This is a genomic window from Actinomadura sp. 3N508 (genome assembly GCF_044326375.1).
In the GTDB taxonomy this organism is placed as follows: Bacteria; Actinomycetota; Actinomycetes; order Streptosporangiales; family Streptosporangiaceae; genus Spirillospora.
Genome location: NZ_JBIRAX010000005.1, coordinates 222,295 through 279,965, shown reverse-complemented (window position 1 = coordinate 279,965; position 57,671 = coordinate 222,295). Strand labels below are relative to the sequence as shown.

The 57,671-nt window shown below is 73.1% G+C and carries 44 protein-coding genes and 1 pseudogene (2 of these 45 only partly in view); 18 read left to right on the top strand and 27 right to left on the bottom strand.

Annotated elements, in window-relative coordinates; all coding sequences use genetic code 11:
* The 7 genes in view from ACH34S_RS20205 to ACH34S_RS20175 are tightly spaced (at most 50 nt apart) and all read left to right on the top strand, a layout consistent with a single transcriptional unit that may run on beyond the window.
* Nucleotides 1-2,961 carry the 3' portion of an amino acid adenylation domain-containing protein gene (locus tag ACH34S_RS20205; protein ID WP_395954236.1) on the top strand. The gene continues 1,266 nt to the left of window position 1, outside the view, so the window shows 2,961 of its 4,227 coding nt (coding positions 1,267-4,227); the start codon falls outside the window, past its left edge; it ends in the stop codon at nt 2,959-2,961.
* A gap of 1 nt (nt 2,962) precedes the next feature.
* Complete coding sequence (locus ACH34S_RS20200; RefSeq protein WP_395954235.1) at nt 2,963-6,331, top strand: amino acid adenylation domain-containing protein; 3,369 nt, start codon at nt 2,963-2,965, stop codon at nt 6,329-6,331.
* Between the two features lie 4 nt (nt 6,332-6,335).
* The gene (locus ACH34S_RS20195) at nt 6,336-7,862 is read left to right on the top strand and encodes a GMC family oxidoreductase (protein WP_395954234.1); all 1,527 of its coding nucleotides are present in this window, start codon (nt 6,336-6,338) and stop codon (nt 7,860-7,862) included.
* Complete coding sequence (locus ACH34S_RS20190) at nt 7,850-8,638, top strand: thioesterase II family protein (RefSeq protein WP_395954233.1); 789 nt, start codon at nt 7,850-7,852, stop codon at nt 8,636-8,638. The genes ACH34S_RS20195 and ACH34S_RS20190 overlap by 13 nt, the downstream gene beginning before the upstream one ends.
* On the top strand, nt 8,622-8,837 hold the full coding sequence (locus ACH34S_RS20185) for a DUF5988 family protein (protein WP_395954232.1): 216 nt from the start codon (nt 8,622-8,624) through the stop codon (nt 8,835-8,837). The genes ACH34S_RS20190 and ACH34S_RS20185 overlap by 17 nt, the downstream gene beginning before the upstream one ends.
* Before the next feature lie 50 nt (nt 8,838-8,887).
* Nucleotides 8,888-9,415, top strand: a complete 528-nt coding sequence (locus tag ACH34S_RS20180) for a hypothetical protein (RefSeq protein WP_395954231.1) — start codon at nt 8,888-8,890, stop codon at nt 9,413-9,415.
* Complete coding sequence (locus ACH34S_RS20175; protein WP_395954230.1) at nt 9,412-10,446, top strand: flavin-containing monooxygenase; 1,035 nt, start codon at nt 9,412-9,414, stop codon at nt 10,444-10,446. The genes ACH34S_RS20180 and ACH34S_RS20175 overlap by 4 nt, the downstream gene beginning before the upstream one ends.
* A 78-nt stretch (nt 10,447-10,524) precedes the next feature.
* Here the strand turns inward: ACH34S_RS20175 and ACH34S_RS20170 are convergent, their stop codons facing one another.
* Nucleotides 10,525-13,197, bottom strand: coding sequence for an AAA family ATPase (locus ACH34S_RS20170; RefSeq protein WP_395954545.1), 2,673 nt, complete (start codon nt 13,195-13,197; stop codon nt 10,525-10,527).
* A gap of 560 nt (nt 13,198-13,757) precedes the next feature.
* Between ACH34S_RS20170 and ACH34S_RS20165 the strand changes: the two genes are divergently transcribed.
* The gene (locus tag ACH34S_RS20165; protein WP_395954229.1) at nt 13,758-14,672 is read left to right on the top strand and encodes a BTAD domain-containing putative transcriptional regulator; all 915 of its coding nucleotides are present in this window, start codon (nt 13,758-13,760) and stop codon (nt 14,670-14,672) included.
* A 278-nt stretch (nt 14,673-14,950) separates the two neighbouring features.
* Here the strand turns inward: ACH34S_RS20165 and ACH34S_RS20160 are convergent, their stop codons facing one another.
* The 3 genes from ACH34S_RS20160 to ACH34S_RS20150 all read right to left on the bottom strand — a co-directional run bounded on the left by ACH34S_RS20160 (nt 14,951) and on the right by ACH34S_RS20150 (nt 18,094).
* On the bottom strand, nt 14,951-15,556 hold the full coding sequence (locus tag ACH34S_RS20160; RefSeq protein WP_395954228.1) for a GNAT family N-acetyltransferase: 606 nt from the start codon (nt 15,554-15,556) through the stop codon (nt 14,951-14,953).
* On the bottom strand, nt 15,556-15,906 hold the full coding sequence (locus ACH34S_RS20155; protein ID WP_395954227.1) for an ArsR/SmtB family transcription factor: 351 nt from the start codon (nt 15,904-15,906) through the stop codon (nt 15,556-15,558). The genes ACH34S_RS20160 and ACH34S_RS20155 overlap by 1 nt, the downstream gene beginning before the upstream one ends.
* Before the next feature lie 64 nt (nt 15,907-15,970).
* Nucleotides 15,971-18,094 carry an MMPL family transporter gene (locus ACH34S_RS20150; protein WP_395954226.1) on the bottom strand — a complete coding sequence of 708 codons (2,124 nt, stop codon included), beginning with the start codon at nt 18,092-18,094 and terminating at the stop codon, nt 15,971-15,973.
* A 288-nt stretch (nt 18,095-18,382) separates the two neighbouring features.
* Between ACH34S_RS20150 and ACH34S_RS20145 the strand changes: the two genes are divergently transcribed.
* From ACH34S_RS20145 to ACH34S_RS20135, 3 genes are all read left to right on the top strand, one after another.
* Nucleotides 18,383-18,568: a hypothetical protein gene (locus tag ACH34S_RS20145; RefSeq protein ID WP_395954225.1), complete on the top strand. Its 186-nt coding sequence runs from the start codon at nt 18,383-18,385 to the stop codon at nt 18,566-18,568.
* Between the two features lie 301 nt (nt 18,569-18,869).
* Nucleotides 18,870-24,875, top strand: a complete 6,006-nt coding sequence (locus tag ACH34S_RS20140) for an amino acid adenylation domain-containing protein (RefSeq protein WP_395954224.1) — start codon at nt 18,870-18,872, stop codon at nt 24,873-24,875.
* The gene (locus tag ACH34S_RS20135) at nt 24,872-27,835 is read left to right on the top strand and encodes a type I polyketide synthase (protein WP_395954223.1); all 2,964 of its coding nucleotides are present in this window, start codon (nt 24,872-24,874) and stop codon (nt 27,833-27,835) included. Before ACH34S_RS20140 ends, ACH34S_RS20135 begins: the two co-directional genes overlap by 4 nt.
* On the opposite strand, the gene ACH34S_RS20130 is transcribed toward ACH34S_RS20135, so the two are convergent.
* Entirely contained in the window at nt 27,815-28,318 is a 504-nt protein-coding gene (locus tag ACH34S_RS20130) for a hypothetical protein (protein WP_395954222.1), read from the bottom strand. The genes ACH34S_RS20135 and ACH34S_RS20130 overlap by 21 nt on opposite strands.
* An 884-nt stretch (nt 28,319-29,202) precedes the next feature.
* On the opposite strand from ACH34S_RS20130, the gene ACH34S_RS20125 reads away from it, so the two are divergent.
* The 3 genes and pseudogenes from ACH34S_RS20125 to ACH34S_RS20115 all read left to right on the top strand — a co-directional run bounded on the left by ACH34S_RS20125 (nt 29,203) and on the right by ACH34S_RS20115 (nt 29,894).
* Nucleotides 29,203-29,349 (top strand): hypothetical protein, encoded by a 147-nt coding sequence (locus tag ACH34S_RS20125; RefSeq protein ID WP_395954221.1) that lies wholly within the window; start codon nt 29,203-29,205, stop codon nt 29,347-29,349.
* 18 nt (nt 29,350-29,367) lie between these two features.
* Nucleotides 29,368-29,661: pseudogene (locus ACH34S_RS20120) on the top strand (diacylglycerol/lipid kinase family protein); the annotation flags it as partial.
* A gap of 47 nt (nt 29,662-29,708) precedes the next feature.
* On the top strand, nt 29,709-29,894 hold the full coding sequence (locus ACH34S_RS20115; protein ID WP_395954220.1) for a hypothetical protein: 186 nt from the start codon (nt 29,709-29,711) through the stop codon (nt 29,892-29,894).
* 242 nt (nt 29,895-30,136) lie between these two features.
* Here ACH34S_RS20115 and ACH34S_RS20110 read toward each other — a convergent pair whose 3' ends face one another.
* Nucleotides 30,137-31,312 (bottom strand): acyl-CoA dehydrogenase family protein, encoded by a 1,176-nt coding sequence (locus tag ACH34S_RS20110; protein WP_395954219.1) that lies wholly within the window; start codon nt 31,310-31,312, stop codon nt 30,137-30,139.
* A gap of 102 nt (nt 31,313-31,414) precedes the next feature.
* Between ACH34S_RS20110 and ACH34S_RS20105 the strand changes: the two genes are divergently transcribed.
* The gene (locus ACH34S_RS20105) at nt 31,415-32,599 is read left to right on the top strand and encodes a CaiB/BaiF CoA transferase family protein (RefSeq protein ID WP_395954218.1); all 1,185 of its coding nucleotides are present in this window, start codon (nt 31,415-31,417) and stop codon (nt 32,597-32,599) included.
* A complete protein-coding gene (locus tag ACH34S_RS20100; protein ID WP_395954217.1) occupies nt 32,596-33,285 on the top strand; it encodes a GntR family transcriptional regulator in 690 nt (229 codons plus the stop codon). Before ACH34S_RS20105 ends, ACH34S_RS20100 begins: the two co-directional genes overlap by 4 nt.
* Before the next feature lie 8 nt (nt 33,286-33,293).
* Here ACH34S_RS20100 and ACH34S_RS20095 read toward each other — a convergent pair whose 3' ends face one another.
* From ACH34S_RS20095 to ACH34S_RS20005, 19 genes are read right to left on the bottom strand one after another with little or no spacing between them, the layout of a single operon-like run.
* A complete protein-coding gene (locus ACH34S_RS20095) occupies nt 33,294-33,563 on the bottom strand; it encodes a hypothetical protein (protein WP_395954216.1) in 270 nt (89 codons plus the stop codon).
* On the bottom strand, nt 33,512-33,808 hold the full coding sequence (locus tag ACH34S_RS20090) for a hypothetical protein (RefSeq protein WP_395954215.1): 297 nt from the start codon (nt 33,806-33,808) through the stop codon (nt 33,512-33,514). The genes ACH34S_RS20095 and ACH34S_RS20090 overlap by 52 nt, the downstream gene beginning before the upstream one ends.
* Nucleotides 33,809-33,824: 16 nt before the next feature.
* Nucleotides 33,825-36,911 (bottom strand): DUF6519 domain-containing protein, encoded by a 3,087-nt coding sequence (locus tag ACH34S_RS20085; RefSeq protein ID WP_395954214.1) that lies wholly within the window; start codon nt 36,909-36,911, stop codon nt 33,825-33,827.
* A gap of 13 nt (nt 36,912-36,924) precedes the next feature.
* Complete coding sequence (locus tag ACH34S_RS20080) at nt 36,925-38,820, bottom strand: hypothetical protein (protein WP_395954213.1); 1,896 nt, start codon at nt 38,818-38,820, stop codon at nt 36,925-36,927.
* A complete protein-coding gene (locus tag ACH34S_RS20075; protein WP_395954212.1) occupies nt 38,817-41,267 on the bottom strand; it encodes a putative baseplate assembly protein in 2,451 nt (816 codons plus the stop codon). Before ACH34S_RS20075 ends, ACH34S_RS20080 begins: the two co-directional genes overlap by 4 nt.
* Complete coding sequence (locus tag ACH34S_RS20070; protein ID WP_395954211.1) at nt 41,264-43,864, bottom strand: putative baseplate assembly protein; 2,601 nt, start codon at nt 43,862-43,864, stop codon at nt 41,264-41,266. The genes ACH34S_RS20075 and ACH34S_RS20070 overlap by 4 nt, the downstream gene beginning before the upstream one ends.
* A gap of 16 nt (nt 43,865-43,880) precedes the next feature.
* Complete coding sequence (locus ACH34S_RS20065; RefSeq protein ID WP_395954210.1) at nt 43,881-44,246, bottom strand: GPW/gp25 family protein; 366 nt, start codon at nt 44,244-44,246, stop codon at nt 43,881-43,883.
* Nucleotides 44,243-44,557, bottom strand: coding sequence for a hypothetical protein (locus tag ACH34S_RS20060; protein ID WP_395954209.1), 315 nt, complete (start codon nt 44,555-44,557; stop codon nt 44,243-44,245). Before ACH34S_RS20060 ends, ACH34S_RS20065 begins: the two co-directional genes overlap by 4 nt.
* Nucleotide 44,558: 1 nt before the next feature.
* Nucleotides 44,559-45,104 carry a phage baseplate assembly protein V gene (locus ACH34S_RS20055; RefSeq protein WP_395954208.1) on the bottom strand — a complete coding sequence of 182 codons (546 nt, stop codon included), beginning with the start codon at nt 45,102-45,104 and terminating at the stop codon, nt 44,559-44,561.
* Nucleotides 45,101-46,231, bottom strand: a complete 1,131-nt coding sequence (locus ACH34S_RS20050; RefSeq protein WP_395954207.1) for a hypothetical protein — start codon at nt 46,229-46,231, stop codon at nt 45,101-45,103. Before ACH34S_RS20050 ends, ACH34S_RS20055 begins: the two co-directional genes overlap by 4 nt.
* Nucleotides 46,224-46,589, bottom strand: coding sequence for a LysM domain-containing protein (locus ACH34S_RS20045; protein WP_395954206.1), 366 nt, complete (start codon nt 46,587-46,589; stop codon nt 46,224-46,226). Before ACH34S_RS20045 ends, ACH34S_RS20050 begins: the two co-directional genes overlap by 8 nt.
* The gene (locus tag ACH34S_RS20040; RefSeq protein ID WP_395954205.1) at nt 46,586-47,248 is read right to left on the bottom strand and encodes a hypothetical protein; all 663 of its coding nucleotides are present in this window, start codon (nt 47,246-47,248) and stop codon (nt 46,586-46,588) included. Before ACH34S_RS20040 ends, ACH34S_RS20045 begins: the two co-directional genes overlap by 4 nt.
* On the bottom strand, nt 47,245-47,511 hold the full coding sequence (locus tag ACH34S_RS20035) for a hypothetical protein (RefSeq protein WP_395954204.1): 267 nt from the start codon (nt 47,509-47,511) through the stop codon (nt 47,245-47,247). The genes ACH34S_RS20040 and ACH34S_RS20035 overlap by 4 nt, the downstream gene beginning before the upstream one ends.
* Nucleotides 47,511-49,331 (bottom strand): ATP-binding protein, encoded by a 1,821-nt coding sequence (locus tag ACH34S_RS20030; protein WP_395954203.1) that lies wholly within the window; start codon nt 49,329-49,331, stop codon nt 47,511-47,513. Before ACH34S_RS20030 ends, ACH34S_RS20035 begins: the two co-directional genes overlap by 1 nt.
* Complete coding sequence (locus ACH34S_RS20025; protein ID WP_395954202.1) at nt 49,328-50,608, bottom strand: DUF4255 domain-containing protein; 1,281 nt, start codon at nt 50,606-50,608, stop codon at nt 49,328-49,330. Before ACH34S_RS20025 ends, ACH34S_RS20030 begins: the two co-directional genes overlap by 4 nt.
* Entirely contained in the window at nt 50,605-51,312 is a 708-nt protein-coding gene (locus ACH34S_RS20020; protein ID WP_395954201.1) for a hypothetical protein, read from the bottom strand. Before ACH34S_RS20020 ends, ACH34S_RS20025 begins: the two co-directional genes overlap by 4 nt.
* Nucleotides 51,305-51,997 carry a hypothetical protein gene (locus ACH34S_RS20015; RefSeq protein WP_395954200.1) on the bottom strand — a complete coding sequence of 231 codons (693 nt, stop codon included), beginning with the start codon at nt 51,995-51,997 and terminating at the stop codon, nt 51,305-51,307. Before ACH34S_RS20015 ends, ACH34S_RS20020 begins: the two co-directional genes overlap by 8 nt.
* Nucleotides 51,998-52,003: 6 nt before the next feature.
* Nucleotides 52,004-52,531: a phage tail protein gene (locus tag ACH34S_RS20010; protein ID WP_395954199.1), complete on the bottom strand. Its 528-nt coding sequence runs from the start codon at nt 52,529-52,531 to the stop codon at nt 52,004-52,006.
* A gap of 32 nt (nt 52,532-52,563) precedes the next feature.
* Nucleotides 52,564-54,159, bottom strand: coding sequence for a phage tail sheath family protein (locus ACH34S_RS20005; protein ID WP_395954198.1), 1,596 nt, complete (start codon nt 54,157-54,159; stop codon nt 52,564-52,566).
* A gap of 284 nt (nt 54,160-54,443) precedes the next feature.
* On the opposite strand from ACH34S_RS20005, the gene ACH34S_RS20000 reads away from it, so the two are divergent.
* Both ACH34S_RS20000 and ACH34S_RS19995 read left to right on the top strand, forming a co-directional pair.
* Nucleotides 54,444-55,940, top strand: a complete 1,497-nt coding sequence (locus ACH34S_RS20000) for a DUF4157 domain-containing protein (RefSeq protein WP_395954197.1) — start codon at nt 54,444-54,446, stop codon at nt 55,938-55,940.
* 67 nt (nt 55,941-56,007) lie between these two features.
* Nucleotides 56,008-56,775, top strand: a complete 768-nt coding sequence (locus ACH34S_RS19995; RefSeq protein ID WP_395954196.1) for an IclR family transcriptional regulator — start codon at nt 56,008-56,010, stop codon at nt 56,773-56,775.
* A 72-nt stretch (nt 56,776-56,847) separates the two neighbouring features.
* Here ACH34S_RS19995 and ACH34S_RS19990 read toward each other — a convergent pair whose 3' ends face one another.
* Together ACH34S_RS19990 and ACH34S_RS19985 are read right to left on the bottom strand one after the other, a co-directional pair.
* On the bottom strand, nt 56,848-57,336 hold the full coding sequence (locus tag ACH34S_RS19990; RefSeq protein WP_395954544.1) for a flavin reductase family protein: 489 nt from the start codon (nt 57,334-57,336) through the stop codon (nt 56,848-56,850).
* A 17-nt stretch (nt 57,337-57,353) separates the two neighbouring features.
* Nucleotides 57,354-57,671: the end of an acyl-CoA dehydrogenase family protein gene (locus ACH34S_RS19985; RefSeq protein ID WP_395954195.1), read on the bottom strand. Its footprint extends 891 nt past the window's final position; the window shows 318 of its 1,209 coding nt (coding positions 892-1,209); its start codon lies off the right edge, out of view; it ends in the stop codon at nt 57,354-57,356.

Below are 57,671 nucleotides of genomic sequence, written 5' to 3'. Positions count from 1 at the left end.
GCCAACTGCCCGTTCGTCATCGCGAGCGGGCTGTTCCTCGGGCAGGCCGAGAAGCCGGTGTTCGGCGTGCTGGAGACCCCGCAGGTGCTGCTGGACTGCGGGCTGTGGGAGGTCCGCGACGGCAGCCTGTGGGTGGTGTGGGACCTGTTCGCGGAGATGTTCCCCGACGGGCTGATCGAGGACATGCTGACCGGGTTCCAGGAGATCCTGTCCCGGCTCGCCGATGAGGACGCCGCGTGGGACCGCACCGCGTTCGACCTGCTGCCGGCCCGGCAGCGGGCCCAGCGGGAACGCCTCAACCGGCCCGCCGAGCCGCCACCGCCGCGGCTGCTGCACGACGCGCTGCCCGCGCAGGCGGCCGAGCGGCCCGGTCATGCCGCCGTGCTGTGCGGCGATACGGCCCTGTCCTACGCCGCGCTGCACGAGCGCGCCGAGCGGCTGGCCGAACTGCTGGCACGGGCCGGGGTGCGCGGCGGTGACCTCGTCGCCGTGGCGCTGCCCAAGGGCTGGCGGCAGGTGCCCGCCGTGTTCGGGACGCTCATGGCGGGCGCGGCTTACGTGCCGATCGACCCGTCCTGGCCCGCGGACCGGATCCGGCTGCTGCTGGAAGACACGGCCGCCGCCGCGGTGCTCACGGACGAGGAGACGCGGGAGGCGCTGCCGTCGTCCGGCGTGCCGCTGGTATGCGTCGACGGCGAGGACGCGGCACGACCCGCGGACCATGTGCCGAACGTCCGGCGGCGCCAGGAAGACCTCGCCTACGTCATCTACACGTCCGGTTCCACCGGCCGTCCCAAAGGCGCGGCACTCGACCACCGGGGACCGGTCAACACCATCACCGACATCAACCGCCGGTTCGCGGTCACCGCGGACGACGTGCTGTTCGGCGTCTCCTCGCTGTGCTTCGACCTTTCGGTCTACGACGTGTTCGGCGCGGCCGACGCGGGCGCGACCCTCGTGCTCCCCGACCAGGACGGTCCCGCCTCTCGTGGGGGGACGACCCCCCACACCCCCCGGAACAACCCTGAGGCCTGGCTCGACGCCGTCCGCGCGCACGGCGTCACGGTCTGGAATTCCGTGCCGGCGATCATGCAGTTGCTGGTGGAGGCCGCCGAGTCGGCGGGCCTGACGCTCCCGTCGCTGCGGACCGTGCTGCTCAGCGGCGACTGGATCCCGGTCGGCCTGCCCCGCCGGATCAGGGCCGTCGCGCCGAACGCGCGGGTGATCAGCCTCGGCGGCGCGACCGAGGCGTCGATCTGGTCCATCTGCTATCCGATCGACCACGACGACGCGGCCTGGACCAGCGTCCCCTACGGCACACCGCTGACCGGCCAGACCTGGCACGTGCTCGACGCGGCCGGCCGGGACGCGCCGACATGGTGCGCGGGCGAGCTGTACATCGGCGGCACCGGCCTCGCGCTCGGCTACCACGGCGACCCGGAGCGCACGGCCGCCGCGTTCGTCACCCACCCGCGCACCGGCGAACGCCTGTACCGGACCGGCGACCTCGGCCGGTACCTCCCCAGCGGCGACATCGAGTTCCTGGGGCGGGCCGACTTCCAGGTGAAGATCCAGGGGTTCCGGGTCGAGCCGGGCGAGATCGAGCACGCGCTGACCGCGCACCCGGCCGTCGGCCGGGCCGCCGTGGTCGCGCGCACCGCGGGCTCCGGCAAGCAGCTCGCCGCGTTCGCCGTGGCGGACGAGACGGTCACCGGCGAGGAGCTCACGGCCTTCCTGCAAGAGCGGCTGCCCTCCTACCTCGTTCCCAGCCACATCGCCGTGGTGGAGCGCCTGCCCCTGACCGCCAACGGAAAGCTCGACCGGCGCGCGCTGGAAGCGGTGAGCCCGGCGGCGGACGAGCAGCGGGCCGCGGGGCCCGCCGCGCCGGACACGCCGCTGGCGGCCGCGCTGGTCGCGATCTGGGAGGAGGTGCTCGGCACCGGCCCGATCGGCGTCCACGACGACTTCTTCGCGCTCGGCGGCCAGTCGTTCGCCGCGCTCCGCGTGGTCGGCCTCATCGCCCAGCGGCTCGGGCACACGACGTCCCTCGGCACGCTCCTGGAGCGCCGCACCGTGGCCCGCCTCGCCGAGCTGCTCGCGGACGACGACGCGTCGTGGTCGCCCCGGGTGCAGCTGCGCCGCCCCACAGGCGACAGCGACGAGCGGCCGCCGTGGTTCCTCGTCCACCCGGCGGGCGGGAACGTGCTGTGCTACCAGCGCCTCTCGACGCTGCTCGACCGGTCGTCGCACGCGTTCCAGGCGCCGGGCCCGGCCGCCGGCCGCAAGCCGATCGCGGACGCCGAGGAATTCGCCCGGCTCTACGTCGAGTCGCTGCGCGAGGTCCAGCCGCACGGCCCCTACCTGCTCGGCGGCTGGTCGTCCGGTGCGGTGCTCGCGTTCGCCATGGCGCGCCGGCTCGAAGCCGCGGGCGAGCGGGTCGACCGGCTGGTGCTGGTCGACGCGCCCGCGCCGGTCGCCCCCCGGCGGATCGAGGAGACCCAGGCGCTGCTGTGGTTCCTGGAGGACCTCGACATCGGCTTCGATCCGCGCCGCGCCGGGCCGGACGAGCTGCGGGCGCTCGCCGGGACGCCGGAACCCGACCGCCTGCGGCGCGCCCTGGACCTCGCGGCGGCGCAGGGCGCCCGGACCGGGGCCACGCTCGCCGACCAGGCGGCGCTCGCCGGCACCTACGCGGTGTTCCGCGGTGTCATCGGCGCCTGCAACGACTACCGCCCGGACACGATCCGCGCCGCCGTCACCGTGATCCGCGCCCGCGACGGGCAGGTCGGCGAGTTCGCCGAGCATCCCGCGGCCGGCCGCCCCGACTGGGGCTGGGCGGCGTCGACCACCGGGCCGGTGCGCACCGCGGTCGTGCCCGGCACCCATCACACGCTGCTCACCGAGGGCCGGGTCGAGGCCGTCGCCGAGTTGTTCAACCGCCCACGGCTGGAGGACGCCTGACATGGTCCAGGATCTGCTTTTCGAGCTGCACCGGCGCCGGATCAAGCTGCGCCTCGTCGACGGCCGCCTCGACGTGCTCGCACCGTCCGGCTCGCTCACCCCCGAGCTCCGCGACGAGCTGCGCCTGCGCCGCGAGGGCCTGGTGGAGCTGCTGCGCCGCACCGAGAACGGCGACGGGCCGGCGGAGATCGTGCCCGACCCGGCGCACCGGCACGAGCCGTTCCCGCTCACCGACATCCAGCACGCGTACTGGGTCGGCCGGCACACGGCGGTCGAGCTCGGCGGCGTGTCCACCCACTACTACGCCGAGTTCGAACGCGACGACCTCGACCTCGGCCGGCTCGCCGAGAGCCTCCGCAAGGTGATCGACCGGCACGACATGCTGCGGGTGATCGTCCAGCCCGACGGCATGCAGCGCATCCTGCCGGACGTCCCGGCCTACCAGATCCGGACCGCGGACCTGCGCGGGCTGCCCACGGCCGAGCAGGAGGCGGAGATCGAGCGGGTCCGCGGCGAGCTGGCTCACCAGGTGCTTCCCGCCGACCGGTGGCCGCTGTTCGAGATCCGCGCGTCCCGCCTCACCGGCCGCACCACGCGCCTGCACGTCAGCATCGACATGCTGATCATGGACGCGGTCGGGCTGTACCAGTTCTTCCACGACTGGCGGCGCTACTACGACGACCCCGGCTGGGATCCCGAGCCGCTCGTGCTGTCCTACCGCGACCACGTGCTGGCCGCGGAGGCGGAGCGCGACACCGCCCGCTACCGCCAGGCGGAGCGCTACTGGCTCGACCGGCTCGACACGCTGCCGCCCTCTCCCGCGCTGCCGCTCGCCGCGCAGCCGGGACGGTTACCGCGCTCGGAGTTCCACCGCCGCCGCGCCCGCCTGCCGAAGGACGAGTGGCGGGCGCTCAAGGGATTCGCCCGGGAACGCGGGTTCACCCCGTCCGCGGTGCTGATGACGGCGTTCGCGGACGTGCTGCGCCTGTGGTCCGCGCAGGCGGCGTTCACCCTGAACCTGACGCTGTTCAACCGTCCCACCACGCACGAGGAGATCGACCGCATCATCGGCGACTTCACCTCGCTGACCATGCTGGCCGTCGACACCGGCCCGGACGGCTCCTTCGCCGACCGCGTGCGGACGCTCCAGCAGCGGCTGATGCGCAACCTCGAGCATTCCTCGTTCAGCGGGGTGCGGGTGCTGCGGGAGCGGGCCCGGCGCACGGCGGGCGCGCCGGTCGCGGCGATGCCGGTGGTGTTCACCAGCGGCCTGGTGCTGGTGTCCGACGACGATGACGACGGCAGCATGCACTTCCTCGGCGAGGAGGTGCACAGCATCAGCCAGACCCCCCAGGTGTGGCTGGACCACCAGGTGATGACCGACCGCGGTGAGCTCGTGTTCAACTGGGACTGCGTCGACGCGCTGTTCCCGCCCGGCCTGCTGGACGACATGTTCGCGGCGTACCGGCACCTGCTCGGCCGGCTGTGCGCGGACCCCGCCGCCTGGGACGCCGCCGTCCCGCCGGTCGCGCCGCCGGACCGGCAGCTCGCCCAGCGCGCCGCCGTGAACGACACCGCCGCCGACATCCCGGCCCGCACGCTGTGCGGGCTGGTCGCGGACCAGGCGCGGCAGCGGCCGGACGAGACCGCGGTGATCGGCGCCGACGGCCGGCGCACCTACCGCGAGCTCACCGAGCAGGCGCACCGGCTGGCCCGCAGGCTGCGCGAGCTGGGCGCGACGTCGAACACGCTCGTCGGTGTCGTGCTGGACAAGGGCTGCGACCAGGTCGCCGCCGTGCTCGGCGTGACCGCGTCCGGGGCGGCCTACCTCCCGATCGATCCCGACTGGCCCGCCGCGCGCCGTGCCGAGCTGCTCGGCCAGGCGCGGGCGAGCATCGTCATCACCTCGCCGCGGCTGGCCGCAGAGGCGGCGTGGCCCGCCGGCACCCGGTTCGTCACCTGCACCGACCCCGAGGTGCTGGGCGCCGGCCCGGCCCCGCTCGCGGACGGCCCGGCGCCGGACGACCTCGCCTACGTGATCTTCACGTCCGGGTCCACGGGCACGCCCAAGGGCGTGATGATCGACCACCGCGGCGCGGCCAACACCGTCCAGGACATCAACCGCCGCTTCGAGGTGGGGCCGGGCGACCGGGTGCTCGCGCTGTCCGCGCTCAGCTTCGACCTGTCCGTCTACGACGTCTTCGGCGTGCTCGCGGCAGGTGGCGCGATCGTGCTGCCGGCGCCGTCCCGCACCCAGGACCCGAAGCACTGGACGGAACTCGTGGAACGGCACGGGGTCACGGTGTGGAACTCGGTGCCGGCGCTGATGCAGCTGTGGGTCGACGAGTGCGCCCGCACCGGCGCGTCGCCGGGCGCGAAGCTGCGGCTGGCGCTGCTCAGCGGCGACTGGATCCCGGTCGCCCTGCCGGACCAGGTGCGCTCCCTGTGCCCGGACACCGACGTGGTGAGCCTGGGCGGCGCGACGGAGGCGTCCATCTGGTCGGTGTGCTACCCGATCGGCGAGGTGCCCCCGGGATGGGCGAGCATTCCCTACGGCAAGCCGCTGGCCAACCAGACCCTGCACGTCTACGACGACCGGCTGGAGCCCTGCCCGGTGTGGACCACGGGCGAGATCTACATCGGCGGCACCGGGGTGGCGCTGGGCTACTGGGCGGACGAGGAACGCACCGCGGCGCGGTTCATCACGCATCCGGCCACCGGCGAACGGCTCTACCGCACCGGCGACCTCGGCCGCTACCTCCCCGGCGGCGACATCGAGTTCCTCGGCAGGCAGGACCACCAGGTCAAGCTGAACGGCTACCGCATCGAGCTGGGTGAGATCGCCGCGGCGCTGCGCCGGCACCCGGGGGTGGGCGAGGCGCTGGTCGCCGTCGACACCAACCCGGCCACCGGCCGGCGCCAGCTCGTCGCGCACGTCGTGCCCGCCGGCCGGGCGGACCTCGAACCGGGCGCGGTGCGGGAGAAGGCGGCCGAGCTGCTGCCCGACTACATGGTTCCCCAGCACTGCCTCATCGTCGAGCGGCTGCCGCTGACCGCCAACGGCAAGGTCGACCGGGCCGCGCTGCCGAGCCCGTGGGACGGCGTGACCGAGCGGGCACGCGTCGAACCGCGCGACGACCTGGAGCGGGCGCTGCACAAGATCTGGTGCGAGGCGCTGGAGCGGGACGACATCGGCGTGGAGGACAACTTCTTCGAGCTGGGCGGCGACTCGCTGCACGCCGTGCGCATCCTGGCGGCGCTGCGGGACGACCTCGGGGTGCTGCAGAGCGCCGAGGACGGCCTGAAGGACCTGTTCGAACGGCCCACCGTCGCCGGCCTCGCGGCGACGCTGCGCGCGAAGGACGGCTGACATCATGTGGGACGACGTGATCGTCGGCGCCGGATCGGCGGGCGCGGTCCTCGCCGCCCGGCTGTCGGAGGACCCGGCCCGGCGGGTGCTGCTCATCGAGGCCGGACCCGACCGCGCCGAGTCAGGCGACCTCGGCGACGAGGGCGCGCGGCCCGTGCTCGACGGCTCGAACTGGGACTACGAGGCGCGGGTCACCGATGACTCGGCGCGCCGCGCGCCCTACCGGGTCGGCAAGATCGTCGGCGGGTCGTCGGCGGTCAACGGCGCGATGGCGCTGCGCGGCCTGCCGGCCGACTTCGACGGCTGGGCGGCCGCGGGCAACCCGGAGTGGGCGTGGCGGGAGGTGCTGCCGCACTTCGTCCGGCTGGAGTCCGACGCGGACTTCAAGGACGAGCAGCACGGAACCACCGGTCCCGTGCCCGTGGAACGCCTGGCGCCCGCCAGGTTCAACGCCGTCGCCACGGCGTTCGAGCAGGGCTGCCGGGCGCTCGGCGTGCCGGAGTTGCCGGACCTCAACTCCGGGCGGGGCGCCGGGGTCGGGCGGCTGCCGACCAACTCCGCCGGCGGCCGCCGCATGTCCGCCGCCCGTACGCATCTCGACGCGGCCCGGCACCGTCCGAACCTCACGATCTGGCCGTGCTCCCTGGTACAGCGGGTGCTCCTGGCGCGGGGCCGCGCGACCGGGGTGCGGGTGCGTCGCGACGGCGACGTGACGGACGTGCCCGCGGGCCGCGTGACGCTGTGTGCGGGGGCGATCAACACGCCGCTGCTGCTTCAGCGCTCGGGCATCGGTGCGGCGGACCGGCTGGCGGCGCTGGACATCGAACCCGTCGTGGACCTGCCGGGCGTCGGTGAGAACCTCTCCGACCACGCCGCGATGACGTTCTGGGCGCTGCCGAAGCCGGGCCTGTGCGACCCGGACGCGCCGTGGCACTCGACGCTCGCCAGGGTCGCCGGCGAACGGGACCGACCCGCGCTCAACCTGTTCCTGGTGAACAACGTCGCCGCGAACGGGACGGCCGGCCACGGCACGGAGCTCCTCGCCCTGCTCGGCGGGCGGACCGCCATCGCGGTGTTCGCGATGCTGCTGAACCCGAGCTCCCGCGGCTCGGTGCGGCCGCGCTCGGCCGACCCCGGCGGCAAGCCGGAGATCGCGCTGCGGCTCGCGTCCACGCCGGACGACGTCGAGCACCTGGTCCACGGCACCCGCATGGCGTGGCGGCTGCTGCGGTCCGCGCCGCTCGCCGGGCTGCTGGACCGGATCGTGGTGTGGACCGACCGCATGGTCGGCGACGAGGACCTGGTGCGGAGCACGGTGCGCAGGTTCGTCGCCCCCACCTGGCACCCGGTCGGCACCGCCGCGATGGGCGCGGACTCCGACCCGGCGGCCGTGGTGGACCAGTACTGCCGCGTGCACGGAGTGCGGGACCTGCGGATCGCCGACGCGTCGGTGATGCCGTCGATCCCGAGCGCGCCGACCAATCTCACCTGCCTGATGATCGCCGAAAGGGTGGCCACATGGATGACGTGACGAACGACGCCGGGCGCTGGGGGGTCCGGTGGACGCCGGCGCCCTCGGCCCGGCTGCGGCTGTTCTGCCTCCCGCACGCGGGCGGCGGCGCGGCGGTGTACCGGCAATGGGCCCGGGACCTCGCCCCGGACATCGAGGTCGTCGCGATCCGGTTACCCGGTCGCGAGGCGCGGTTCGGCGAGCCCGCCTACCACTCGATGACCGAGCTCGTGCCCGCCCTGGTGCACGGGCTGAGCCCGTGGCTGGACAAGCCGCACGCGTGGTACGGCCACAGCATGGGCGCGCTGATCGCCTTCGAGGTGTGCCGCGAGCTGCGGCGGCTGCGGTTCCCGCCGCCGGAACGGCTGCTCGTGTCCGGGCACGCGGCGCCGCACCTGCCGCTGCGCAGGCCGCCGGTGCACGAGGCGCCGACGGACGAGCTGGTGCGGCGGCTGCAGCAGCTCAGCGACGCGCCGGTGGAGGTGCTCTCGGACCCGGCGGTGATCGCCGCGCTGCTGCCCACGCTGCGGGCCGACTTCGCCGTGTTCGAGACCTACCGGCACACCGACGAACCGCCGCTGGAGCACCCGATCACGGTCTTCACCGGCGACCGGGACGAGTTCGCCACCGCGGCGGAACTGGCCGCGTGGCAGAGGCACACGGCCGCGGCCTGGGCCCACCACGTCCTCCAGGGCGACCACTTCTTCCCGCACCGCGAGCGGGCCCGCTTCCTGCGCGTCCTCACCAGCGAACTGCACCCGGCGAACGGAGGTGTTCTCGATGGGCAACCACATTGAGGTGATCATCGATGGGAAGCCCGCCGCCATCGAGCTGGAAGGCGGGCCACCCGACATCACCCCTCCGACCCAGCGGATCTACGTGCACGGCAACAAGATCAAGTTGCTGTACCGGGCCGGCTACGAGCACTTCGAGCAGGTCGGCGAGCCGGAGTCGAGGGTGTTCCGGTGGGCCATGCGGACGGCGATCGCCGAATGAGCCGGACCGGACAGAGTGACCGACAACCGCCACTGAACAACGGAGCCGTCATGGGACAAGTCAACCCCGTCGAGCACCAGGAGCCGCTCTGGGTGAGCCCGCCACCGCCGGAGCAGCTGAGGCAGCTGGACTTCCTGCTCGGCTCGATCGAGTGCATCGGCGAACCGCAGGCGCCGGAGGTCTCCGAATCGGGCGAGCCGATCGTGCTGCTCACCGATGCCGCCCCCACGCTCGCGGGCCACTTCCTGCAGATGGACGTGGTGTGGCCGGGCACGCTCGCCGGGCGGTGGCTGTTCGGCTGGAACCCGGTGGACGCGAACTTCATCTCCTACTACATCGCCGACTCCGGCAGCCACGGCTCGGCCACCAGCCCTGGCTGGGAGGACGGCAGGCTCACGTTCACCGGCGGCTACACGATCGCCGTCGAGAACACCCACCCCGTGATGCGGGACGTGTTCATCCCCATCGACGACGACCACTTCGTGATCGAGGAGTCCGCCGAGGTCGACGGGCAGTGGATCCCGCTCGTCACCTTCTCCTGCACCCGCACCCGGCGGTTCGACGGAGATCTCCCGTGACCGGGCGCACCTGCGTGGACGTCGTGGTGATCGGCGGCGGCCAGTCGGGGCTGGCCGTCGGCCGGCGGCTGCGGGAGACGGGCCGGTCGTTCGTGATCCTCGACGCGCACGACGAGGTGGGCGGCGCGTGGCGGGCGCGGTGGACCTCGCTGCGGCTGTTCACCGAGGCCCGGTTCACCGAGCTGCCCGGCATGCCGTTCCCCGGCGACCCGAAGGCGTATCCGAGCAAGGACGACATGGCCGACTACCTCGTGCGGTACGCGGAGCGGTTCGAACTGCCCGTGCGGCTCGGCACGACCGCCGACCAGGTGAAGCGCAACGACGGCGGCTACCTGGTGGCCACCAACCGCGGCGAGTTCGAGGCCCGCGACATCGTGGTGGCCACCGGCGGCACCCCCCGGACCCCGGAGTTCGCGAGCGACCTCGACCCCGGCATCCGCCAGCTGCACTCCAGCCGCTACCGCGACCCGTCGCAGCTGGCGGACGGCCCGGTGCTGCTGGTGGGCGCCGGCAACAGCGGCTCGGAGATCGCGCTGGACATGACCGGCCGCACGACCTATCTCTCCGGCCGCGACGTCGGGCGGTCGCCGCTGATCAACGGGCCGTTCTTCTGGTGGCTCGTGCACCGCCGGTTCACCGTGGACACCGTGGCCGGCAGGCGGATCCGCAAGAAGCTGCTCAGCGGCGCCACGCCGCTGGTCCGGGTCCGCCCGAAGCAGCTCGAAGCGGCCGGGGTGCGGCGGGTCGGCCGGACCACCGGCGTGACCGACGGCAGGCCGGTGGTCGACGGCGAACCGCTCGACGTCGCGAACGTGCTGTGGTGCACGGGTTTCCATCTCGACTTCAGCTGGATCGACGTGCCGGTGTTCGACTCCGCGGGATGGCCGGTGCACTACCGCGGCACGGTGGCCGACGCGCCGGGCCTGTACTTCATGGGGCTGCCGTTCCAGTACACCATCACCTCGGGTGTCGTCGGCGGCGTCGGCCGGGACGCCGAGCACATCGTCGAGCACCTGATGGCGCGGAACTGAAATCACGCGGCCGCGCACGCGCGCGGGCCGCGGCAGGCGCACCGGCGGGGTGGCTCAGGCGCCACTCCGCCGGTGCGCCTATGCCGGGTCGGCCGACGGAAGGTCGCTGCGCCTGCTCAGCCCGAGCTTGCGGTAGATGCGCGTCAGGTGCTGTTCCACGGTGCTCACCGTGACGTGCAGCGTCGCCGCGATCTGCCGGTTCGTGTACCCCTCCGCCGCGAGCGCCGCGACCTTCCGCTCGGCGAAACTCAGCCGCGCGAACGAGTCCGGCGCGGGCACCGGGCGGCCGGCGTCCGCGCCGCCGGGTGCCGCCGACAGCGACGTGGCGAGGGCCTCCGCGCCGCACTCCCGGGCGAGCCGGCCCGCCCGCCGCGCCATGGCGCGGGCCTGGGCGTGCTCCCCCGTCGCCGCGTGGGCCTCGCTCAGGTCGGCGAGGGTGTGGGCCAGGTCCAGCCGCGCGCCGAGCGCGCTGAACTCCTCCATCGCGTCGCGGAGTATCGCCTGGCGCTTTGCGGGGTCGTCCTCCACGGCCGCCATCGCGCGCAGCGTCACCGCACGCGCGTGGGCGTCGCCGCCGGAAAGCTGGTTCCACTGATCCCGCGCGTGCTCGCGTGCCGTCTCGGCCCTGCCCAGCCGCCTGTACGCCTCGGCCAGGTCGGTGCGCCACGGGATGAGCGCGGGCAGGTCGACGCCCCAGCGCCCCATGATCTGGCCGCAGGACCGGAAGTCGCTCAGCGCCGCGTACAGGTCACCCGTGGCCAGGTGGTACCTGCCGCGCGCCCACAGGTACAGCAGGGCGAAGGGGGTGCGGAACGTCGCTCTCGGCACCGGAGTCCGCAGGAGTTCCGCCGCCTCCTTGTAGCGGCCCTGTTCGGTCGTCACCAGCACCGCGGTTCCGAGCGGCAGGCCGATGGCGGCGCTCCAGCTCCGCGCCGGCAGCAACTCCAGCGCCTGCTCGGCGCCGTGGCGCGCGGCCCGGAGATCACCGCCGCGCAGGAGCACCAGGGCGTGCACCACGTGCAGGAACGCCTGCCAGGTCCGGCTGCCGCGGCTCTGCGCCTGCTCCAGGACCTCGGTGCACCAGCCGCCCGCCCGGTCCAGCCGTCCCGCGTGCACCAGGGCGCCGAGCGCGGCGGCGACCGGCGCGAGCGACGCCCCGTCGAGCCGGAAGGCCTGGAGGATCTGCTGGGCCCACACCACGGCCTCGTCGGCACCGTCGCCGCACACCAGGGGCGAGCGCGGGACGAGGTGCGCCAGGCCGTGGCCGGACGCCGGGACTATCTCCTCGGGCGGCGCCATGGCCAGCAGTTCCAGGTACACGCAGCACAGCCACACCGGCGGCGGCCGATCCTGCCCGTTGACCTTCGCGGCGAAGTGCGCCACCTCGTGGATGACGGCCATCGCATCGTCGCTGTGGCCGTGCCACAGCAGGTAGGTGACGGGCTCCATCGCCTGCCTGCCGGTGAGCAGCCCGTCCCGCACCGCGGCGACCAGCGCCGGAAGGTGGCGCGTGACGCCCACCGGATCCAGCTGCCATTCCGCGCGGGCCAGCAGGGCCCTGATGACGGCCTGCTCCTGCGGGGCGCGGGCCCGGTCGAGGGCGAGCTTCAGGTAGCCGGCCGCGCGGGCGGGCCGGGCGTCGACCAGGGCCTGCTCGCCCGCGTCGGCGAGCACCGTGGTGACCCACGGGCGGTGCAGGTCCGCGCCCGCCGCGAACTGGTCGGCCACCACCGCCGCCGGCGCCCCGTCCTTGTGCAGCAGGTCCGCCGCCCGGCCACGCATGCGGGCGCTCAGCTCGGCGGGCATGTCGTCGAGCACGGCGGCGCGTGCCGTGTCGCTGCGGAACCGCCCGGACCGCAGCAGCCCCGCCGCGCCCAGCACGGTCACGGCGTCCCGCACCGTGGTGGACGGGAAGTCCAGCATCTCGCCGAGCAGCGTGTGCGACGCTTCCGGCGGCAGGACGGCGCAGCCCTGCGCCACCGCGTGCACCGCGGGGCCGCCCCGCCGCACGCAGGTGATGACGGCGCGTTGAAAGGTGTTCCCGCCGCCCGCCCGATGGTCCTCCAGCAGGGCGCGCACCAGCGCGGGGTTCCCGCCCGCGTCCCGGCGCAGCCCGGCCTGTATCCGGGACGCCTCGTCCTCGCCGATCTCCTCGACCGCCATGCACCGCACGGCGGAACCGGATAAAGGCTTCAGCGTCAGCAGTTCCGCGTGGGGCACGCGCAGCAGTTCGCTGCGGAATTCCGGCCACCACGCGCCGGTACATTCGGTGAACACCAGCACGACGCGCGTGTCCTGCATCCGGCGCACGAAGTACATCAGCCAGCGCAACGATTGGGCGTCGGCCAGGTGCGCGTCATCGACCCCCACGACGATGGGCCGGCCGGGCCGCTGCGTGCAGAGCACATGCCACAGTGCCGTCTTCAACTCCGCGAACTGGGCGGCCCCGTACTCCGGCGGTTCCTCGTCCATGGCGTTCGCGATCCGCGCGGACATCCGTTCGGCGCTCTTCGGCGGCAGGTCGCAGTCGCGCACCAGCTGGTCGAGGACCGCCATCGGTACGTCCTGCTCGGTCGGCGCGCAGACCGCCCCGAGATGCACCGCGCCGCGTGCGGCGGCCCGCCGCGTGAACTCCGCCAGCAACGCGGTCCTGCCGAGGCCCGGGGCCCCGCTGACGAGCACGGCCCGACCGGTGCCGTTCACGCATTCGTCCAGAAAGGCTAGTTCCGTATCTCGCTCGACCAGGCTCACTGAGATCCCCCAGATCCCCTCGCTCCGGTTCACTTGGTCAGGGTCCAAATCCACCGTCCTACAGATGATGCGAAATATCTAACGGCGTTCCCTGTAATTCCGACATGTCAGGTATGGAATCCCGATATATTTTCCGGCACGCCAGCCGGAGCGCCCTGGTGGCGCGCCACGAACCGCCATTGTCCGCTCGCAGACAGTGGCTGTCCGCTTGTGGACTACAACTGCGGACAACCCCGGCAAGGGACTCATAGTGATCATTGAACCTGATCCAGCCAACGCGACTTCACGCGTTTAATTCCGCTAACAGATGCAACTATCAGGGCTATTCGCGAAAAATACGCTCAGCAGTTCACGTTTGACGGAAAGTGAACGGCCCGCCGGACGGACGCGCACGTCCCGCAGCCCCGCTAGGGGTTTTTCTGGGGTACTGACATCCGCCGCCGCGTCTTAGTCTTTCAACCTCAGACGGCAATCCCGTCCGAAGACCGGGGAAGAAATCAGCACAGGCCGCACCGCAGGGGGCCCGAACCGACCTGCCCGATACCTGCATGGGGGAAGGTATGAAATACGAGTTACTCGGACCGTTACGCCTCGTCAACGAGAACGGGACGTCCTCGATCAGCGCCATCAAGATCGAGACGCTGTTGCGGGTGCTGCTGATCCGGTCGGGCCAGGTGGTCACGACCGGCCAGCTGATCACCGAGATCTGGCGGGAGGACATGCCGCGCCGCGCCATCGCCGGCCTGCACGTCTACGTGTCCAAGCTGCGCAAGTTCGTCCGCGGCTCGGACAGCGCCATCGTCACCCACCCGGCGGGCTACCAGCTGCGGACCGGCTCCGACCAGATCGACGCGCACACCTTCCGTGAACACATCCGCCAAGGGCGCGGCCATGCCCGCGACCGGCGGCCGGAGGCCGCGGCCGAGTCGTTCAACGCCGCCCTGTCGCTGGTCCGCGGCCCGATCGGCCACAGCTTCCACAACGGGCCCATCGTGCAGGGCTTCGCCACCTGGGCCGAGGAGGCCCAGCTGGAGTGCACCGAGATGCTGCTCGACGCGAAGCTGGCGCTCGGTCTGCACCGGGAGGTCATCAGCGACCTGTACTCGCTCATGTCCGCCCACCCGTTCCGCGAGGTCTTCTACCAGCAGCTCATGCTCGCCCTCTACCGGTCGGACCAGCAGGCCAGCGCCCTGGAGGTCTACCGGACGGCACGGCACGTGCTCGCCAACGAGCTGGGCATCGAGCCCTGCCACACGCTGCAGGGCCTGTACCAGGCGATCCTGAAGGGTGACCGCCGCCTGGAGGAGCGCACGCGGCATACCGCCGACACCCGTCGCCCAGAGCCGCGCGGCCCGGCGCTGACGGCTCCCCCGCACACCAGTAGACGCGCACTAGGGCGCGGAAGTGAAATCCCAGGCCATTCACCCATGAAGGGCCCCCTTGCCGCACTCCCCCGCGCGCACTCCATGCCCTGACCGGCACCATCCTCGATCAAATCGCTAATGCAGACCTTCCAGCTCATCCGATTCTCTGGTATTTCCACCCGTCAGACCACGCCGATCCACTCAAGCCCGTAGGAGCTCCTCGGCATAGCCGTCGACCGAATAATTGCAACAGATGCGGAACCATTCGTGCGGCGGGCGGCCGCTGTTGGATAGCGGCTACCGGAATACGAACTTGACTCACTTCGGCCCGGTTACCGCGAAGTTCACGTCGTGGCGGCTGTTCTCGCGGACTCCCGAGAGCGCGGAGCTCAGCTGCCGACGATGGGGCTGCGGCGTTCGAGGAGCAGGACGTCGCGCCAGCGGCCATGGTGGCGGCCGATCCTCTCGCGGGTGCCAACGGTCCGGAATCCCGCCCGGGTGTGGAGATGGAGGCTGGCGGCGTTGTCGGGGAAGATGCCGGACTGGATGGTCCAGATGCCGGCGCTCTCGGTGGAGTCGATGAAGGCGCGGAGCAGGGCCGAGGCGATGCCGCGGCCGTGGTGGGCGGGGTGGACGTAGACGCTGTGCTCGACGACGCCGGCGTACACGCACCGGCCGGAGACCGCCGTGGCGGCGATCCACCCCAGCACCGTTCCGGTCGCCGCGTCGGTCGCGACGTGCCGGTGCCCGGGCAGCCTGCCCCGGTCGAACACCTCCCAGGTCGGGGCCGTGGTCTCGAAGCTGGCGTCGCCGGTGTCGAGCCCTGACTGATAGATCGCCAGCACGTCGGCGGCGTCACCGGCCCGCATGGGGCGGATGAGGATGCCGGACGGGGACGCAGGCTCGGCGGCCCGCCCGACCGCCGACTGCAATCCTGGCGTGGCCTGGTGGTGGGCGTCGTCGGTGGCGGTGTCGGCGGGGTCGGTGTCGTCCATCAGGTATCTCCCTCGGGCGGGCGGCTCGGGGCGGCGGGCGCGGGGCGTCCCATGACGATGTCGGCGGCGGTCGGGAAGCACTCCACACAGGCGGCGTTGATCCGGTAGAGGCGGGCGGTGCCGCGCCGGTCGGCCAGCACGAACCGCACCTCGGCCAGCATCTTCAGATGCGCCGACACCGTCGACTGCCCGACCTGGACCGCCTCGACGATCTCGCCGACGCTCATCGGCCGCCCCCGCCGTGCCAGCAGCGACACGATCTGGACACGGGTCGGGTCGGCCAGCGCCCTGAACCAGGACGCGTACCCGGCGGCGGCCGCCCGGTCCAGCGGCCCCTTCTCCTCGTTCATCGTTAATCGACGATAGACGATGAAGCGGGTCGCGCGGAAATCGCTCTGTGGCGGGACAGGCGTCCTATATCCGCTCGTGGTGTGGGGGTGATTCACCCGGCACACCCGAATCCTTGGTGCTCGTCCGCTCGTCCGAGGCGGCGCCCGGCGGGCCCTCGCTGAATCGGAGCCGGGCATGGGCCCTGCGGAGCGGTCCCGGCGCCCACCAGTTCCATTCGCCGAGCAAGGTCATCGTCGCGGGCACGAGGAAGCAGCGCACCAGGGTCGCGTCGACCGCGACGGCGACCGCCAGCGCGACGCCGAGTTCCTTGGTGCCGAGCAGCTGCCCGGTCGCGAAGCCGCCGAACACGATGATCATCAAGAGCGCGGCGGAGGTGATGATGCGCGCGGTCCGCTGCAGGCCCCGCTCGACCGCGAGGTCGTTGGGCACCCCGCCGTCGTGCAGCTCCTTGATCCGGGCCAGCAGGAACACCTCGTAGTCCATCGACAGCCCGAAGGCGAAGGTGAACACCAGGAGCGGCACCCAGACCTCGATCCCCCCGGGGGAGGCGAAACCCAGCAGGCTTTCGCCGTGGCCGTCCTGGAACACCCAGACGAGCACCCCGAACGAGGCTCCCAGCGACAGCGTGTTCATCAGGAGAGCCTTGGCGGGAACGAGGAGCGATCCGGTCATCGCGAACAGCAGGAGGAACATCGCGACCACGATCCAGGCGGCCGCCCATGGCAGCGCCCGCCGGATCTCATTCATGTGGTCGTCGAGGATGGCGGCGCTCCCCGTGACCTGATTCGGGAAGCCGGGGCTCTCGGCGCGTAGCGTCCGCACCAGCTCGCGTGCGGCGGAGCCCTGGGGTTCGCCCGTCGCGTGTACTTCGATCAGCGACCAGCCCGTTGACAGCGGCTTTGGAGGATTCACCCGCATCACACCCGGCTTGGACGCCATGGACGCGGCGTACGGCGCGGCCTCCGGTGCCGGTGCTCCGGCGACGATGAGGATCGGGTCCTGGGTCTGGCCTGGGAACCGCTGGGCGACGGTCTCCTCATACCGGCGGGGGCCGGCCTCCGAGGGCAGCGCGCCCACCTGCGAGAGCCGGGGCTCGGCGTCGAGGAAGGGCAGCGCCGCGAGCGACAGGACGGCGGCGACTGCGACCAGGGTGAACACCGGCCGCCGCCGGGTGGCCCGGGCCAGCCGGGCGAACAGCCCGTCCTCGGCCACCGTCGCCCTCGGCGTGACGCGTCTCCCGGCCAGCCCGAGCAGAGCGGGGATCAGGGTGAGCGATGCGATCAGGGCGATGAGGACGACCGACAGCGCCGCCGCTCCCAGCGCCCGGTAGACGGGGAGGTCGAACACGAACAGGCTCGCCACCGCCGCGCAGACCGTCACGGCCGACCACGCCAGCGTGCGTCCCGCGGTGGCCATCATGCGGCCGACCGCGTCCTCCGCGGCCAGGCCCGCGCCCCGCTCCTCCCGGTAGCGGTTGACCAGCAGCAGGGCGTAGTCGATGCAGATTCCCAGCCCAACGACGGTCGTCACGGACGCTGAGTCCGGATCCAGATCCATGACGAGGGAGAAGCCGTACAGGGCCGCGAGCCCGCCGGCGATCGAGCCGACGGCCGCGAGGATCGGCAGGCCGGCGGCGAACAGCCCGCCGAAGACGAACACCATGACGAGCAGCGTCAGCGGCAGGGCCACCGCCTCGCCGTGTTCGATGTCCCGGCGGGACTGCTCGGCGAGGGCGCGCCGTTCGAGTTCGGCGCCGCCCAGGTGCACCGCCGCGCCGGTGCCGCCGAGTTCGCCGAGCCGCTCGGCCACCGCGTCGGTCGTGGCGCGCTCGTCCTCCTCCGGCAGCCCCTTGGCGAGGTCGACGTGGATGAGCAGCGCATGCCCGTCCGGCGCGATCAGGCTCCTGTCGCGCGCGCCGTAGGGCTCGCTGACCTGCGCCACATGCGGCGTCCGCCGCAGGTCTTCGGCGGCACGGTGAACGGACCGCTCGACGGCCGGGTCGGTGACCGGACGTCCGGCCAGCACGGCGCTGACCCGGGACCCGTGCGCCCTGACCTCCTCGATCAGAGCGGCGCCGGCTACCGACTCCATGTGCTCGCCGCCGTACTCGGTGGTGAATCGGTCGAAGACCCGGTAACCGATCGTGAACAGTACGACGGTCGCGACGAGCCAGGTCAGCGCGACCATGCGCCGATGCCGGAAACAGACACGTCCGAGTCGTTCGAGCACCCGACTCCCCCGGTCATTTCTCTACCGTGCGACGTCCATCGGAGTGGTGACGGATATTGCCTCAAGATGATCAAGTAATACCTTATTTGACAATATTCGCAAGGTCGCCGTAGTGCAATGCTAGGCCGCGGCATGGCACGCGGTCCAGCGTGGCCCCAGCAGACGAAATGTCGCACTTGGCGGGAATTGTTCTCGGGTTGCGTCTCCATGCCGGCCACCCGCCGGTCACTGTCCGGGGAGTTTCCTGTGGCCCCTCGCGCACGCCGCCTGGCGCCGTCGAGCGTGCCGTCCCTCAGCGCTTTCATGGCGCTCCTGGACGTCACCGTGGTCACCGCCGCGGTCCCCTCCATCGCCGCCGATCTGTCCGCCGGGCCGGCCTGCACGACGCCCTCACCGCCGGGGCGCTCGTCCTGGCGGCCGGGGCCGCGGTGACGGTGGCGCTGCAGCCACGACCGCGCGGCGTGGTGGCGCCGAATCCCGGCGGCGCTCCGGCCGGCGTCGGCCGGAAATCCACCGGATAATCCACAATGAGCGGAATTCATGATTTTCCATGACGCGGTGATGAGACTAATTCGGAAAATGCGGGTTCGATCGTTGTCAAGTTTCCTTGATGTCAAGGAATCATGTCGACACGAGTGCCGATATATCTCTCATATGTGCACGGCCGATATTTTTACACTTGTCATCGAGCGGGGCGCAAAGCCCTGACGAATCCATGCTCTGGGGTTGGCCGATGACGTCATTTCCGACGACCGTGCACCAGGCGAGCGATCTGGTCGAGGCCGCCCGTGTCCTCGCCGAACGCGACCCGGGCCGCACCGCTTTCGAATACGTCCCCGACGGCCGTACCGTCACCGACCGCCTCACCCGGGCCGAACTGGACCTTCGCGCCCGCGCCGTGGCGGCCGCGCTACAGGCGGCCGGACTCGCCCCGGGCGACCGGGCGCTCCTGCTCTGCGGGCCCGGGCCCGAGTTCGTGGCGGGCTTCTACGGCTGCCTGTACGCCGGGGTGTGCGCGGTGCCCTGCCCGCCGCCACGGTCGGCGGCCCGCCGTGGCCGGGCGGCGTCGGTGGCCGCCGACGCGCGCGTCGCCGCCGTCCTGACCACCCGCTCCGTCCAGCAGGTGCTGGACCGGTCGGGCGCCGGGACCCCCGTGCTGGACGTCCCCGCCCTGCTCATCGAGGACGCCGCCGAGAGCGAGTCGTGGCGGCCGGGCCCCGTCCGGCCGGGCACCCCGGCGTTCATCCAGTACACGTCCGGCTCCACCGGCGCGCCCAAGGGAGTCGTGATCACTCACGAGAACCTGGTCGCCAACATCGGGATGATCTACCGCGCGACATGGTGGGACGTCCGGGACGTGCGGCCCGGTTCGGTGTCCTGGCTGCCCGTGCACCACGACATGGGGCTGGTCGGCTGCCTGCTGGCGCCCCTGTTCTGCGGCGGCACCTCGACCCTGCTGCCGCCCGAGGCGTTCCTCCAGGACCCGGCCTGCTGGCTCCGGCTGATCGGCCGGTCCGGGACGCTCGTCGCCAACGCCGCGCCGAACTTCGCGCTCGACCTGTGCGTGGACCGCGTCCGCGTGGACGAGCTCGCGGACCTGCGGCTCGACCGCTGGCATGCGCTGATCTGCGGAGCCGAGCCGCTGCGTGCCGCGTCCGTGGACCGGTTCGTCCGGCATCTGCGGCCGCTGGGCCTGCGGCCTGAGACGCTGCGCCCCGCCTACGGCCTGGCGGAGGCGACGTTGCTGGTCACGATCGGACAGGGCCCGCGGACGCTGCGGGCCGAGGTGGCCGCGCTCGAACGGGGACGGCTGGTCACCGAGCCCGCCGGCCGCGGCGTGGACCTCGTCTCCTGTGGCGCTCCGGCCGCCGGATGTCACCTCGCCGTCGTCGACCCGGAGACCGGCGATCCGCGCCCGGACGGCACGGAAGGCGAGATCTGGGTGAGCGGACGGCACGTCACGCGCGGCTACTGGGGCGACGGCCCCGACCCTCACACCACCTTGAACGGCGACCGGGAACAGCGCTCCTGGCTGCGCACCGGCGACCTCGGGATCCTCCGCGACGGTGTCCTGTACGTGACCGGCCGCAGCAAGGACCTGATCATCCTGGACGGCCGCAACCTGCACCCGCACGACATCGAGGTGGCCGCCGAACGGGACGCCCCCGCGGCCCGTCCCGGGCTCAGCGCCGCGTTCTCGGTGCCCGTGGACGGGGTGGAGCGGCTCGTGGTCGTCCGCGCGCTCGACCCGCGGATCAGGGCGGCCGACACCGCGGCGCTGATCGAGATCGCCGAGCGCGTCCGCCGGTCGGTGATCGCAGAGCACGACGTGGAGCCGCACGCGGTGCTGCTCGTCCGCGCCGCCGAGATCAAGCTGACCACCAGCGGGAAGGTCCGGAGGCAGGAGATCCGGAGCCGCTACCTGGCCGGCGAGTTGCGGGTGGTGCACGGCTGCGGCGCGGCGGCGGAGACCTGCGGGGACCGGTCACCCGATCGGGGAACGCCGCTCGACCTGCTAGACCTGCCCGACCTGCCCGCCGGCGCCCGCGCCGGAGCGGTGGAGGCGTGGCTGCGCGAGCGCGCCGCCGCGCTGGCGCGCACCGAGGCCCGGGAGATCGATCCGGACCGCCCGCTGCCCGCCTGCGGGCTGGACTCGCGGCGTATCGCTCGGCTGCGCGCGGAGATCCTGGACGGCACCGGAGTCGCCGTTCCGGCCGCCGCCGACAGCCTGCGGGCACTGGTGGACGCCGTCGTCGCCGGGCTCGACCGGCCGCCCGCCGAGAAGGGCACCGCCCGCCGGCTCGTCCCGGCGCAGGCCGAGGTGCGGGCCGGGGCCCCGGCCGAGCGGCACGAGCCGTTCCCGCTCACCGACCTCCAGCACGCCTACCTCGTGGGCCGGAGCACCGGGCGGGAGTACGGCGGGGTCGCCGCGCACGCCTACCTTGAGATCGACGTCGGAGACCTCGACCTGGCGCGGTGCGAGGCGGCCTGGCGGAGGATCGTCTCCCGGCACGACATGCTGCGCGCCGTGGTGACCGCGGACGGCCGTCAGCAGGTTCCCGACCCGCCGCCGCCGTCGTCCGGTGCCTTCGAGCGGTTCGATCTGCGCGGGGTCCCGGCGGAGGACGTCAGGGCCGCGCTGGACCACGAGGTGCCCTCCCCGTACGAGGGGCCGATGCACCGGATCGCGGTCAGCCGCACGCCGGACGGTCACGTCCGGCTGCACCTGAGCATCGACCTGCTGGTCGCCGACCTGTGGAGCCTGTACGTACTGTCGCGCGAGTGGCGGCTCCTCTACGAGGATCCCGGTGCAGACCTGCCCGAGCCGGGCCTCGCCTTCCGGGACTGGGCGGTCGCCGACCGCACTCCCGATCCCGAGGACGTCCGCTACTGGCGGGATCGCGTACCGGATCTCCCACCGGCGCCGCAACTGCCCGTCCTGCCGTGGCGGCCTGGGAACCCGGCCCGGTTCGCCCGCCGGAGACACGACCTCGGCCCGGCGGCGTGGACGCGGCTGGTGGAGTTCGCGCGGGCCCACGGGGTGACGCCGTCGGCGGCCCTCCTGGCCGCATACTGCACCGTGCTCGGCGCCTGGAGCCGGACGTCGCGGCTCACCGTCAACGTCACGCTGTTCAACCGCCCGGACGCGCATCCGCAGATCATGGACGTCGTCGGCGACTTCACGTCCGTGAACCCGCTCGAAGTCGACTGCGCCGCAGCGGAGCGCTTCGCCGATCATGCCCTGACCGTCCAGCGACGGCTGTGGCAGGACCTGGAGCATTCGTCGTATTCCGGTCTTCAGGTGATGCGGGATCTGGCCCGCCGGGACGGTGCGCCCGGCGGCGCGGTCCTTCCCTGCGTCTTCACCAGCGGGCTGGGGCTCGGCGACGGGGAGGCGCCGTTCGGCTGGCTGGGACGCGCCGTCCACGGGATCTCCCAGACGCCCCAGGTCCTGCTCGACCACCAGGTCTTCGAGGACGGCGGCGGCGCGGTGCTGATCTGGGACGCCGCGGACGGCCAATTCCCGCCCGGAGTGCTCGACGACATGTTCGCGGCCTACCGCGACCTGGTGGAGGACCTCGCCACCGACGACGGCCACTGGACGAGGCCGCCCGGCGTGCCGCTCCCGGCGCACCAGGCCGAGACGCGGGCCCGGGTGAACGACACGGCCGGGCCGGTGCCCGCCGGGACGCTGTCCGACGCGGTGTTCGCCCGCGCCGCGGAACGGCCCGGCGCCGACGCCGTCATCGCCACCGACCGGACCCTCACCTACGGGGAGCTGGCCGAACGCGCCGAAGACCTCGCCGCGCACCTGGCCGCGTCCGGGATCGGGCGCGGTGACGTCGTGGCGGTGGGCATGCCCAAGGGATGGGCGCAGATCGTCGCCGTCCTGGCGACCGCCCGGATCGGCGCGGCCTACCTGCCCGTGGATCCCGCCCTGCCCGGCGAACGCCGGCGGTGGCTGACCGACTCGGCGGGAGCCGCGCTGGTACTGCACGACCTGCCGGACACCCACGATCCACGATCCCGGACCGTGGACGCGCCGGCGCGTCCCGGCGACGTCGCCTACATCCTCTACACCTCGGGCTCGACGGGAACGCCCAAGGGCGTCGCGGTCAGCCACCGGGCGGCGCTCAACACGTGCGCCGACGTGGCCGGACGGCTGAACCTCGGACCCGGTGACCGGGTACTGGGCGTCTCCTCGCTGAGCTTCGACCTGTCGGTCTTCGACATCTTCGGCGTGCTCGGCGCGGGCGGCGCGCTCGTCCTCCCCGATCCCGGGCGCGGCACCGACCCCGCTCACTGGGCGGACCTCGTCCACGCCCATGACGTCACGCTGTGGAACTCCGTCCCCGCGCTGATGGAGCTGCTGGTCGACCACTGGGAGCGCACGGACTCGAAGGGGCCGTCGCTGCGGCACGTGCTGCTGTCGGGCGACTGGATTCCGGTGTCGCTGCCCGACCGGCTCCTCGCGCTCGCCCCGGACGCCCGGCTCACCAGCCTGGGCGGCGCCACGGAGGCGGGCATCTGGTCCATCTCCCACCCCGTCGACCGCGTCGACCCCGACTGGGAGTCCATCCCCTACGGCACGCCTCTGCGCAATCAATGGTTCGAGGTCCTCGACGACCACCTGCGGCCGTGCCCCACCTGGGTCACCGGAGAGCTGTACATCGGCGGCGCCGGACTCGCCGACGGCTACTGGCGCGACCCCGAGCGCACCCGGTCGCGGTTCATCACCCATCCGGATACCGGACACCGCCTGTACCGGACCGGCGACCTCGGCCGCTACCTGCCGGACGGCGCCATCCAGTTCCTCGGGCGGGACGACCACCAGGTCAAGATCGGCGGGCACCGCGTCGAACTCGGCGAGATCGAGCACGCGCTGCGGACGGCCCCCGGCGTCGCCGAGAGCGTCGTCATCGCGCACGGCGACCGGCATCGCCGCCGGCTCGCCGCGTTCGTCACGCGGACCGCGGCCGTCCCGGCCATCCCGGCGCTGCCGGGCGAGGACGAGCTCGCCCTGCTCGGCGGCGACTCGGGCGGCGTCCTGCTCGATCCGGCCGACCGGCACCGGTTCACGCTGAGCCGTCCCGGGCTGCGCACCGCGCCCGACGCCGGCGCGATCACGTTGCCCGAGGTCGAGGCCGCACCGCGCCGCTCGAGCCACCGCCGCTTCACCTCCGACCCGGTCGCCCTGGACGCACTGTCCCGGCTGCTGGACGGGCTGCGGGACGGCGACCGGCACGCCTACGGGTCCGCCGGCGGGCTCTACCCCGTCCAGATCTACCTCGACGTCGCCGACGGCGGCGTGACCGGGCTACCCGGCGGCGCCTACTACTACCGCCCGGACGGGCACCGGCTCGTGCCGCTCACCCGCGAGGCCGTCCCGGAGCGACCCGGCCTGACCTCGGTCAACGCGGCACTCGCGGCAGGCGCGCCCTTCGCCGTCTACCTGGTGGCCCAGTCCCGCGCGATCAGGCCGCTCTACGGCGGCCTCTGGCGGGACTTCAGCCTGATCGAGACCGGGCTGATCGCCCAGCTGCTGGAGACCGCCGCGCCCGCCGCCGGGCTCGGGCTGTGCCAGGCCGGAGGCGCGCGGTTCACCGCGGATCTGCGCGCCCGCTTCGACCTGGAGGACGGGCACGAGCTGCTGCACGCGCTGGTCGGCGGCGTCCCGGACACCTCCCCCGCGCACCCGGGGCCGACCCGGGAGGCGCTGCGCCGATGGCTCGCCGAACGGCTGCCGCAGGCGCTCGTCCCGCCGACGATCGTCCCTCTGGACCGCCTGCCGCTGACCCCGATCGGGAAGGTCGACCGGCGGGAACTCGAACGCCTCGCCGCCGAGGCCGCGACCGTGGGCGAGGCGCCCGTCCCGCCCGCCACCGACCTGGAACGCGTGATCGCGGCGGAGGTGGCCGCCGAACTCGGCGTGAGCGGACCGGTCAGCACCACGGACGGCTTCTTCGACCTGGGCCTGGACTCGGCCATGCTCACCCGGATCTGCGTGCGGCTGCGCACCCGGATCGCCGACGCGGGCCTGCCCGGGGGCGACCTGCCGCTGCCGCTGATGTTCGAGGCCGCCAGCATCCGGGCGCTCGCGGCCCGGCTGGACGGCAGCGACGAACCCGCCGCGGCGGCCGAAGCGGGACGCGCCCGCGGCGCGGCCCGCCGGGCCGCCCGCAACCCGGCACGAGACCGGCGTCCCGCCGGCTCCCAGCAGAAGGACGGTACCCAATGAGCAGTGGTGACATCGCTGTGATCGGCATGGCCTGCCGCCTCCCGGGGGCGCGCACGCTCGCCGAGTTCTGGGCGAACCTCATCGGCGGCGTGGGGTCGTTCGACCGGGTCGACGCCGCCGACCTCATCGCGGCGGGGCTCGATCCCGCGCTGGCCCAGACGGACGGCTACGTCGGCGTGTGCTCGGCCCTCGACGACATCGAGGAGTTCGACGCCGATTTCTTCGGCCTCACCCCGCGCGAAGCCGCCCTGCTCGATCCGCAGCAGCGGGTATTCCTCGAGGTCGTGTGGGAGGCGCTGGAAGACGCGGGCCAGGTACCCGCCACCAGCCCCGTGACCAGCGTCTTCTGCGGAGCCAGCATCCCGACCTACCTGATGAGCAATCTGGCCTCGCACGGCGTGTGGCTGCCCTGCAAAGACGCGTACGACGCGGTGGTGCACAACGAGAAGGACTATCTGTCGAGCCGGACGGCCTACCTGCTGGGTTTCAACGGCCCCGCGGTGACCGTGCAGTCCGGGTGCTCGACCTCGCTGGTCGCCGTCCACCTGGCCTGCCAGAGCATCCTGAACGGCGAGTGCGACATGGCCGTCTCCGGCGGCGTGTCGATCCGCGTCCCACAGCGCACCGGCTACCTCCACGGCGACGGCCTGCTGTCCCGGGACGGATATTGCCGCCCGTTCGATGCCGACGCATCGGGAGTCGTATACGGCAACGGCGCCGGGGCGGTCGTGCTCAAGGCGTACGAGCGTGCCGTCGCGGACGGCGACCGCATCCAGGCGGTCATCCGCGGATCGGCGGTGAACAACGACGGCGCGGCCAAGGCCGGCTTCACCCTGCCCGGGGTGGACGGGCAGACCGAGGTGATCAGCGCCGCGCTGGCCGTCGCGGACGTCGACGCCGCCACGATCACCGCGGTGGAGGCGCACGGCTCCGGCGTGCCGCTCGGCGACCCCATCGAGATCACCGCCCTGACCCGCGCGTTCCGCGCCTACACCGACCGGTGCGGCTACTGCGCGATCGGCTCGGTCAAATCCAACGTCGGCCAGCTGGAGGCCGCCGCCGGAGTCATCGGCCTGCTCAAGGCGATCCTGCAGCTCCGCCACCGTCGGCTGGCGCCCACCCTGCACCACCGCCGTCCCAACCCGCACATCGACTTCGCCAAGACGCCGTTCTGGGTTGTCACACGAGCGAGTGCGTGGGAGTCGCCTGAACCGCTGCGGATCGGCGTCGGCTCGTACGCCCACGGCGGCACCAACGCCTACGTCGTCCTGGAGGAGGCGCCCCCCGTGCTCCCCCCTGCGGCGCCCTACCCGGCTCGGCCCGGGCAGATCGTCGTGGTCTCGGGACGGACGCCGCGCGCGGCCCAAGCGGCGGCGGACCGGATGGCCGCCGCCGTTGCGGACGCTGACGCCGCGCGGCTGGCCGACATGGCGGGGACCGCGCAATCGGGCCGCACGCACTTCCGGTACCGGCGCTTCGCCGTCGGCACCGACGCCTCCGGACTGTCCGCGGCGCTCCCCGGGCCGGTGTGCGACGCGGGCGAGACCGCGCCGCGCGTGGTGTTCCTCTTCCCCGGCGAAGGCGGCGAGTACGCGGGGATGGCGCGCGGCCTGTACGAATCCGAACGCGTCTTCCGCGACGAGATCGACGCCTGCTCCACGGTGCTGCGCGACGTCGCCGCCCTCGATCTCACGCGGGTGCTGTACGAAGGCGCGGGCGACCTCACCGCGACCCGGCTGGCACAGCCGGCGCTGTTCGCGGTCGGCCACGCGCTGGTCCGGCTGTACGAGTCGTGGGGCGTGCGCCCCGGCGCCCTGGTCGGGTCCGGTGTGGGCGAGTTGCTGGCCGCGTGCGTGGCCGGGGTCCTGTCCCGTGACGACGCCCTCCGCGCGGTCGCGGCGCGCGGCCGGCTGATGCAGGAGTGCCCGCCCGGCGCGACGCTCGCGGTCGCCATGGCGGCCGGCGCGGTGCGCCCCCTGCTGACCGGCGGGCTGTCGCTCGCCGCGGTCAACGGGCCCGAACTGTGCCTGGTGTCCGGCCCCGCCAGGAACATCGAAGAGCTCGCGACGGGGCTGAACGTCCCGCACCGCACGCTGCACACCTCGTACGCCTTCCACTCGGCGCTGATGGACGAGGCCGTCGCGCCGTTCACCGACGAGATGCGCGGGGTGCGCCTGTCCGCCCCGCGAACGCCCTTCCCGTCCAACGTCACCGGCACGCAGATCACCGCCGAGCAGGCCCGGAACCCCGCCTACTGGGGACGCCAGCTTCGCGAACCCGTCCTGTTCACCGACTGCCTGCGCGGGATCGCGGCGGACGGCGAACGGCTCGTGCTGATGGAAATGGGACCCGGCGACGTGTTCGGACGGCTGGCGCGCCACAACCTCGCCCCGGCGGACCGGGCCACGGTGATCTCCACGCTCCCCGGCCCGGACGACGACCGCGACGACGCCGAGACCGCTCTCACCGCGCTGGCCCGCGCGTGGGGGGCCGGAGTCGAGGTCGACTGGGAGCGGCTCCGCGGCGGCCCCGCCCAGTGGGCCGACCTGCCGGCCTATCCGTTCCAGCGGCGGCGCTACTGGGTGAACCCAGCGCACACCGGCAACGGCACCCTGGCCGAACGTCTCGACCTGCCGCCCGCCGAGCCCGCCGCCGAGCCGCGTGCGGGACTGTCGGCCGACTACATGGCGCCGCGCGACGAGACGGAGAACCGGGTGGTCGCGCTCTGGCAGGAACTCCTCGGCCACGAGCCGATCGGCGTCCATGACGATTTCTTCGAGCTCGGCGGCCATTCCCTGACCGCCGTCCAGCTCGCCACCCGGATCCGCCGCGAGCTCGGCATCCCAGTGACGCCGGGCACACTCCTGCGCCACCCCACCGTGGCCGCGATGCTGAAGCGCCCCGCCGTCCCCGAGACCCGCACCCCGCCGCCGGGCGGGCTAGAAGTTGGGCATGGCTAGCCCGACGAGCGTGACGCCGGCCGGGATCGCCGCGAGGACTCCCATGACTGACAAGGAGATCTTGCCGGGGATGTGGCGGAAGTACTTGTAGGCCAGCGCCCATGGGAGAGGGACGAGGATGAGGATGCCCAGTGCAGGAATGGCCACGGTGCTGGCGCGGCCGCCGAAGTCGGTGGGGTAGGCGTGGATCCCGTCCGGGTGGAGTTGGGCGGGGAACACGTCGTCTTCCTTGGAGTCCGCGCGGAGGGTGACGTTGATCGGAGTGCTCGGCGGGGCCTTGGGGGTGAAGGTGCCGCTGCAGTAGGCAGAGGTGTCGGAATCCGTGCAGGAGGTCACCGTCACTCTCCCCGGCGTTCCCATCTGGCCGAACGCGAGGCGGACTTCGGTGATCTCGAAGACGATGGGGATGAGGGCCACCCCGAGCCACATGGCGATCCCGATGATCATCTGAAGGGGAGTCACGGGCTTGCTGCTGTGTGCCATTCGCCGTCTTTCGTGCCAGGGGAGCCCATCAGGTCCTCTCTGAGACGTGTGAGGCGAAGCGCGCGTTCGCGTGCTTTCGGCCGCCCTGATGGCCCATTTCGGCCAACACGCTGGAGGTTGGCGGATTCAGAGCGGAGGTCCGTCGGCGGCCGGAAGAGGCGGCCTGGGCCTGGACGGTGACGGCCTCCTCGGCACGTCCGTGGTACTCCGTCGCCGCGTGCGCCGTGCCTGCTCTCGCGCGCAGAACCACTCCCTCCGGCCGGGGACACGACCTCATCGGCATGGCCGAGCCCGGCGAGCCGGGAGACAAGATGGGGCGGAATGCAGCCGGTTTGTGTCCTGGCCTTGCAGTCGAGATCAGCGGCGTCCACGGGGACACGCCTTAGCTCGGCACGGTCCATTCTCTTCCGAGGTCGGGCATTTGCAGGCTCCTGTTACATGGGCTATATTCATTCATGCCGGACCGGGAACGGTTCGGGGGCAAGAAAGATGGCCGCACCGTGGTGATGGGCCGGCCTGCTCTTTTCGGGGGGAGGGAGCGGGCCGGCCGGCCAGAGAAGGTGCGCCCATCGTCCGGGGTGGATCTGGGCCGCCCCGGAGTCATCGCGCCGGTGGGCCAGTGCCGGCGCGACCAGCGGGTCAGCGTCCGTTCACGGGGGGCTCCGGCGATCCCGCACTCGCCGGATGGGGACGGACGCCCCGCGAATCGGCACCCCCCGGTCTTCAGGACCGGGGGGTGCACTTTCGTACGTGAAGGCGTTTTATCTTCTGCCACACCTGGGCGAGAATTCGACTTTTCGCCCATTCCGCATCCGGTGAACGTTGTATGCGGAGGGAAGAACACATGTCGCTGGAATAGGGTGGTTTCCGCGCGGTCGGCCAGCATGACACGCAACGTTGGCTCGCATGCGACGGGCCGGTTCCTCGCCGAGCGGGACGTCCTCGTCGGGCTCCTGGTCGACGGCGCCATGACCACCACCGAGGGCGGCGCGGCGGGGCGGCGGCTGATCGACGCCGTCGGGCTGCTCTAATCCGCGTCGGGCGGCGGGAAGGTCGGCCGGTTCGGGCTGAGCGAGCGGGCCCGCGAACTCGGCGCGGAGGTCCTCGTCCTCGATCCGGACCGCCACACGGACATCGCCGCACTGGCCCGCCGAGCCATAGCCGACGGCGCCGACCTGCTCGGCGTCGCCGGCGGCGACGGCACGCAGGCGCTGGTCGCCGAAGTCGCCGCCATGCACGGCGTCCCGTTCATGGTCATCCCGGCCGGGACCCGCAACCACTTCGCCCACGATCTCGGCCTCGACCGCACCGACCCCTCCACATCCCTGACCGCCCGCGGCTGACCGCAAAGGCGGGACCGGCCGTCCTGGACGGCCCGCAGGCGGTCCTGGTGAGCAACAACCCCTACCAGGGCGGCGACCCCGCCGGCGCCGGACGCCGGGAACGGCTGAACTCCGGTGCACTCGGCATCCTCGCCCTCACCGCCGACAACGCCGGACAGGCCGCCCGGCTGCTGCGCGGCACACGCGGCACACGCGGCAGACGCGGCGGCCTCACCACCCCATCACCTGCGTGATCCGGCCCGGCGCCCTACGCGTGCGGGTACCACGCGACCACCACACACCACCGCCCGCCAAACCCCGGCTGGACTGGCACGAACTCCTCCGGGTCGCGTTCGCCCGATCAGGAGGGATGCGACGGCGACGGCAGGTGAGAGGGCACGGCCACAGCAGTAGGTCGCCGCAGTCGCGCGGCGTTGTGAAGACGTCGTGCGCCGCCTGCCAGTAGAGGCCCTCGGGCACGCCCCCCATCGTCGGGTCAGGAGAACGCGGCGACGCCCGTGAGCGCCTTTCCGATGACCAGGCTGTGCACCTCGCTGGTGCCCTCGTAGGTGAGCACCGATTCCAGGTTGTTGGCGTGCCTCAGCACCGGGTATTCGAGGGTGATGCCGTTGGCGCCGAGGATCGTCCGGCATTCGCGGGCTATGGCCAGGGCCTCTCGGACGTTGTTGAGCTTGCCGACGCTGACCTGTTCCGAGGTGACCTCGCCGGCCTCCTTCAGCCGGCCGAGGCGGATCGCCAGGAGCATGCCCTTGCCCAGTTCAAGCGCCATGTTCGCGAGTTTCTGCTGGGTCAGCTGGAAGCCCGCCAGCGGGCGGTCGAACACCGTCCGGTCCCGGGCGTAGGCGATCGTCGTCTCCAGGCAGTCGAGGGCGGCGCCGAGCGCGCCGAAGACGATCCCGAACCGTGCCTCGTTGAGGCAGCCCAGCGGGCCGGACAGGCCGCGGGCGCCGGGCAGCATCGCGGCGGCGGGGAGCCGCACGTCCTCCAGGACGAGCTCGCTCGTCACGCTGGCGCGCAGCGACAGCTTCTCGGCGACGTCGCGGGCGCCGAACCCGGGTGTCGCCGCCGGGACGAGGAAGCCGCGGACGCCGTCGTCCGTCCGGGCCCACACGACGGCGACGTCGGCGACCGCGCCGTTCGTGATCCACATCTTGGTGCCGTTCAGTACCCAGTCGCCGCCGTCGCGCCTGGCCGTGGTGCGCATCCCCGCCGGGTTGGAGCCGAAATCGGGCTCGGTGAGCCCGAAGCAGCCGATCCGCTCCCCCGCCGCCATCGCGGGCAGCCACTCGTCCTTCTGCTCGTCCGAGCCGTAGGCCGAGATCGCGTACATGGCCAGCGAGCCCTGCACCGACACCAGGCTGCGGAGGCCCGAGTCGACCGCCTCCATCTCGAAGCAGGCCATGCCGTAGGCGACGGCGCCCGCGCCGGCGCAGCCGTGGCCCTTCAGGTGCATGCCGAGCAGGCCGAGACCGCCCAGCTCGCGGGCCAGCTCGGGCACGGGCAGCTCGCCGGAGCGGTACCACTCCGCGATGTGGGGTCGCAGCTCCTTGGCGCCGAACGCGCGGACCGTGGCGCGGATCGCCCGCTCCTCCTCGGTCAGCAAGCCGTCCACGCCGAACAGCTCCAGCGGACGCACCACTTCGCCGGTCATCCCAGGACTCCTCTGCAACGAAAGCTCGGGGCACCACCTCAGCACAGTTTTCATTTTGGATCCAGTATTGATTCTCCAATCACCGGCGGTTAGAGTCCCGGCATGCCCGGAGCCCTGGGTGACCTGGTCATCGTCGACTTCAGCCGCATCCTCGCCGGCCCCTACGCGACGATGCTGCTCGCCGACTTCGGCGCCGAGGTGATCAAGGTCGAGCGGCCCGGCGGCGGCGATGACACCCGGTCCTGGGGTCCGCCGTTCGCCGATGGCGAGAGCACCTACTTCCTCGGCGTCAACCGCAACAAGCGCTCCATCGCCCTCGACCTGTCCGACCCCGCCGACGCCGCGACGGCCCGCGCGCTGGCCGCCCGCGCCGACGCCGTCGTGGAGAACTTCCGCCCCGGGACGATGGAGCGGTACGGCCTCGGCCACGAGGAGCTGCGCGCGGCCGATCCCGGCCTGGTCTACTGCTCGATCACCGGGTTCGGCACGGACGGCGGCGCCGAGCTGCCCGGCTACGACCTGATCATGCAGGCGGTCGGCGGGCTGATGAGCGTCACCGGAGCCCCGGACGGCGAGCGGATGAAGGTGGGCGTCGCGCTCGTCGACGTGGTCACCGGCCTGCACGCCGCGCTCGGCGTGCTGGCCGCGCTGCGGCACCGGGACGCCACCGGCGAGGGCCAGCGGGTCGAGGTGTCGCTGCTCTCGTCGCTGCTGTCCGGCCTGGTCAACCATGCCTCGGCGTACGTCGCGGCCGGCGTGGTGCCTGCCGCGATGGGCAACGAGCACCCGAGCGTCGCGCCGTACGAGCTGTTCGAGACCGCGGACCGGCCGCTGGTCATCGCGGCGGGCAACGACCGGCAGTTCCGCGCGCTGTGCGGCGCGCTCGGCCGGTCGGACCTCGCCGCGGACGAGCGGTTCGCCACCAACAGCTCCCGGGTCGCGCACCGGCGGCCGCTGAGGAGCGCGCTCACCGCCGCGCTGGCCGGGCGCACCGCGGACGACTGGTTCGCCGTCCTCACCGCGGCGGGCGTCCCGTGCGGGCCGATCAACGACCTCGCCGGGGCCTTCGACCTCGCGGCCCGGCTCGGCCTCGATCCCCGCGTCGACCTCCGGGACCCGCGCCGCCCGCATCCGGTCGGGCAGGTCGCCAACCCGATCCGGCTGAGCGCCACACCGCCCCGGTACCGCACCGCGCCGCCGCGCCTGGACGAGGACGCCGCCGCCGTCCGCGCCCGGATCGCCGGGGAGCCCTCGCTTCCAGAATCTGGAGAGGGGCGGCCCGGATGACCGCGGGCGACCGGCCCCGGCGCCCGCCGACGGCGCAGCAGTTCGTCCTCGAAGAGATCAGGCGGGCCATCACCGGCGGCGAGCTCCGGCCGGGCACCCCGATCCGGCAGGACGCGCTGGCCGCGCATCTCGGCGTCAGCCGGGTCCCGCTGCGCGAGGCGCTGAAGATCCTTGAGGGCGAGGGCCTGGTCACCTACCAGGTGCACCGCGGCTACAGCGTCGTCTCGCTGTCCATGGACGACCTGCGCGAGGTCTACCGGATCAGGGAGATCCTGGAGGCCGAGGCGGTCCGCCGCGCGGCCGGCGCGATCACCGGCGCCGATGTGGACCGGCTCGAGGAGATCCAGCTCGACGTGGAGCGGGCCGGCGAGGCGGGTGACGTCGCCGCGATGGCCGCCGCGAACCGGCTGTTCCATTTCACGCTGTTCGAGCGTTCGGGGATGCCGCGGCTCGTCCGGCACATCCGCCTGCTGTGGGAGGCGACCGACGCCTACCGCTCGCTGTACTACGGCGACCATGAGAACCGGGAGCGGGTGAACCACGAGCACCGCACGGTGCTCGCCGCACTGCGCGACCGCGACGCCGGCAAGGCGATCGCGTCCCTCGACGAACACCGCGCCCACGCGGTCGCGGCCCTGGAACTCGTCTTCGCCGGCGGCGAGCCGAGCACCGACCCCGATGCGTGAGGGCCGGTCTACTCCGGCGCGGCGGTGGGCGTCCCCGGCCAGGCGCCGAGGTCCCGGCAGGCCGTGACGATGGCGCGGTCCAGGTCCTGGCGCATGCGGTCGGGGCTGTCGAGCACGTCGCCCAGCGCGGGGTCGGAGTAGAGCGTGATGAGCGCGCCGGCCTGCAGCGCCGGGGTGCGCCTGATCAGCTCGGCGCGCTGCCGCGCGCGCCGGCCGGTCAGGTCGGCTAGCGGCGATCGGGATGAGCGTCGGACAGGGCGGTCAGGGACGCCTTCCACCGTTTCGCCGCCCCTTTGAGCGACTTCTGCCACGCCTCGGCCGCCTCGTCCTGCCGGGCCAGCGCGTCGGTGGCGCGCGTCACGTGCGCGCCCAGTTCCGGGTCGGCGTCGGCCAGCTTGCGCATGCTCTTCCTGGCCAGGGCCTTGCGCAGCTCGGCTCGTTGCGCGGCGGCCAGGCGGGCGTGCCGGGCCGAGCCGTCGACGAGCCGCGGCAGCGCGTCGGCCAGGGCGTCGATCCTGGACATGGTCTCTCCTGGGTCGCTAGGCGATCGGGTTGAGCTTGGCCCAGGGCTCTCCGGTGTTCTCCACCGGGGTCCCCTGGATGTCGATACCCATGCTGGTGATGTTCCCCTGCACCGAGGCGGCGGCCTTGTCGACGTCGATGGTCATCGACGGGCGGCCGCCCCCGGCCAGGCGGTTCCCCTGCACGATCGCCAGGCTCGCGGTGAGGTGGACCACCGGCATGTCGCTCTCGTCCGGCTGCGTGCACCGGTTGGCGGTCATCACGACCTCGCCGGGGACCTGCACGTAGACCGCGTTCATCACACCGCCGCCGTGCAGCGTGTTCCGGGCGAGCTCCACGTTCCCGCGCGGGCGGCCCGCCCGGTGCGCCTGGTCGCCGGCGAGCAGCCAGGTCTCGGCCGGCGTTCCCGCGAAGCGCAGGCCGGCGAAGGTGAACTGGTCGCCGATGATCGCCGTGAGGGCGCGCCATCCGGTCTGGGTGACCGATCTCGGATCGGGGCCGCGACTGACGAGGTTGTCCGACACGGAGATCGTGTCCCGCCATCCGGCCATGGCGATGCCATGGGCGGTGCTCCCCTGCCCCGGCATCCCGACCCGCGAGACGGTGTTGCCGGAGATCCGCCCCTCCTGGCAGGACGCGACGGCGATGCCGATGCGGGGGAGGTCCCCGGTGGCGTCCCGCGAATCGGCCCCAACCCCGTCGATCATGTTGTCCGCGACCGAGACCAGATCCACCCCCGTGACCAGGACACCGGCCGTGAGGACGAGACGCCGCGGTCCCGGGCCCCTGTCCTCGCCGCCCCCGGAGGGGGGCCGCAGGTCGACGATCTGGTTGTCGTGGACGGAGACGGCGCCCTCGTTGTTCCCGGGTTCCACCACGACGCCCGCGCCCGTGCGCCGGATCGTGTTGTGCTGCACGATCAGGCTCCGCGGCGCCGCGGTGACCGCGATGCCGCTCTCGGCGAAGTCCGTGACGGTGTTGCCGGTCACCGCGACCAACCCGTTCGGGGTGTCGGGCGGCAGCGCCAGGACCGCGATGCCGTTCGTGCCGTCCTGGCGGTCCCGGGAGATGATCGTGTTGTCGCGGACGTTCGCGTGCCGGCCCGTCACGATGCCCTGGCCCTCCACCTGCAGGGTGTTGGCGCGGATGTCGAGGTCGCCTTCGAGGTCCCGGTCGTCCTGCGGCACGAGGCCGGTCATGACGATGCCCGCCTCCTCGCACCAGTCCATCGTGTTGCCACGGATCGAGGTGCGGCCGCCGTGCGTCGCGGTCACGCCTTTCGCGACATCGATGTCGATCCCCCACTCCTGGCAGGAGAACCGTGTGTCCTCGATGCTCAGCCCCACGGTGAGCACCTGGGGCGAGGCGCCTTCGTCCAGTTCCCAGGCGGTGATTCCGGCGAAGGCGGACAGGACGCATCCGGAAACGCTCAGGTCGATCAGCGTGTCCCCGAGGCCGAGCGCGGGGCCTTCGGGCTGATCGATCCGCAGCCGCTCCAGCACGACCCGCTCGTTGCCGCCGGCGAGCAGGACGGCCGGGTTCCCGTGGTCCTCGCACACGATGCGGAGATCCGCCAGTTCGACGTCGGAGCAACCGCGCAGGCGGAACGCCGTCGTCTCGGACGCCCTCAGCCGGGTGCCGTGCCCGCTGCCGCGCAGCCGGACCGAACTCATCCTGGTCAGGTCGAGAGGCTCGTCCAGGAAGTACGTTCCGGGGCACAGGGTGAGCGTTCCGCCGCCCGCCCGCTGCAGGCTGTCCAGCGCGTCCTGGATCGTGAACCCGAGCTCGTTGTGCTGCTCCGGCGTGACGCAGATCTCGCAGGCGCACCCGCCGCCACCGGACGGGACCGGCCACTCCGGGCGGCAGTCCTGGACCTCGTCCGGGAAGGTGACCAGCGCGAGCCGGGCGAAGTGGTGGTGGATGCCGCGCGGCGGCGCGCCGGTCAGCTTCTCCAGCGACTGCTCGGGGGTCGGGGCCGACGCCCGGGCCGCGAAGACCCAATGGTCGCCGGGACGAGGCGTGCCGGGCCCGGTGGAGGTGAACGCGACCGTGATGCCGTGCTCCAGCGGGACCGGCGAGCCGTCGGCGGGGACGGTGATCAGCGGCGAGTCCCATTTGCGCACGCGAAGATGGTGGTCCAGGCCGGTCAGCTCGGCGGGGAGCGCGGGCGAGAAGGTGATGGTCGAGGCGGCCACGTCCACGGTCACCTGGCGCATCTCGCCGGACGCCTGGGCGAGCTCGCGAGCGTCGTCGGTGATCTCGACCCAGTCTCCGTCCTTGATGGACAGCTCGGCGTCGCGGCCCAGCGAGTGCAGGCGCAGCGAGGTGGCGGAGAGCACCTCGGCCACGGCGGCGCCGAACGCGGCGTTGTCGCGCGACCAGGTGAACTCCGTCGGCGAGTGCATCTCGACCCGGTACAGGTGGTTCTCCGGCCCGCGGTAGCCGGTGCCGGGCGGGATCTCGCACGGGTCGGTGACGGGATCGACCGCCTCGGTCCCGGTGGTGAGCCGCAGCGGCGACGGCGCGGTCAGCTCGTCCCAGCCGCTGAAGGGCTGGTCGCAGCCCGCGCCGGCGTCGGTGCCGGTGGCGGGCAGGACGCGGACCTGCCACACGATCTGGGTGCGCGTCGTGGTGTCCACGCCGATGGCGCTGTCCACCAGGTCCGGGGTGTTGAGGTGGGTGCGTTCCCGTTCCCACACGTCGAGGTAGACCAGGTGCGGACCGCCCCCCGGCGGTTCCGCAGGGGTGGGCCAGTAGGGCTGGCTCCCGTACTCCGTCCCGCCCGTGCCGTTGGGCTCGGCCAGCACGGGGTCGAAGATCACGGTGTCGCCGTGGTTCTCGGCGACCAGGCCGTCCACGTACATCCGGCCGGCGCCGATCGACATCTTCCCGCCGGACAGGGTGATCCGGAACGCGTCCGGCGTCTGCCGGGACACCGCCGTGGCCTGCGGCGCGAGGTCGACCATCTGCGCCCGGAACCGGCGGTCGCTGATGGCCACCTGCTCGTTGAAGTCGGCGTCGAGCCAGACCCGGCCCTGCTGGATGCGGACGCCGCTGAAGTCGCGCAGCGCGTCGAACCGGACTCTACTCAGATCAGCACTCATTGTCGGGTGGTCCTCAGGTCGCGTAGAAGATGCCGGCCTCAAGGCCGAAGCGGAGATGTTCGTCGAGACGCAGGCGCAGGTTCGCCTCGCGCTGCGGCTCGAAGAGATGGTTCCCGGCGCCCATCTCGCTCTCGTTGTCGGCGCCGCGGCGCACCTCGTCCGGCGCGGACGGCCGGAGCTGGGCGTGACCGGGATCGGCGAAGCGGAGGGAGGTGAAGGCCGGCGGGACGGTGGTGCAGCTGTAGCGGGACGGTGTGAGCGAGCCTTCGGGCACGCGGCTGAACCGGACGCAGCCCTCCTGGCGCCGCCGCGCGGTCACCGCGCCGAGGACGATCGAGTTGGAGATGTCGACGCGCGTCGCGCCGACCGCGCCCAGCACCGTGCTCTCCGCGAGCGCCAGCGAGCCGCCCTCGTAGGAGTCGAGGACGCTGTCGCGGACGGTCACCTCCACCCCGTCGGCCACCTCGACGTGGCCGAGCACGCACCGGTCGATGACCACCCGCGCCGCCCGGTGCGCGACGACGAGGCTCGGGGCGCCCGGGTCGGCCGGGGCGTTGGCGGCGGTTCGGGTGAGCCCGGGGACGAGCGTGCAGTGCCGCAGGATCAGCGTGCGGGCCTCGAGGTCGCCGGCGTCCTCGAACGCCAGCCGGCCGCCGCTGATCAGCAGCCCGTCGAGCACGATCGTGCCGCCGGGTCCGGGGCGCAGCCGCACCGGCCCGGCCGCGGCCAGGTGCGGCCGCCGCTCGTGCGCGCCGCGCAGCAGCACGGTACGGCCGGGGCCCGTGGCGACGGACGGCGTCTCCTTGTAGACCCAGTTGTCGGCGATGTCGACGGTGCCGCCGGAGGCCATGGCGTCGAGGCGGGGCTGGAGCGCCGCCCCGCCGGTCACCTCCCGGAGGCCGCCGGCCGCCGTCGACACCGCACGCTTGTAGCCACCGCCGCCGACGCGCATCGCGAGACCGTAGTGGAACGTTCCGGTCGCGGTGGCGGCGGCCGGCACCGGATCGGGGAAGTACACCCGGCCCAGCACCGGGTCGATGGCGAGCACGTCCGAGCCGGGCGCCGGCGCGTGCGCCCAGTCACCGGCCGCGTCGGACAGGTCGCAGATCCGCACCTTCGACGGCGTCGCCGCGCCGCTCACCTCCACCAGCAGGCTGCGGCCCCGCCCGTAGTAGACGTCGCGATGGTCCTTGAGGAACCGCCTGGTCAGCGGGAGCGGCACGTCGAACGGCTCGGCCAGGTGGGTGATCTCCTCCTCGGTCCGCGGCCGGCCGAACAGCCGCTGGTCGATGCCCAGCGGATGGAACCGGAAGCGGCGCCGCGAGCCCGCGGCGGGCACCAGCGGCGACCGGATCAGCTCGACGGCCTCCTGGCGCCACAGGAACAGGCCCACGTTGTGGATGTTGTAGCGGCCCGCGCCCGTCGAGATGCGGCGGACCTCCGCCAGGTGGGCGCGCTCGTCGAAGGCGCCCGGCAGCGTGCGCCGCCGCACGTCGGGGACGCCGCCCTTGCCGAGCCGCGGATGGTTCACGTGCTGGGTGGCGGCGAGCCGCTCGAAGAACTCGACCGCCCGCGCCGACCGGCCGGTGACGTCTAAGGCCAGCTGCTCCAGCATGGCCGCCGTGCCCTTGCGGCGGCGGTAGGCGATGGTGTTGGCGACCTCGCCGCGCGGCGAGACCACGGCGGGCGGCCCGCCGTGCAGCGGGCGGTACCCGACGAGGTCGCCGATGTAGGGCACGGCCCACTCGGCGGCGGTCTCCACGAACAGGTCGTCGTAGAATTGGTCGAGGCTCTCCTCCAGGACGCCGAGCTGCGCGCCGATGACGCCCATCAGCTGGCGCAGCTCCCCGTCGCCGAGTTCGTCCCGGAGCCGGTGCACCCGGGGCAGGAGCTCGTACACGTCCGTCATGGCATCTCCGTGAGCCAGCGCCGCGGATCGGTGGTCAGCAGCAGGATTTCCGCCCCCCGTACCTGTGCCCGCGCAGTCACCTCGGGCCCGGCGGCGAGCAGGCGCCGGCGGCGGCCGAGGAGGAAGTCGGCGGGGGACAGCGCGTCCAGGTCGACCGCGACGACGCCCGGGGCGCGATGGGCGGCGGCGATCACCTCGGAGGCGTGCACCGGCGCGCCGAACTCCCGCGCCCGGAAGCCGAACGCCTCGGCCAGCGCCGCCGCGACCGCCGCGAGCACCGTCCCGACCTCGTGATCGGGATGCCGGCGCACCTTCATCCGGATCTGGAACGGCTTCGGCTGGTACGGCACCACGACGACCGGGACGAGCGGATCCCCGTGCCCGCGCAGCGTCGTGACGAGCCGCGCGCACGTCTCCGGCGGCACGGGGGCACCGCCCTCGCCCGCCACGGTCACCACGATGGTGCGGACGTTGCGCAGCGGGAGCACGGCCACGTGCGCCTTGGCGATCCCGGCGAACGTGCGGGCGAAGTCCGCGTAGTCCAGGAGGGACACCGCCCGGCCCAGCGTGCGCGTCGACAGCGGGATGCCCTCGCGGGCGTGGTCGGCCGAGTCGGGGTCGGCGCCGCCCAGCGCGGGCACCGGGTTGGTCACCCCGGTGACGCCGAGCGGCGGGGAGGCGAGCTGGGTCAGCGCGCCCGCGGGCAGGTTGCCCGCGGCGCCGATCCCCTTGCGGTAGACGGCGCGCACGTTGTGCTGCCCGGTCGGCAGCCGCGCGCCGCGCAGCCCGTCGCCGGTGCGCACCTCGACGGTGCCCGACGGGCCGTCCCGGGTGACGAAGACGTGGTCGTCCGGCGCGGCCCGATGGAGCGTGGGGACCTCGTGCCAGCGCACGTCGTTGACGCGGATCTCCAGCGTGGACGCCGAACCGGCGGGGACCGACGACGGCACGTACGTCAGCGGGTCGTGCCTGAGCTCGAAGCGCTGGAACGGCCGGGCGGCGTCGCCGTCGCCCAGGATCTGGTGGACGGTCTCGCCATGCGTGGCGGACGCGACGTTGCCGAAGATCTGGACGCCTTCCGGGCCGTACGATCCGGCCAGGCTCCCGGTGAGGGTGAGGACCGTGTCCGTCCCGTCCAGCGCCGCCGACTTCAGCGTCACCGTCTCCGCCGCGCCGCCCGCCGTCACCAGCAGCGTGCGTCCCGGGGGCAGGTCGCGCACGTCGCCCGCGACGGTGATCTGGGCACCCGCGACCTTCGACCGGTCGGGCTCGGGCGCGAGCTCCAGCTCCTCGCCGACGGCGTGGACCGTGGTCCCGCGGACGTCCTCGTCGAATCGGCCGTACTCCGTCTGCGAGCCGCTCAGCTTGACCCGGGTCGCCTTGCCGGACACGGCGAACTCCGACCGCGACAGCTCCGTGACGGCCTTGGCGGTGAACAGCGCCCTGTCGGTACCGGCGGTGAAGACGAGCATGCCGCCCACCGCGATGTCCGGGTGGGAGCCGTCCATGTCGGAGGTCATCGGCAGCGGTGAGCTGAGGTAGGACGGCCAGTCGGCGCAGCCGGCCGGGCAACCGTAGTCCGTCTTGAACTGCTGGGACATCGACTGCCAGCGGGGGGCGTTGTGCCCGAAGAAGCTGAGCCGCTTGCGCATGACGTAGGGCGTGAGCGGCGCTGGCTTGGTCAGGGCGTCATGCCAGGTGACGAGCGTGCGTTCGCGGTCGGGCTGCGGGGTGACGGCCCCCACCGGGCGCACCTCCCACGACTGCGCGCTCGCGTGGAACAGCAGCAGATCACCGGGCTTGAGGCCGGTGGTGATCCCCTTGACGTACATGCTCCGCCCGCCCCCGCCGAGCACGGTGCGTCTCGTCGTCACGGGGCGCATGAGGTTCCAGGCCGGGCGCGCGACGAGGGCCTCGGCCGTCTCGAACACCTGCGACTGCTCGCCCTGCCCCGGGACGCTGCGCACCTGCACCCCGGCGGGGATCGTCACGGTGGACGGCATCCGGGCCCGCTGGAACGGCGTCGTCGCCGCCTCCACGGCCGCCGCGGCGGGCGGCTCGACGTGGAAGGCCAGGCGCGTCGCGGCGGCCACGCCGGGACGCAGCCGGTAGCCGACCAGCTTGCCCAGTTCCGCCAGCGACGGCCGCTGCCGCGCCGTGCGCAGGTACGACTCGTTGATCAGCCGCTCGGTGTAGAAGGTCAGGATCTCGGCCATGCACGCGGTCGCGTCGAGCAGCGCGACGCTGAAGTCCTCGTCGTCGCGGGTCGTCAGCCCGGCGAGCGCGGGACGCCGCGCGGAGGCCAGCACCGCGTGCATGCTCTCGCGGAACTCGGCGTACCCGCCGGGCCGGTAGCGCACCTGCGGCAGCGCAGGCCGGTTCTCGATCGGCTGCGGCGTGCTGCCGGTGATGCCCGCGCAGCAGCCGCACTCGCACTCTCGCGTCACCGTCCGCCCCCGAGGGTCAGGGTGAGCCTCCCGCGTTCGGGGAAGTTCGGGTCGTTGTCCAGCCGTGCGATCTCCAGCCGGCCCATCCGCAGCACGCCGGAGGCGAGGCCGCTGACCTCGGGCGAGTGGCGGCGCCGGAACACGCGCGCGTCGACCGAGGTGACCCCGGCGACCGCCTGGGCCGCGGCGTAGATCGGGCTCAGGAAGACCGGCTGCGCGAACGTCAGCCGGTCGGGGTGGAACAGGGCGGTCAGGACCTCCAGCAGCTCGCGGCGCACCGCCGAGCGCAGATGGCCCTCCGCGACGCACACGTGCAGCCCGACCTCCAGCGGGACGTACCGGGCGCCGTCGACCTCCAGGTCGTAGCCGGCCAGCCGGTAGCGTTCGAGCCCGGCGCGCAGCTCGCGCTCGAACTCGGCGTCCACGTCGGCGCCGCCGACGCGGTCGACGGTGAGGAACACGGTGTGCCAGCTGCCGGTCCAGCGCCAGGTCGCGGTCGCCCGCTGGACGCCCGGGTGGCGGGTGGCGACGTCCTCCCAGTCGGCGGGCGTGACCGCGCGTTCCTGCACCAGGTACGCGTTGGGCGCGTCGCGGCGGACCTCGTCGGCGGTCTCCGGCTCGTGCCCGCCCGCCGCGGGCATGGGGTTGGTGACCGATTGCACGCCGGGAGTCGTGGCGATGTGCGCCAGCGCGTTCGCGCCGACGTTGCCGGACACGCCGTTGCCCGTGCGGTAGCGGGCGGTGAAGGCCGTGCCCGGAGCGGGCCGGTTGAACCGGAGGTAGGTCGAGCCGTCGTGCTCGGACTCCACGGCGAACACGGCCGCCGCCGCGTCACCGGTCAGCAGGTCCCAGCGCGGGTGCCAGGTCACGATGCCGTCGGTGAGCTCGATCCGGGGATCGGCCCGGCGAGGCGCGGCGGCGGTGACGCGGCCCGCCGGGATCGGACGCGCCAGCACGGTCACCTCGCCCGCGGAGCCGGCCCGGACCCGGACCACGGTCTCGCCGTCGCTGACCGACCATTCGCCGTGGGAGCCGCGCACGATCAGCGGTGCGCGCCGGAACACGACGCCGTGCCCGGCCAGCCAGGCCCGCACCCTGCCGGACGGGGTGCGGGCGGCCAGGTCGGCCATGACGGCGGCGTCCTGCTCGGTCCTGGTGATCACCCGTGGGTTCACCTCGACCGCGCGGGTCAGCGGCCCGGACCGCAGCCGCGGCCGGTACCGGACGGGCGCCGCGGCCGGCGGTGCCACGTCCAGGCCCGAGGTCTGCGGCTGCGGGACCGTGCCGAGCGGCTCGCCGGGCATGGTGCGGCCGTGATCGGCAACGATCACGTTGCCCCAGGCCACGCTGACGGGCTTGCCGCCGGCGGCGGGAGCGCTGACGCACACCGGGAACGGGGGCCGGTCGGCGGGGTCCCAGGCGATCCGGGTGACCGCGACGGCGCTGGCGGTCGGCGGGTCGCGGAAGCGTCCGCCGGACGGGTCCTGTCCGGGCACGACGTGCGTGAGCCGCACCGGCCACAGGTGGCGCGGATCGGCGTCGGCCGGGTGCCCGGTGGCCGGACCCAGCACCTCGGCGAAGATCAGGATGTCGCCCGCCTTCAGGTTGGGGTGGTTGCCGCGCAGGGTCGCCTCAGTCGCCCCGGCGGGCAGGCAGCACTCGTCGTCGCCCCAGGTGTAGAAGCGGAAGACGTCGTGGTTCTTGTACAGGACCGCGTCGTCGGTGGTCTCGAAGACGGTGGCGCCCGCGGCGAGCGCGGCGTCCTCCCCCTCCGCGGTCAGGAGGTCGGGCAGGCCGTCCACCCGGCTGTAGATCTTGGTGCCGGCCGGGACCGCGACGCCGTCGCCGGTCGCCGTGCAGCGCACCAGCACGCGGGCGGCGCATCCGTCGTGCATGCGGTGGTCGACGAGCCGGGCGTGGCGCCGCAGCGAGATCCGGCTGCGCGCCGTCTCCAGGTACGACTCGGTCGCGATGGCGTCCTGCCGGTAGGAGAGCCGGTCGCCCGCGTAGGCCAGCAGCTCGATCAGGGTCACGCCGAGGTCGGCCGGGGTCCGCTCGCGCCAGCGGGGCGAGATCAGGCTCACCCGGTCCAGCAGCGTCTCCCGCAGGCTGGCGTAGTCCTTGGCCAGGTAGTCCAGGTCCGGGACGGGCGCCGCCGGCGGGACGCATTCGCATTCGTCCCGGCAGTCGAACCCGGCGTCGCAGTCCACCTTGAACGAGAACTCGACCTCGCCCAGCAGCGGGTCGAACGCCGACGCGTCGATGTGGAGCGTGTAGTAGGAGTAGTCGCCCGGCTGTTCGGTGCGCACGACCAGGACGCGATCGGGGTCGGCGAGCCCGGCGACCAGTGCCGGGTCCTCGTCCGGCGGCAGCGCGTCGGCCGGGGTCGCCCACTGGACGGCGACGGTGCGGACGCGCTGCCCGCCGTCGATGCGCACCTGGCCGGCGGTGATGCCCGCGGCCGGTTTGAGCAGCCGCACCAGCAGCGTGCGCTGCACGGGCCCGGCCGTCGCGACCTCCAGGTACTCGATGCCGTTGAGGACGCCGCCCGCCTTCACGGCGGGCAGCCGTCGCTTGTGGCCGCACACGTATCTCATGCGGACGCTCCCGGTCTCATGCGGCCGCTCCCGGCGCGGTGAACTCGTCCACCCGGCGCTGCCGCGTGCGCAGCGACACGTACTGCACCAGCACCCGCAGCACGCCGTCCGACCCGGACACCTCCACCGAGTCGACCGCGATGAGGTGGCCCAGCCACTGCTGGAGCGCGCCCTCCACCAGGAACTGCGTCGTCGCGGCGAGTTCCGGGCTGTTGGGCTCGAAGGTGAGCGCGAGCAGGCCGGAGCCGAAGTCGGGCCGCATCACCCGCTCGCCCGGCGCCGTGAACAGCACCTGCGCGATGAGGTCGCGCAGGTGCGCGTCGTCGTCGGCGGTCGCGGTGCGCCCGGTGGCGTCGAAGCGGTACGGGAACCCGACGTTCACGTCGCCACCGCCCTGGGCTGGACGGTCATCGGCAGGAACGGCGACCCCGTCGCCACGCACACCGACGACCCGGCCTGCACCGCCACGGGCACCCCGGTGACGAGCACCCGCGCCGCTCCGGTGACCCACTGCCCGCTCGCGCAGAACACGCCGGACGGCGTGAGCGAGCAGCCCGTGACCGCGTACGGCGTGCCGACGGTCACCACGGGCTGCCCGCCGACCAGCACGCGCGGGCTGGGCGCGAGCGGCGTGGCCGGGCCGCCGTGCGAGCAGGTGACGACGGCTCCCAGGTGGACGATCGGGCCCGGCACCTCACACCACCGTCAGCCCGCCGGCGTTGACGTCGACCGGCTGCCCCACCACGCTCACCGCGGGGCCGGCCAGGTTGATCATCGCGCCCTTGCCGTTCATGATGCTGATCCCGGCGTCGGTCACCGAGATCATCGGGACGCCGCGGCAGTAGATGGTCACCCCGCCGACGCCGGGGGTGTCGTTGACGACCACGGCGTTGAGCGCGGTCGTCTGCATGGTCATGCCCGCCACGCCCGGCGGCACGGTGTGCGACAGCGCGGGACGCTCCGCGAACGACCCCCAGTAGCCGCCCACCCAGATGGGATGGTCGGGGTCGCCCTGCTCGAACTCGACCCACACCCCGGCGCCCATCGCCGGGACGGTGAACACGCCGGAGTTGGCGCCCGAGGCGGGCAGGCACGGCATTGCCCAGCTCGTCGGCGCCACCGACGACACGTCCGGCACGATCACCTGGATCCGGCCGATCTGCAGCGGATCGACATTGTTGACGACCGTCGCCCGATATTTCCCGTAGTACCTTTTCGCTTTTTCCGCCAGATGGCTCATATCGGCACCTTCGACAGAGTGGACAGCAGGCCGTTGCGGGCCAGGGTGAAGGATTGCTTGTACTCTCCGCGCTTCATGGAATGGGTCACCGAGGAGACGTAGTAGAGGCCGTCGAACGCCTCCCCGGCGCCGCGCACGCCGACCAGGCCGCGCGAGCGCAGGACGCGCCCGTACCGGGCGACGTCGAGCGTCCCGCGGCCGAAGACCACGTCGGAGTGGTTGGCCGCGTAGGAGATTCCGCGCGCCAGCGCCACCCACGGTTTGTGCTTGGCGGAGTCGTTGAGGAAGGTGAGCCTGGGCGGGAGCGGCGGCACCACGCCCAGCGGCGGGTTGAGGGGCGTGACGTCGGGGACGGGGATCGGAATCGGCGCCTTGGAGTACTGCTCCTGGATCCACACGACCGGCATCTCCTTGCGCTCCTTGTCGAAGGAGAAGGAGAGGGTCTCGACGTTGCGCCGGGGAGCGTCGAGATCGAGGTTCAGCGCGGGCTGCGCCGGGCCGACCCGGATCTCCGGGCCCCAGTAGCCGCGGCTCGTGCCGGGCACCGGCCCGGGGTCGAGGTAGAACACGTAGCCGGCGTCGCGGGCGAGCAGCTTCAGGTACCCGTAGTCGGTGCCCTGGTGCCGCGGGATCGACTCCACGGGGATCGGCAGGTCCTCGATGAGGCTCGGGATGGTGACCGGGATGATCCCGAAGGCCGCGTACTTCACCAGCACGGCCAGGGCGCGCGCCACCGGCGGCATCGCCGGGTACGGGAAGCCGTCGAAGTCGAACCAGTCCATGACCGCGGACAGGTCCTTGCCCTTGATGACGAGGGTGGGCTCGTCGGCGCCGTCGCGGACCTCGTGGTGGGTCATGACGCCGTCGATGAGCACCTCGGCCTGCCCGCGGACGGTCACCGCGATGACGACCCGCACGACGGGGATGGTCGCGCCGCCGGTGAGCAGGAACAGCGTGTGCAGCGGGGACCGCCGGGACAGCCGGAAGACGATCTCGAACCCGCTCTGGGTGTCGCCCGCGCCCGCCTCGACGCTGATCGACTCGACGGCCTCGATCACCTCCCGCCCGGCGGGGATCGGCACCGCCGGACCGATCAGCAGCGACAGCCGCACGCCGCCGCTAAGCATCCGGCACCCCCGGGATCCCCTCCGGCGCGGTCAGCCGCAGCCGCCGCCCCAGGTGGGCGGTGAGCTCGTCGGGATGCGCCGCCACGTTGGCGTCGGCGATGCGCCACCACAGCTCGGGATCGCCGAGATGGCGGCCGGCGAGCAGGTCGAGCCGGTCCCCCTCGACGACCGTGTGCTCGCCCACGGCGGCGAGCCGCTCGGGCTGCGGCACCAGCCGCCGGGCCAGGTACGCGACGGGCCGCCGGCCGTCGCCCGGGTCGTGGGTCAGGACGGGCGTGGCCGCGTACCGGCTGTTGGGCGGGAACCGGCCGGCGGGCACCGCACCGGCCGCGACGAGCGCCTGCAGCGGATCGGTCATGACGGCAGGCCTTCCAGTCCGAGCTCCGACAGGACGCCGGGAGCCGCCTTCCCGGCGAGCGACTCCTTGGCCCGCAGGTGGTTCATGAACAGCACCCCGCCGCGGTGCCGGAAGCCCAGGTCGTCCACCGACAGGACGCGGAGGCCGAGGCTCACCCTGGCCAGGATCGGGTTGAGCGCCGGGTCGAACGCCTGCTCGGTGACGGACAGGTCGGTCAGCCGCACCGGGACGATGCGGCTGCGCGACCAGACGAACAGCGCCAGCGGCGACTCGACCGGCAGCACCTCCAGCGCGCCGGACGCGGCCAGCCGGTCGTTGGCCAGCAGCGCGGCCGAGGACGGGTGCGCCATCGCCTCCAGCATCGCGAGCTGCGGATGGACGCCGTACCGGACGGCGTCCCGGTTGCGGTCGGGGTACTCCAGCCGGTCGGTGGCGTCCAGGACGGCCTCGAGCTTGATCGTCTCGACCGGGCTGCCCTTGAGCCGCATCGCCTGGGCGCGGTCGCCGCCGCCCTCCCCCGCCGCCTTCACCTGGACCGTCCGGCTCAGGGTGTCCGGGTTGTACTGCAGCGAGATCACCTGGCGCAGCGCGCCGCTCGCCGGGTCCAGCAGCACGATCCCGCCCTTGACCAGCCGGGGCGATCCGGGAAACGCGCTCACCGGGCCCCTCCCGATCCGGCGGCGGGCGGACCGGCGGAGGGCATGATGCTCTCCCACACCGATCGCGCGACCTCGGCGCCGCCGGGCGGCGCCGCGACCGGGCGTCCGTCGAGGTGGGCCGCATGCCCGCTCGGGTACGGCCCGCCGTGGCCCCGGGCGAGCGCGCGCAGTTCGCTCTCCAGGCTCGCCTGGAAGGCGGCGGGATCGGGTTCCGCGACGCCGTCCAGGACGAGCTCGTCGATGTGGATGTGGACCTCCCGCATCAGCCCCACCCTCCGGCTTCCGCGTCGGTGAGCGGTTTTTCGAGCTTGGCGTACTCGCGCCGGGCGGCGGCGAGGACGTGCGCCATGGTCACCGGCGTCTCCTCAGCGGCGGCGCGGAACGCCGCGCCGAGCGCGATGGTGCGGATGTGCCCGCCGGGCACCTGCAGCCGCGCCAGCCGCGGCCAGTCGAGGCCGTCGCACGGCACCTTCGGCGGGAACATCAGCCGCCAGATCCGCTCCCGGGCGGCCGCGTCGGGGAACGGGAAATGCACCACGAACCGCAGCCTGCGCAGGAACGCCCGGTCGAGCGCGTTCTTCAGGTTCGTGGTCAGGACGGCCAGGCCCCGGTAGGCGTCCATGCGCTGCAGCAGGTAGGAGATCTCCACGTTGGCGTACCGGTCGTGGCTGTCGCGGACCTCGCTGCGCCGGCCGAACAGCGCGTCGGCCTCGTCGAACAGCAGCACGGCGCCGCCGGCGTCGGCGATGTCGAAGACCCGTTTGAGGTTCTTCTCCGTCTCGCCGATGTACTTGCTCACCACGGCGGCCAGGTCGATGCGGTACAGGTCGAGGTCCAGGTCCGCCGCGAGCACCTCGGCGGCCAGCGACTTGCCGGTGCCGGACTCCCCGGTGAACAGCGCCGTCACGCCGAGCCCGTGGTGCGAGGGCCCGGCCATGCCCCACTCCTCGTAGACCCGCGCCCGGTTGCGCACCTGGCGGGCGACGTCATGCAGCGTCTCCAGTTCAAGGCCGGGGAGGACGAGGTCGTCCCAGCCCGCGCGGGGCTCGATCCGCTCGGCCAGGCCGCCGAGCGCGCTGCGCGCGTGCAGCCGGCAGGTGCGGTGCAGCCCCTGCCCGTTCACGGCCTGGGCGATCGCCTCGATCTCGCCGACCTCGAACCGGAACGACACGGCGGCCTGCGCCGCCTCGTCCTCCTGCCCGAGCAGGCGCCACAGCTCGCGCCGGTCGGCGGCGCCGGGGCTGGGCACCGTCCACCGGACGGCGCCGCGGAACTCCGCCGGGGCGGCCGGTGGCACGCCGACCAGGACCGGGCACCCGAGGTCCGCGACGAACGAGCGGGCCGCAGGGCTCGCCTCGGAGACCGCCAGGAAGGGGAGCGCCCCCAGCAGCGCCACCTCGCGCTCGACGAGGCGGGCCACGGCCACGCTCTCCGGGCCCGGAGCCGGGAGGCGGTCGGCCGAGATCACCGCGGGGACCCGCCCCAGCGCGGACGCGACGTGCGCGGCGACGCGTTCGCGGGTCTCGGCGTCCGCGCCGTCCAGCAGGACCACCTGCCGCGGCACGGCCCCGGCCAGGGCGGCGGCGATTCCGGCGGCAACCTCGGCCTGCGCCTGCGTCACCGTCCCGGCCGCGTCGGGCTCGATCCGCAGGACGCCGTCGAGCCATGTGTCGACGCAGGTCACGCCCAGGAGGTGGTACAGGATCCGTTCGTCGATCCGCAGCGGGCGGTCGATGAGCCCAGGCCCCGGCGCGATATCGATCAGGCGCCAGTGGCGCAGCGGCGCACCGGGGGCGAGCGCGTCCCAGTGCCCGGCGTCCAGCGCCGCCAGCGCGGTGCCGGCGGTGGGCGGGGAGAAGCGGCCGTCCAGCTCGGCGCCCGCGCACCACAGCAGCAGGTCGCGCTCGAACGGCGAGAGCCGGAAGGCCGCCTGGAACCGCGCCAGCCGGGTGTCGCCGGGTTCGTCGCCCACCGCCGGCGGCGCGTCCGGGCCCGTGGTGATGCGGGCGTGCAGGCGGTCCAGTTCGGCGTTGAGCAGCCGCTGGTCGCGGTCCGCCCGCGTCTCCCCGTCGAACACGATCACGGCACGGTCACCTTCCGGTCCGCGCGGAAGACCGGTACGGGCCCGCTGTCGTCGATCAGGCGGCTGCGCACCCCGTCCACGCGCAGCCGCAGCCAGGCGGGGCCGGGCTCGACGCCGGTGAGTTCCGCCTCCACCTGCGACGCCGGGTCGTCACGCGGGCCGACCGTCGCCTCGGCGGAGTTCAGCGCCACGGTGACCGCCTGCTCGGGACGCACGCCCGGCGCGACCCCGAGGACGATCTTCACGCTGCCGCTCGCCGGGTCACGGGTGAGGGTGGCGGCCCCGGCGGCGGGGACGGGCGCGAGCATGAGCGCGGCGGTGTTGGTCGTGCGGGGGGACGTGGCGCCGTCGGGTGTCAGCGTGACGGTGACGCTCCAGACCCCGGCCGGCCAGATCTGCCCCGCCGGTTCCGTCGCGGGCAGCGTGAACGACAACTGTCCGGGGTCGGGGTTGGCCGCGACGGCGATCCGGTGCGGCTCCGCGAGCAGGCGGTGCGCGAGCTCGACGGTCACGCCGGTCCCGGCGAGGTGGCGGCCGTGCAGGGTCACGGTCTCCCCCGGCTCGGCGGTGCCGGTGCCGTCGGGCGCGGCGACGGAGTCGATCGCCGGGTAGGGCGCGCTCAGCGACTGCGTGACGGCGACGCCGCGGGTCAGGACGGGCACCGGATCGGCGGCGGGCCGGATCGCCTCGATGAGCACCACGCTCACCTGGTACGCGGCGCTGGGACGGTAGTGCGTCTGCACCGCGGACCACACCTTGGACATCTCGTCCACGCCCAGCGGATCCAGGGTGATCTTGAGCGTCTCGAACTGCTCGGCCAGGCCCGCGTTCGGCGGTTTGCGGAACGCCGCCGGGAGCACGCCCGGGTCCAGCGGCGTCGACGCGAGCGCCTTGCGGATGGCGGGCCGGTCGAGGAAGGACCGCTCGTGCAGCAGGTGCATGCCGTAGCCGAGCAGGATCTCCGCGTGCAGGTCCTCACGGCCGTAGGCGGTCAGCAGATAGTGCAGGTCAAGAGCAAGGGGCGGGTTGGTGATCCGGGTCCCGCGCGCGTCCCGGGAGGGCAGGTCCATGTTGCGCCAGCCGGGGTTGGCGCTCACCCGGTGGAGGAAGAGGTTGAGCTGCGGCCCGGCCTGGGGGTCGTCCAGCCTGATGAGATCGGGTGCCTTCACCGACACCTTGACGGGGCTCTCCAGCGCCGGGGCGGCGTCGATGAGGCCGTTGTCGAGCACGTTTCGCAGGACGGCGCTGACCGCGCCGAGCGCGAGTGCCGTGCTCATCGGGGCCTGCCGTCGTCGCCGCGCAGGTAGTCGGCGAGGCTCAGGCCGGGCGCGGGCGGTGCCGCCGGAGGCGGCGCGGCGGGCGCGGGGGCGGGCCGCTCGGGCGGAACCGGCACGGTGCGCACCTCGACGCGGCCGATGCTGATGTGGACGTCGGGCTCCGCCGATCCGGCCGGCGCGGCCGGGGGGCGGCGGGGCGGGAGCGCGATGTCCGGTTCCGGCGGCACCGGGCGGACCCGATGCGGATCGCCCGCACCGGAACGCCCGCGCCGCGGCTCGCCCTGCGCCCGAGGGCGGACGCCGTCCGGTGCCGCGGGCGGGCGCACGGGCTCGTCCGCGGCGCGGGACGGCTCGGCGAGCTTTTCGGGAGGCGGCGGCACGGCGCGGGTGTCCGGCGGCCGGGCCTGTGCCGGGCTCGGGGTGGACACTCTCGGGGCCGCGTCCGCGGGCGGCGGGGTCGCGGCCCGCTCCGCACGCGGCAACGGCGGGGCCTGCCCTGGCGGGCCTGCCGCGGTTTGGGGCCCGGCCCCGGCGGAGTCTTCCGGACGACGGCTCCCGGCGAAGTCGGCATCCGGGTGGCCGGTGTCGTGGGTGGCGAAGCCGGCGAAGGACGCGGTCGGCTCGAATCGTGCGGGCAGCTTCGGGCGGAACCCCGGCTCGTCGCCGATCGCCCGCCGCGCGAGCCGCGTGAACACGTCAGCCATGGCGCACCAGCTCCAGGTAGGAGTCGCGCCGCGCCTGCGGCAGCGCGAGGATCTGCCGCTCCGGCCAGCCGTAGGCGCGTGCCAGCTCGTCCACCTCGCCCAGCAGCCGGCGCGCCCGCGCGGCGAGCCGCGCCCACACGAACTCGGCCGGGTCGAGCGGGGAGTCCCAGACCGCCCCGCAGCCGGGGCAGGTGAGCGTGAAGGTGATGTCGGCGAACGGGTCCGCGGCCTCGACACACGCCGCGAGCGCGGCCCGCTCGGTCGCGTCCAGCGTTTCCGCGTCGTCCGGGACGCATCGCGACAGCAGGACGAGCGCGCCCCGCTCGGGAGTACCGGCCTGCGCCGCCGCGACCAGGTCATCGTCGTCGGGAAGCCGCCAGTGCACGGTCCGGCCGCCGACGTCCAGGGGCTCGACGGCCCGCGTCCACGGCATGCCCGTGGTCAGCTCCGCGACCGGCACGGTCAGCTCGACCTCCAGGCCGCAGCCGGGGCACCGGGCGAGGCCCTCCAGGGACGGCCCGAAGTTCTCGGCGAACGCGTCGAGCAGCGCCGCGTCCCGCCGTCCCACCGAGTCCTGCCGCGGCGCGCCGAAGACGCGCAGCAGCGCCGCCGGCCGGTGCGCCGGCGGCAGCTCCCGCACCTGTTCCCAGGCCGCGAGGAGGTCGGCGGGGGCGAGGGCGACCACGGCGGATCAGACCGCCGGCTCGGTGAAGGCGGGCTCGGACGGCTCGCCGACCTCGTAATCACGCTCCCAGCCCTCGTGTTCGAGAGTGAGGGTCTGGATCGCGACCGCGTTGGCGTTGGCGTCCAGGTCGGGAAGGGCCTGGTAGGCGGAGACCCACGCCCGGTAGACCTTGTAGGCGAGCACCAGCTGCCCGGCCTCGTTGTAGACCTCGATGGTGATGTCCTTGCGGAAATTCTTCAGCGACGTCTCCATGCCGAGGCCGGAGCCGTAGTTCCACACCCGGCCCGCCCACTTCTCGAACTCGGTGTCGTGGGTAACACCGCGTTCCAGCGTGATCGGCTCGTACTTGGTGCGGCCGGGCGATTTCCGCGACGTCGACGGGTCGCCGCCCTCGCGATGCTCGACCGCCTCGGTCGTGCGCTTGAGCGCGCCGACCTTGCTGACCCCGGCCACGTAGCGGCCGTCCCAGCGGACCCGGAACTTGAAGTTCTTGTACGGATCGAAGCGCTGCGGGTTCACCGTGAACTGCGCCATCTTCCTGTCAACCCCTCTGTACCGCTGTGCCGCTATACCGCGACCTGGCCGGCGAGCTGCTGCACCTTGATCACGACGAACTCGGCCGGCTTGAGCGGCGCGAACCCGACGGCGATGTTCACCACGCCCTTGTTGATATCGCTCTGCGGCGTCGTCTCCTTGTCGCATTTGACGAAGTACGCCTCCTGGGGCGTCTTCCCCTGGAATGCGCCCTGCCGGAACAGATCGTGCAGGAACGCGCCGACATTGAGTCTTATCTGCGCCCACAGCGGCTCGTCATTGGGCTCGAAAACCACCCATTGGAGACCCCGGTAGAGGCTTTCTTCGAGGAACAGGGCCGTCCGCCGCACCGGGAGGTACTTCCATTCGGAGGCGAGCCTGTCGGCGCCGTCCATGGTGCGGGCGCCCCACACCACCGGGCCGGCCGCGGGCATGGTGCGCAGGCAGTTGACGCCCAGGGGGTTGAGCTGGCCGTTCTCGGCGTCGGTGAGCGGCACCTCCAGGCCGGAGAGCCCGGTGAGCCCGGCCTCCAGCCCGGCCGGCGCCTTCCACACGCCGCGCTGCGCGTCGGTGCGCGCGATCACCCCGGCGACCGTGCCGCAGGGCGCGAACGGCTCGATCTGGTCGCCGCGCAACGGGTTGGCCTGCAAGATCCGCGGGAAGAACAGCGCGGCGTTCTTGCTCCGGGTGCCGACACTGGTCGCGAAGTCGGCCGCGGCGGTGACGGCGGCGTCCTTGCCCGTCCACCTCGGGTCGACGAGGAGGACGGCGCGCCGCTGCTCGCAGTACTGGGCGGCGGAGGTGATGACGTCCGTATCCACGTCCCCGGTCACGCCGCCGTCCGGGTCGAGCGTGTAGGGCGGCAGGCACAGCATGTTGAACAGGTCGGCCTTGTCCAGGGCCCGGATGCCCCGCTTGCCGGCGGCCGTGTACTCGGGCGTCCCGGGCACATCACCGTCGTGCGGGACCTGGTCGGACGAGGCGACCTTGGTGTTGGTCGTGTTGTCCTTCCACAGCGGATTCTCCGCGTCGGGCGCGTCGTGCGCCTTGGGCCGCTTCGAACCGGCGGTCAGGGCCGCGCCCTTGACCAGCCTGGACTCGTTCTCCAGCACCCGGTCCACGCGGCGGGGGCTGCCGGGGTCCACCGAGACGTTCCGGAACTCCTCGACGACCTCCGACTCGTCGTCCCGGACGAGCAGGTTGAACGCATCGGCCGCGCCGTCCCTGGTGTCGTGATCGACCCGTGCCCGCAGCCGGTTGCCCCACGTCCCCGGGTACCGGGAGGTCAGCACGTAGTCACCGGCTCCCGTCGCCGGGGCGAGCTTCAGCTCGGCCGTCGTGCGTGCGTTGCCCCTGGGCTTGAACAGCCGGACGACGATCGCCTGCGCGCCGCCGTTGAGGAAGAAGTCGCGCACCGCGTACGACAGCGGGCCGTGCTCCCACAGCCCGCCGAAGGTCCGTTCGTATTCGGCCCAGCTGTTGATCGTCACCGGGCCGTCCTGGTCGGTCGGCCCGCGCCGGGCCCGGCCGACGAAGGCGGTGATCGAGGTGGCGACGCCGGTGATGGTGCGGACGCCGCTGGACCCCTCCTCGACATATACGCCGGGATAGGACAATTGAACCGGCATCACGACCTCCGCTTTGGCCGGATAATTGATCTCGCACGGGAATGCCTGAATTGCGACCTGTGCAACGCGAGCAACTGATGACCAGGCTACTAACGCACACTCAAGGAGGCTAGTCAGAAAGGTGCAATTGTCCAGCCAATCCAGCACTTTGCCATTAATTTGCACGCCGGTGCCGATGCCGTCCCCAGGTACTGACCTGCATGTATGCTGCCAAAGAGGCGAACCGGCGAGCCTGGATCCGAGCCATCCTGTCGCATCGCGCAGTCGAACTGCGGAGGGACGAAATGGGTCACGAACGGGCCGTTGAGGATGCCGCGCGGCAGCAGTGGTCAGCGCGGCCGCCGGCACGACAGGGCAACGACCATCCCGTCCACCGGCTGCTCACACCGCGCCCCGGCGGCATGATGGTGCCGGACGCCACGAGGGGCCAGGCCGAGCGGGCCTTCGGGCACGACTTCAGCAATGTGCGGGTGCACGCCGACCCGGAGAGCCGCGCCGCCGTCGCGGGCGTCGGCGCCGTGGCGGCCACCCGCGGCACCGACATCATGCTCGGACCGGGCGCTCCCGACCTCGCCTCCGCCGCGGGCAGGCGGATGCTGTGGCATGAGCTCACCCACGTCGTGCAGCAGGGGCGGGGACGCGAGGCCGGCGAGACGGTGCCGCAGGGGCCCGCGTCCGGCCGCGGGCTGCTGTCCACGCCCGGTGACGTCCACGAACGGCAGGCCGACGAGGTGGCGGCGGGCCGGCTGGCGCCCGCTTCCGTCACCCCCGGTCCGGCCCCGGCCGTCCAGTTGGTGGGGCCGACTCCGACGCCGGCACCGCCGGTCAGCCTGCCGCCCTGGCTCCAGCCGACAGGCGCGAGCGGACCGGTCACGCTCGGCGGGCAGGCCGTCGGGAACGCGACGGAAGTGATGACGGTGAACGCCACGGAAGCCGCCGGCGAGGCCGCGGGAGAAGCCGTCCTCGAGGAGATCGCGGCCGCCCGCGCGCCCCTGAACGTGGCCGGCAGAGTGCTCGTCGGCGGGCAACGCTCGCTGATGCTGCTCAGGGTGACAACCGGGATCGGACGCGCCCTGCCCTACGTGGGACTCCCCCTGCTGGGGCTGGTCATCCAGGGCAGCATCATTCTCGTGATCGACGCGGCGCTGCGCCACGCCGTCCCGAAGAACAGACCCGGTGAGGAGTATCAGGGCACGTCGCAACCGGGCGGGGCGCCGCCGCCGAAGGCGATAGCGCCAGGTGCCGCCGGTCCGCCCAGCGTCAAGGCACCGAGCGGCTCCCCCGAGGGACCCGCGCGGGCCCCCGGACCCGACCGGCCGCCCGCCGCCAAGGCCCCCGGCGCGGCGGGCCCCACGGCGGTGCGGGCTCCCGGCGTGGTGAAGTTCCCGGACGAGTGCCTGCGGCTGATCAAGGCGGGCACCACGCACGACCACCACCTGTTCCCGTGGGAGTACGTGCACGAGTTCGCCGACATCTGGATCTGGGTCGACGACTACACCGTGACGCTGGACTGGGACAAGCACATCGGCCGCAAGGGCCTGCACATCGTCCTGGACTGGAATCGGGAGTGGGGAGAGTTCTTCGACCAGGTCCCCAACGACCTCACCGACAGCGAGCGCGCCTTCTGGTGCAAGGAGGCGTTCAAATTCGCCCAGGAGCTCATGATCCGGGCCGGGATCTCCAGCAAGGACGTCCATGTGTACCGGCGCAAGGACCGCCCGTCGCCCGTGCAGCCGCCGACCGAGTGGCCGGAGGAGAACCGCCCGAAGTTCGTCAGGTGAGGGCCGGAGTCCGGTGAGTGGACTTCGGCCGTTGACAGGGGCGTTTTCGCAGGTGAACCATCGGTTGATGGAAGCCGTACCGGAGTCGCCGCCCGAGACCGGGAGCGTGCTGGGCAAGACCCGGCTGATCCTGGAGGCGTTCGGGCTCGACGACGCGGAGCTCGGTCTCACGGAGCTGGCGCGCCGGACCGGGCTGGCGAAGGCGTCGGTGCACCGGCTCAGCCAGGAGCTGGTCCGCTGGGGGTTCCTGGAGCGGCGGAACGGCAAGTACCGGCTGGGCATGCGGCTGTTCGAGATCGGCCAGCGGGTCCCGCGGCAGCGCATCCTGCGCGACCTCGCCCGGCCGTTCATGGAGGATCTGCTGCAGGCCACCGGGCAGACCGTCCATCTCGCCGTCGCCGACGGGCTGGAGGTCCTCTACCTGGAGAAGGTCTCCGGGCACCGGCAGGTCGGCCGGCCGTCCCGGGTGGCCGGGCGCATGCCGCTGCACTGCACCGCCACCGGCAAGGCCCTGCTCGCCTTCGGGCCGCCCGGCCTGCTGGAGGAGGTCGTGTCCGCGCCGCTCGCGCGTACGACCCCGCGCACGACGGTCGCCCCCGGCCTGCTGGAGCAGGAGCTGAAGCGCGCCCGCGAGCTCGGGTACGCGGTGGAGTACGAGCAGGCCCGCATCGGATACATGAGCGTGGCCGTCCCGCTGGCGGGCGCGACCGGCGCCACCGTCGCCGCGCTGTCGGTCACCTGCCAGGTCGCCCCCGCCAGGACCGAGCGCTTCGCGAGCCTGCTGAACACGGCGGGACGCCAGGTGACCAGGCTGCTCAGCGTCCGCGACGTCTGAACCCTGCTGCACGTGAGAAGGCACGGGCACCGGAGGGGGATTCCGGTGCCCGCGCCAGTGTGCGGAGCGGCCTCAGACGGGTGCCAGCCGGCGGAACCGGCTGGTGTGGAACACCAGCGGCGGGGTCTCCGGCCTGGCGAGCAGGCCCAGCACCTCCAGCAGCACGATCAGGTGGTCCCCGGCCGGGATCTCCTCGTGCGGGCGGCAGTCCAGCCAGGCGGTGGCGTCGAGGACGAACACCCCGCCGCCCGGCCTGGGCTCCCAGCCGACCCCGTCGAAGCGGTCGCCCTCCTTGCGGGACAGGCGCAGGCAGGCCTCGTTGTGGTTCTCAGCGAGCACGCTCAGCCCGAGCCGCGGCGCGCTCCTCAGCTTCGGCCACGTCGCAGACGTGTTCTGGACGCAGATCGACACCAGCGGCGGGGCCAGCGACACCGAGGTGAACGAGCTCGCCGCCATCCCGGCGGGCACCCCGTCGATCAGGGCGCACACCGCCGTCACGCCCGACGGGAAGCACCCGAAGGTCCGGCGGAGCGCGGCGACGTCCTCAGCGGCCCGCTGCATCTCGGTCACCCGCCCCGTCAGCCCGTGGCCAGCGAGGGGGCCTGCGCCGGGTCGAGCCCCATCGTGATCAGGCCGGCCATCTCTGCGCAGGCGTACGCGTTCGGCGGCATGATCGCGGCGGTGGTCACGTCCCGCAACATGCGCTCGTAGCCCTGCGGGCGCATCAGCGAGTTGAGCCCGCCCGCGGTGGTGCCGAGCTCGACGACCCGCCCGATCGCGTCCGCGAGCATCAGCTTCGCCTGGAGGTAGGCGTGGCAGGTGCCGAGACCCGGACCCTCTGTGTCGGCCTTCCACGCGGCCCGGTACATCATCAGCCGCGCGGCCTCGACGTGCGT

Coding starts and splice junctions, on each gene's coding strand:
- ACH34S_RS20200 (WP_395954235.1), top strand. CDS start 2,963: ATGGTCCAGGATCTGCTTTTCGAGCTGCACCGGCGCCGGATCAAGCTG.
- ACH34S_RS20195 (WP_395954234.1), top strand. CDS start 6,336: ATGTGGGACGACGTGATCGTCGGCGCCGGATCGGCGGGCGCGGTCCTC.
- ACH34S_RS20190 (WP_395954233.1), top strand. CDS start 7,850: ATGGATGACGTGACGAACGACGCCGGGCGCTGGGGGGTCCGGTGGACG.
- ACH34S_RS20185 (WP_395954232.1), top strand. CDS start 8,622: ATGGGCAACCACATTGAGGTGATCATCGATGGGAAGCCCGCCGCCATC.
- ACH34S_RS20180 (WP_395954231.1), top strand. CDS start 8,888: ATGGGACAAGTCAACCCCGTCGAGCACCAGGAGCCGCTCTGGGTGAGC.
- ACH34S_RS20165 (WP_395954229.1), top strand. CDS start 13,758: ATGAAATACGAGTTACTCGGACCGTTACGCCTCGTCAACGAGAACGGG.
- ACH34S_RS20160 (WP_395954228.1), bottom strand. CDS start 15,556: ATGGACGACACCGACCCCGCCGACACCGCCACCGACGACGCCCACCAC.
- ACH34S_RS20155 (WP_395954227.1), bottom strand. CDS start 15,906: ATGAACGAGGAGAAGGGGCCGCTGGACCGGGCGGCCGCCGCCGGGTAC.
- ACH34S_RS20150 (WP_395954226.1), bottom strand. CDS start 18,094: ATGGTCGCGCTGACCTGGCTCGTCGCGACCGTCGTACTGTTCACGATC.
- ACH34S_RS20140 (WP_395954224.1), top strand. CDS start 18,870: ATGACGTCATTTCCGACGACCGTGCACCAGGCGAGCGATCTGGTCGAG.
- ACH34S_RS20135 (WP_395954223.1), top strand. CDS start 24,872: ATGAGCAGTGGTGACATCGCTGTGATCGGCATGGCCTGCCGCCTCCCG.
- ACH34S_RS20130 (WP_395954222.1), bottom strand. CDS start 28,318: ATGGCACACAGCAGCAAGCCCGTGACTCCCCTTCAGATGATCATCGGG.
- ACH34S_RS20125 (WP_395954221.1), top strand. CDS start 29,203: ATGACACGCAACGTTGGCTCGCATGCGACGGGCCGGTTCCTCGCCGAG.
- ACH34S_RS20110 (WP_395954219.1), bottom strand. CDS start 31,312: ATGACCGGCGAAGTGGTGCGTCCGCTGGAGCTGTTCGGCGTGGACGGC.
- ACH34S_RS20105 (WP_395954218.1), top strand. CDS start 31,415: ATGCCCGGAGCCCTGGGTGACCTGGTCATCGTCGACTTCAGCCGCATC.
- ACH34S_RS20100 (WP_395954217.1), top strand. CDS start 32,596: ATGACCGCGGGCGACCGGCCCCGGCGCCCGCCGACGGCGCAGCAGTTC.
- ACH34S_RS20090 (WP_395954215.1), bottom strand. CDS start 33,808: ATGTCCAGGATCGACGCCCTGGCCGACGCGCTGCCGCGGCTCGTCGAC.
- ACH34S_RS20085 (WP_395954214.1), bottom strand. CDS start 36,911: ATGAGTGCTGATCTGAGTAGAGTCCGGTTCGACGCGCTGCGCGACTTC.
- ACH34S_RS20080 (WP_395954213.1), bottom strand. CDS start 38,820: ATGACGGACGTGTACGAGCTCCTGCCCCGGGTGCACCGGCTCCGGGAC.
- ACH34S_RS20070 (WP_395954211.1), bottom strand. CDS start 43,864: ATGAGATACGTGTGCGGCCACAAGCGACGGCTGCCCGCCGTGAAGGCG.
- ACH34S_RS20055 (WP_395954208.1), bottom strand. CDS start 45,104: ATGAGCCATCTGGCGGAAAAAGCGAAAAGGTACTACGGGAAATATCGG.
- ACH34S_RS20050 (WP_395954207.1), bottom strand. CDS start 46,231: ATGCTTAGCGGCGGCGTGCGGCTGTCGCTGCTGATCGGTCCGGCGGTG.
- ACH34S_RS20045 (WP_395954206.1), bottom strand. CDS start 46,589: ATGACCGATCCGCTGCAGGCGCTCGTCGCGGCCGGTGCGGTGCCCGCC.
- ACH34S_RS20035 (WP_395954204.1), bottom strand. CDS start 47,511: ATGCGGGAGGTCCACATCCACATCGACGAGCTCGTCCTGGACGGCGTC.
- ACH34S_RS20025 (WP_395954202.1), bottom strand. CDS start 50,608: ATGAGCACGGCACTCGCGCTCGGCGCGGTCAGCGCCGTCCTGCGAAAC.
- ACH34S_RS20020 (WP_395954201.1), bottom strand. CDS start 51,312: ATGGCTGACGTGTTCACGCGGCTCGCGCGGCGGGCGATCGGCGACGAG.
- ACH34S_RS20010 (WP_395954199.1), bottom strand. CDS start 52,531: ATGGCGCAGTTCACGGTGAACCCGCAGCGCTTCGATCCGTACAAGAAC.
- ACH34S_RS20005 (WP_395954198.1), bottom strand. CDS start 54,159: ATGCCGGTTCAATTGTCCTATCCCGGCGTATATGTCGAGGAGGGGTCC.
- ACH34S_RS20000 (WP_395954197.1), top strand. CDS start 54,444: ATGGGTCACGAACGGGCCGTTGAGGATGCCGCGCGGCAGCAGTGGTCA.
- ACH34S_RS19995 (WP_395954196.1), top strand. CDS start 56,008: ATGGAAGCCGTACCGGAGTCGCCGCCCGAGACCGGGAGCGTGCTGGGC.
- ACH34S_RS19990 (WP_395954544.1), bottom strand. CDS start 57,336: ATGCAGCGGGCCGCTGAGGACGTCGCCGCGCTCCGCCGGACCTTCGGG.